Below are 57,671 nucleotides of genomic sequence, written 5' to 3'. Positions count from 1 at the left end.
CGACCTACCGCCCGGCCGACGCCGCGCCCGAGCTGCGCCACCCGAGCGGTGGCGGGGCGCACTACCTGGCCACCGGCGCGACCACCAACGGCCGGTTCGGGCTCTACCGGTGGGACATGGGCGCCACGCCCAGCGGCCCCGCGCCGCACTTCCACCGCAGCATCTCCGAGTCGTTCTTCGTGCTCAGCGGCACCATCCGCATCTACGACGGGCGGCGCTGGATCGACACCGGGCCGGGCGACTTCGTCCACGTGCCGGAGGGCGGGGTCCACGCGTTCCGTAACGAGTCCGGCCAGCCGGCGTCGATGCTGCTGCACTTCGCGCCCGGCGCGCCCCGGGAGGGCTACTTCGAGGGCATCCACGAGCTGGCCGAGCTGAGCGAGGACGAGCGGACGGAGTTCTTCCTCCGCCACGACACCTACTGGCTGTGACCGCGGCGGGGTCGGCTCATGTCGACGCCGTACGCCTCCTCGCGCACGTCGGCGGGCGGGCGTACATGTCGACGCGCCGGTCGACGGGCCGAATCCCGCGCGGCCGACACGCCCCGCAATTCCTATAGAAATTGCAGATTTTCAGCGGACTCTCAGGCTTTCTCCGATTGACTTTAATGTGACCGTCGGGGATATTCCTAGCGGCGCATCGGGGCGCGGGGCGAGCGGATGGAGTCTGCGGATTCCGACTGCGCGACGTGCGCGTAACAGTCGGTGTGCCCTGCTCCGCGGGGCGCGGATAGGTTTGGAAAAATGATCAATCGCGCCGTCGAATTCGCCAAGCACAATACGCCGAACTCCATGCGCGTCGCGGCCCGGCGGGCGCAGATGGAAACGCGCAACACCCGGATGCGGCTCACCGTGCCGGTCGTTTCCCGCAGCGAATTCGACAACATATTCCACTGCACCGTCCGTAAGACGGGCAGCCAGTGGATCAAGGCGTTGTTCAGCGACCCGGCCGTCTACCGTCATTCCGGGCTGCTGCCCTACGACCCGCGCTTCTACTCCGGCGGCGCGACCGCGCCCGTCCCGCGCGGCCGGGTGGGCCTCGCGATCTTCCTGTCCCACCGGCGGTTCGAGGCGGTGCCGAAGGCCGGCACGTACCGCGCGTTCTTCGTCATCCGCGACCCGCGCGACGTGGTGGTGTCGAGCTACTTCTCGCTGCGGAACTCGCACGCCCCGATGGGTGACATCCCGCAGGCGCGAAAGGCCCTCCAGGAGAAGTCGAAGAAGGAGGGGATGCTCTACGTCATCGACCGCCTCCGCGACAAGAAGCAGTTCGGGCAGATGCGTTCGTGGGCGGTGGCCCCGCCCTCGGAGACGTTCCGCCTGTTCCGCTACGAGGACCTGACCGGCGACCGGCAGGCGGAAGAGGTGGACCGGTTGATGCGGCACTGCGGCATCACGCTGCCGCCGTCCGAGCTGGCCGCCCTCCTGGCCCGCTACAGCTTCACGAAGATGAAGAAGGACAAGGAGACGCCGGGCCGGATCTCCCACTACCGCAAGGGCGCGGCCGGCGACTGGCACAACCACTTCGACGACGACATCTACGCCGCCTACACCGCGGCGGCCGGTGACCTGGCCGAGGTGTTGGGCTATCCCGCCCGCGACGCGGTCGCCTCCCGCCCCGACGGGCCGGGACCGGCGGCCCGGTAGGGCCGGCGGCCCGGCCCCGGTCGCCGTATCCTGCTGCCGTGGAGCTGCGGTTCACCACGCGTGCGTCCGACTCCGCGTGGGTCGACTCGGTGTGGACCTGCACCAGCGGACGGGTCGCGGAGATGACGTCGGTGGCGACCGCCTGCTGGGGCCTGGTGTTCTGGCAGCGCGACGGTCAGCCGTACGCGAGCGTCTCGGGGCCCGAGACCGGCGCGGGCGTCGCGCCGGTGCCCGACGGCGCGGCCTTCGTCGGCATCGAGTTCGCGGTGGGGACGTCGCTGCGCGCCCTCCCCGCACCCGCTCTGGTCGACCGCGGCGCCGAGCTGCCCGACGTCACCCGCCGGACGTTCCGGCTGGCCGGCGACCGGTGGGAGACGCCGGGCCCGGACGACGCCGAGGCGCTTGTCGACCGGCTGGTGCGGGCCGGCGTCGTGGTCCGCGACCCGTTCGTCGCCGAGCTTCGCCGCGGCCACCGCCCGTACGCGTCGCCGCGTACGGTGGAACGTCGGTTCCGGGCGGCGACCGGGCTGACCCAGGGCGCCGTGCGGCAGATCGAACGCGCGCGGGAGGCCGCGGCGCTACTGGCCGCCGGCGTTCCGGTGGCCGAGACGGTCGCCCGGCTCGCGTACGTCGACGAGCCGCACCTGGCCCGCGCGCTGCGCCGGTACGTCGGACGGACGGCGGGGCGGTTGCGCGCGGGCGGCGGCGGACCGATCGCGCTGGACCTGGGTCAGCGGACCACGTCGTAGATCAGCTTCAGCACGCCGTTCGGGTAGGCCGCGGACTCCCGCAGCCGCAACGTCTGCTTGTCCTTGTCGGCGGTGCTGAACAGGCTCTTCCCGGCGCCGAGCAGGACCGGGAAGACGAGCAGGTGGTACCGGTCGATCAGGCCGGCGTCCGACAGTCGTCGGGCCAGCTCCGCGCTGCCGTGGATGAAGACGGCCCCGCCCTCGCCCCGCTTGAGCGCGGCCACGTCGTCGGTGGAGCGCAGGATCGTCGTCGGGCCCCAGCCGTCGACGAGCGCGTCGTCGGGCAGCCCGGACGAGACCACGTACTTCGGCAGGTCCCGGTAGTCGGCGTGGTCCTCGGAGTCCCGCCAGAGAGGCGCGAACGCCTGGTAGCTGCGGCGGCCGAACATCAGCGCGGTGGTGTCGGCGAGTTCCTCGCCCTTGAGCGCGAACGCCTCCGGCACGAACTCGATGTCCTTCACCACCCAGCCGCCGCTGCGGTGCTCCTCGCCCGGCCCGCCGCCGGGGGAGTCGACCACGCCGTCGAGCGACAGGAAACCGGTATACACAAGATCACGCATGGGGGAATGCTAGGAATCCGGGCGGCCCGGTGTCTTGTACGGAAACGACACGTCAGGCAGCGGGACCACGCTCGCCCTCACCCAAACGTACGCTTTGACAAGCGACTGTCTGTATTCGGCTCCGGCGTTTCGGCGGGACCGGGAGCGGGCACGCCGGGAGAAGGGAGGTCGATGTGAACAGACCGAGCCGACCCGACCGGCGGCGACTGTGGGGCCCGCCGGTGCTCGCCGTCGCGCTGCTGGCCGGCGCGTGCACCGACGGCGGGGCCGACCCGGGCCGGGGCGCGCCCACCGCACCGTCGGCGGCCCCGACGTCCGCCGGCGTACCGTCGGCGTCGTCGTCGACCGCCACGACCGTGACCATCCCGAAGTCCGCGTTCGTCGACCTGCCCGCGGAGCTGCGCAAGGGTGCCCCCCAGCCGATGGAGGTCGCCGACGCGCTGCCGAAGCTGTGCGCCGAGGAGTTCGCCACCGGAGGCCGATCGGTGACCGCGGGCGCCGCGATGATGAGCACCTACAAGACGCCCGGGGACCCACCGGAGAACGTCCCCTACGGCACGCTGCACCAGACCGTCTTCGCCTTCACGGGCACCGGCGCCGGCGACTACCTGCGTCGGGTCCGGGACGCGCTGGCACCCTGCCGCTCCTTCCCGGAGCGGGGCGGCACCGTCACCGTCCGGTCGCAGCCGCTGGCCGGCACCGGCGACGACGCGCTGCTGGTGACGCTCACCCGGCCGGCGACGAGCCTCGACGGAAGCCCGGCCGAGGGCACCACCACCAGCCAGATCACGGTGGTGAAGATCGCCGACGCGGTGACCGTCGTGCACGACCAGGGCTGGGAGGGCAGCAGCAACGACCCCGACCTCGCCGACGACGTCGCCCGCGCCGCCGTCCGTGGGCTCGACTCCTGGCAACGGTGAGCCGGCCCACCGTGACGGCCCGTCCGCGAGGATCGCGGGCCACCGGGCCACCCCGTCAGGAGACCGCGGTCCGCACCAGCTCCGTGAGCCGCTTCTCCACCGCCGGGCTCCACCGCAGCAGCGCGTACGCCGCCGGCCACATGTCGCCGTCGTCGAGGTTGGCCGCGTCCTGGAAGCCCACCGTCGAGTAGCGGTAGTTGAACTTCCCCGAGTCCTGGAAGAAGACCACGATCTTGCCGGCCGCGTTCGCGTACGCGGGCATGCCGTACCAGGTCTTCGGCGACAGCTCGGGAGCGGCGGCGGTGATCGTCACGTGCACGCGCTCGGCCAGTTCGCGGTCGTCCGGCGCCATCTGCGCGATCCGGTCGAGGAGCGCCTGGAGCTCGTCGGCCTTCTTCGCGCCCTTCTTCCCCTCGGCGCGCAGCTCGGCCGCGCGCTCCTTCATGGCGGCGCGTTCCTCGGCGCTGAAGCCCTCGGACATCTCAATCCCCCCTCGTCACGGCGGCCGGCGTGGTGCCGCCCGCTCGAAAGGAACGCTATGGCCCGACCGGTCCGGCCGCTTCTCGATTCCTGATCAGCTCGCCGTCCGGGCCGACACTCCGTGCCGAAGGGGCCCCGACCGGCCGATGAGTTTGGCATGCTGCGGCGGTCTACCCGCCGAACTCACCTGACCAGAAGGAGCACCGCGATGGCGAAGGTCATCTCCACGCTGTTCATCTCGGCCGACGGCGTCGCCGAGATCGACCCTGATTGGCACTTCCCCTACTTCGACGACAACATGGGCCGCGCCGTCGCCGAGGACTACGACACCTCCGACGTGCTGCTGATCGCCCGCCCGACCTACGACAGCTTCGCCGGCGCGTGGCCGGACCGGGAGGCCGCCGGCGGCGACGACGCGCCGTTCGCCAAGCAGCTCGGCGACATGCGCAAGGTGGTCGTCTCCCGCCAGCCGCTGGAGTTCTCCTGGCGCAACTCCGAGCTGATCCAGGGCGACCTCGTCGACGCCGTGACGGCGCTCAAGGCCGATGCCGGCATCAAGGGCATCCTCATCCCCGGCTCGATCTCGGTGGTGCAGCAGTTGCTCGCCGCCGGGCTGGTCGACGAGCTGCGGCTGCTGGTGCACCCGGTCGCGGCCCGCAAGGGGCGCAAGCTGTTCGACGAGGGCGACCACCCGTACCACCTGCGGGTGACCGCGACGGAGGCGTACCCGACGGGCGTCATCCGGGTGATCTACGCGCCGGCCGGGGCCCCGGGCCAGGCCGGCTACGACGACGCGAAGGAGCAGTTGGCGACCGGGAGCTGACGGGGCGGGGCCCGCCGGCGGGCGGCCCTGGCTCAGTCGAGCAGGGCCAGCAGCGCGTGCAGCGCCGGGTTGGTGCTGTCCACCGGCCAGGCCAGCCCGACGTCCACGGTGGGCGTCGGGGCGGTGAACCGGCGCAGCCGTACGCCGGGCAGCCGTAACGCGCGGGCCCGACCGGCCGGCACGGCCGCGACCACGTCGCCCTCCGCCACCGCGCGCAGCAACTGCTCGTCGTCGGGCTCCTGCCGGACCAGCCGGAAGCCGCCGCGCGGCCAGACCTGGGCGATGGTCCGGTCGAACATGCCGGGCCCGTTCTCCCGTGGCCACATCACCGCCGGCAGGTCGACCACCTCGGCCCGGCCGATCCGGCGGCGGCCGGTGGCCAGCGGGTGGCCCGCCGGCACCGCCAGCAGCAACTCCTCGGTGTCGACCGTGCGGCAGGCCAACGCCGACTCGTCCACCGGCGGCCGGACGAACGCCGCGTCCAGCCGGCCGGCGAGCAGTCCGGCCACGTTCGGCGCGGTCCAGGCCGTCTCGGAGACCACCTCGACGCCGGGGTGGGCGGCCCGGAACCGGGCGATCAGCGCGTCGACCCGGCCGCCGCGCGCCGACCGGGTGTACGCCAACCGCAGCCGACCACCCCGGCCGCGCGCCAGGTCGCGGATGCGGGCGGTGGCGGCGTCCACGTCGGCGAGCAGCCGGGCGGCCTCGTCGGCGACCCGGGCGCCCACCTCGGTCAGCGTGCAGCCCCGGCTGGTGCGGAACACCAGCGGCACGCCGAGCTGCCGTTCCAGGGCGCGGATCTGCTGGCTGAGCGCGGGTTGGGCGATGCGCAGCCGGGCCGCCGCGCGGGTGAAGTGCAGCTCGTCGGCGAGCACCACGAACGAGCGCAGCCGGCGCAGGTCCGACCAGGCGCCCGGGGCCTCCACCATCCCGCCATCATAAGCGCCGCTTATCGCCGCCGGTCCGATCCGTCTTGGACGACATCGTGTCCGCGGGGCCACCATCGGCAGCACAACGACGGTACGAGCGACGGGAGCGGGCCATGACGGCAGCGGACGTGGTGGTGGTCGGCGGCGGGGTGATCGGGATGACCACGGCGGTCACGCTTCAGCGCCGTGGCGCGCGGGTCACGGTGCTGACCGCCGACGACCCGGCGGACATCGTGTCCACGGTGGCCGCCGCGGTCTGGTACCCGAGCCACACCGAGGCGGACCCCCGGGTGCTGCGCTGGGCCCGGGACACCCACGCCGAGCTGCGCCGCCAGGCCGCCGACGGCGTGCCCGGGGTGGTGGACCGGCCGACCCGGATGTGGTTGCGCCGCCCCTACGCCGGGCCGCCGTGGTGGGCCGACGCCTGCGGTGACCTGGTGGCCGAGCCGGCCCGGCCGCCGTACACCGCGCTGCTGCGGTTCACCGCGCCGACGGTGGAGATGAACCGCTACCTGACCTGGCTGCACCGGCAGGTCGAGGCCGGTGGCGGCCGGATCGTCCGGCGTGCGCTGGAGACGCTCGCCGAGGCGTACGAGATCGCGCCGACAGTGGTCAACGCGACCGGCCTGGCCGCCGGCCGGCTCGCCGCCGACCCGGCCGTCCACCCGGCGCGCGGGCACATCGTGCTGGTGGCGAACCCCGGCCTGACCGTCTCGGTACGCGACGAGGACGACCCGGCGGGCGTCACGTACGTGCACCCGCGCCGGCACGACGTGGTGCTCGGCGGCACCTACCAGCTCGGGGTGGGGCACACCCGGCCGGACCCGGAGACGGCGGCGGCGATCCGGCACCGCTGCGTCGCGTTGGTGCCGCGGTTGGCGGACGCGCCGGTGCTGGGGGAGCGGATCGGGTTGCGACCGGTCCGGCACGGCGGGCCCCGGGTCGAGCGGGAGCCCGGCGGCGGGCGGCTGGTGCACGCGTACGGGCACGGCGGTGCCGGGGTGACGTTGTCGTGGGGCTGCGCGGCCGAGGTGGCGGACCTGGCCCTGGCCGGCGACTGGCACTCGTCGTCCCTACCAACCTGAGGGCGTGGACGACTCAGTTCAGTTGCTCGGCCAGCGCGACGATGATGCCGCTCGGCCCGCGCAGGTAGCAGAGCAGGAAGCTGTCCTCGAAGCGGGTCACCTCGCCGACGAGTTCGGCGCCGTGCGGGCGGAGGCGGGCGAGCGTGGCCTCGATGTCGTCGACGGCGAACATGACGCGGTGCAGGCCCCGCGTGTTGGCCGGGGTGACCTTCGGCTCGGGCGTGATCGCCTTCGGGGAGTGGTACGTCGCCAGTTCGAGCCGGCCCGGCGCGTCCGGGATCCGCATCATCGCGATCTCGCTCCGCATGTCGTCGAGCCCGACGACCTTTCCCGCCCAGCTTCCCTCGATCGGCATCCGGCCTTCCAGCTCCATGCCGAGCGCGGTGAAGAACGCGACGGCGGCGTCGAGGTCGTCGACGACGATGCCGACGTTGTCCATGCGCTGAATCGTCATGTCCCCGAGGGTAGGACGGCGGACCGACAGCCGGTGTTGTGCGCCGCGACGAGCCCCGGCAGTTCGTCCAGCGACCCGATCCGGAACAGGCACCGCTGCGCCACGGTCGGCAGGTCGAGGATGTGGCCCCACGGGCCGCGCCGGATCAGGCACGCCCGCAGGCCGGCCGCCATGGCCGCGTGCGCGTCGTTGTCCGGCCGGTCCCCGACGTAGAGGATGGACGACGGGTCGCGGCCGGCCTCGCGGACCAGCCGCGCGAAGAACGCCGGTGCCGGCTTCGCCACGCCCCAGCCGTGCGACGTGCCGATCACGTCCACCGGAAGGTCGAGCGCGCGCAGGCTGGCCTCGGCGTGCGCCGGCTGGTTGCCGGCCAGGCCGACGAGCAGTCCCTGCTCCCTCAGCGCGTTCAGGCACGCCCGCGCGTCCGGGTAGAGATCCTCCTCGCCGAACGACTCCGGCTGCCCGGCGGCGGCCCGACGCGCCAACTCGGTCGCGAGATCGAAGTCGGGCCGGACGGTCCGGAAGACCTCCTGCCAGTCCTGTCCTCGGGCGATCACCGCGCCGAGGACGGCGGAGAAGGTGTGCCGGGGCACGCCGAGCCAGTCCGCCCAGTCCGCGAACTCGCGCGACTCGTCCAGAAGCGTTCCGCCGACGTCGAAGAAGACCGCCTCGATCATGCGGTCTCGAACGGCCACGGCTGGGGACCGAAGAGATCGGTGCAGGCCGACAGCAACTTCTGCTGTGCCTCGGCCAGGCGGGCGGCGGCGGGTCCTCGGTCCACCTTGAGGTCGTTCTTCACCCAGAGCTTCTCGGCCTCCACACCGGCCAGCACCAGTTCTCGGCCGGCCTCGCGCACGCCCGGGTCGGTCGACCTGACGGCTCGCGCGCCGGGCCGGGTGCCGGCGCCGTAACCGAGGTCCTGCTTTTCGATCGCGTCAGCCACCAGGCGACATGCGGACGTCGCCGCCAGGTCGGACGGCGCGGTGGGACTGGCCTGAGCGGAGCTGGACGCGTCGGTGGACGCACCGCCGCAGACGAGGAGGAGCAGGGAAAGGACGGCCAGGCTACGGATCACCGCAGGAGGATAGCGATCAATTCACGGCCGGGCCGCCCCGTTGGCGGGCGACGCGTCAGCGCGCCGCTGTTTCCAGCGCGGCCAGGTGATGCAGGACCCCGCCGGTCCAGGGTGGAAAGCCCGCCGCCAGGACCGAGGCGACGTCGGCTCCGGCCGGGTCGACGACCAGACCGGCGTCGAGGGCCCGACGGGCCGCGGCGACCATCGCGGCCGGATCGGGGCCGGCGTCCAGCAGCGCCTGGACGAACGACATGGTGCCGTCGCTCGTCACCACCGGGATGCCGCCGCGGGCGCGCATTCCGGCGACCGCCCGCGCGGGGGTGTCACTGGCGACCTCCACGACCGGAGCGTCCGGGGGGAAGAACACGGCGGCGAGCGGATGAGCGGTGAGCTGCGGGAACTCGCGGACGCCCGGGGTCGTCGCGACGGGGTACGCCGGCGTCGCGGTCCCGGCGACGGTGCGCATCGCGAAGAACAGGTGGCTCAGCGCCGGGAACTCGGGGGCGCTGAGAAGCGTGTGTAGGGCCGCCGTCTCGATCTCGAAGGCCTCGTCCGGTGGCGTGCCGGCGCTGCGGACCGCCACCTCCCGGACCGCCGCCAGCACGCGGAGCGGGCTGCCCGCTGCCCGTCGACGCACCTCCGCGGCGAGGCCCGGCGGTTCGGCTGTGCCGCCCGGGATCTGGTAGCCCGGACGCTCCCACCGTTGGGTGAACGGTCCCGGCGGTTGGGCCAGCACCCAGGCGCGGGCGGCGCCGACGACGTCGTCGGCCAGTTCGTCGACCAGGCCGGCCCGCAGTGCGGCCCGGGGGTGGAACACGGTGCCGGGACCCACGATGTCGAGCACGGTCGCCGCGATGCCGGCCATCCGGGTGACGCGGACCGTGCCGCCACCACCGGGCAGGATGCCCATGCCGGCCTCGGCGAGTGCCCAGATCACGTGCGGGTCGTCCGACCCGACGCGGTGATGGCAGGCGAGCGCGAGTTCGAAGCCCCCACCGAGCGCCGAGCCGTTCAGCGCCGCGGCGACCGGTCGGCCCAGCGTCTCCAGCCGCCGGGCCTGGTCGCGGATCGGCACGAGCAGGTCGTACGTGGCAGCCGCCTCCGCCGGGGTGATCTCACCGGGTTCGAACTCGGGGCCGGCGACGAACGAGCGCTTGGCCGACGTGAGCACGACGCCGCGGAGTCGGTCCAGGTGCGCGGTGAGGTCGTCGAGGCAGGCGTCGAGCCCGTCGAGGTGCCGTCGGTTGATCATGTTGGCGGTGCGGCCGGGGTCGTCCAGGGTCACCGTCACCACGCCGAGGGCGTCCCACTCCCAGCGGACCGCACCGAACTGTTGGACGTTTGTCATACCGTCAGCCTAGAGAACTGTTGGATGAACGTCCAACGGTAGTGTGGAGCCATGGCGAGCGGTGAGGACGTGACACCCGGCGTCGACCTGGTCGATGTGCTCCGGGCGGTCGCCGATCCCATCCGGCTGCGCATCGTGCAGACGCTCGCGGACGGCCTACCGCACGGCAAGTGCGGCGCCCACTGGGATTTCGGCGTGCACAAGTCGACCATGACGCACCACTTCCGCATCCTGCGCGAAGCGGGCATGACCCGGACCATCGTCACCGGCCGGTCGCACAGCATCCAGCTCTGCCGCGAGGAACTGGACGCCCGCTTTCCCGGCCTGATCGAGGCGCTGACCGCCACCGCGGATTGCCGGTCGGGGTCTGCGAGCACCACGCCGCGGTGACCGCGATCCGGGCACCCGGCCCGTGAGAAGCCCCGCCACCGGTGCACGGTGGCGGGGCGACGGGTCACTCACTCGCCGGCGGCGCGTACCCGGTCGGCCTCCGCGTCGGCCGCGCCGACGACCTCACCACCGCCGGTCCCGCCGTCGTCCTCGACCAGCCGCCCGGCGGCGGCCAGCCCGATCGGTGCGTACCTGGGGTCGGTCATCTCGTCCTCCTCACCGGTGCGCCTGTCCTCACCGGTACCCCGAGGGGGCGGGACGCCGCCCCGGGCTCAGTGGCAGCCGCCGGTGCCGCTGTCGGTGTAGGTCTGCCCCGCCACCGGCACGAACTGCCAGTCGTAGCTGGTGGCGTGCAGGGTGAACTTCAGGACCCCGAACGCGCTGCTGTTGCGCGCCTCGCTGTTGGGCTGGATGGTGCCGAAGCCGTAGTGGTCGGCCCCGCCCATCCCGGCGACGAAGCTGCGCAGCCCCCGCGCGGCGTCGTAGCCGCCGTTGGCGTTCATCGGCGCGAACCGCTCGTAGACGTGGTTGTGTCCCCACACGACGACGTCCGCGTCGTAGTCGTAGAGCGCCTGGTAGAGCGGTCGGGTGCCGGTGGACGGCGCGTGGTTGGAGCTGGACGTGTAGAGCGGATGGTGCCAGTAGGCGAGCGTGCACGGCTTGGTGCTGGCCGCGAGGTCCGCCCGCAGCCACTGCTCCTGCGTCGAGCCGGCGGACATGCTGACGTTGGAGTTCAGCGACACCACGTGCCAGTTGCCCAGGTCGTACGAGTAGTAGCCGCGCCCGCTCGGCCCGGCCTGGCTGCCGAAGTAGCCGTAGTAGCCGCTCGCGCCGGAGGTGTTGTAGTCGTGGTTGCCCGGTGCCGGCCGGGTACGCGCCTTGTGCCGGCCCCAGGTGGGCGCGTAGTAGCTGGCGAACTCCGACGCGGTGCCGTTGTTGTAGACGTTGTCGCCGGTGGTGAACACGGTCCCGGAGATGCCGTCGAGCAGCGCCGCGGTGGCCGTGTCCCCGGAGCCCGAGGTGGCGATGTCGCCGGCGCCGACCAGGACCGGGTCGGCCGACGGCGCGGTGGTGCCGGTGGTGACGACCAGTTGCGGGGCGGTGGCGCCGCTCTCCCGGGCGTCGTAGTAGGCGCCGTCGCTGCTGGCGGAGGTGGCCGCCAGGCTGACCGTGCCGTTGCCGGTGACCGCGGCGGTGACGTCCACCTCGTACCAGCTTCCGGCGCCGACCGACCCGATCGAGCCCAGCGCGACGCCGTCCGCGGCCGGCTGGTTGTTCCAGGTGGTGCCGGTCTCCGACCAGGTGGTGCTGGACATCGCCCGCACGCTGCCGCCGGCGTCGCTGCCGTCGTTGCCGCTGATCGTGTGCAGCCGCAGCTTCGCGCCGGTCACCGTGCCGCTGAGGCCGGTGACCGAGAACCGCAGGAACATCCGGCGGGCGGGGGAGTTGTCCACCACGATCTGGGTGGCGGTGCCGTAGTTGGTGCCGGCGGTGTCGCTCTGCACGTACGTGTCGGCGACCGGGGTGAACGTGACGCTCGCCGCCGACGCGGCGCCCGAGCCGGTGAGGACGGCGGCTGTGCTGGCGGCGACCAGCACGGCAGCCGCGCCCAGCGTGACCGATGGCCGGGGGAGTCGAATGCCCATCCAGGGGCCCCTTCCGTGGGGGTTGTGACAGCCCACGGAATGTAGGAACGTCGATGGACCGGTGGGCAACGGGCGGGTGAACGCCGCGTCCGGACAGGGAAACTCCTCGATGTTCTCGCGCCGTTCGCCGACCGCACATCCGGGCGGCACCGACCGTCCGTTGTGGTCGCCGGGCCCCGCCCGGACGATGGCTGTCCGTCAGGTCGTCGACCACGAGGGGACCGCCCGTGTACCTGTCGACCGTGTCCCGGCCGGTGACCGGCCCGCCGGCCGCCGGCCGGCCGCGCCGTCGTCTCGCCGGGGTCGGTGGCACCGTCCTCGCGCTCGGCACGGTCAGCCTGATCACCGACGTCTCCGCCGAGATGGTCACCGCGGTGCTGCCGCTCTACCTGGTGCTCGGGTTGAACCTCAGCCCGCTGGCGTTCGGCGTCCTGGACGGCGTGCAGACCGGGGCGACCGCCGTGCTGCGGGTGGCCGGCGGCTTCCTGGCCGACCGGTTCCGCAGGCGCAAACTGGTCGCGGGCGTCGGCTACACGCTCTCCGCGGTGGCCAAGCTCGGGCTGCTGCTCGCCGGCCGGTCGGTGCCGGCGATCGGCGCGGTGATCGCGGTGGACCGGCTCGGCAAGGGCGTCCGCACCGCCCCCCGCGACGCGCTCATCACGCTGGCCACGCCGCCCGAGGCGCTCGGCCGGGCGTTCGGGGTGCACCGCGCCATGGACGCGGTGGGCGCGTTCCTCGGCCCGCTGGCCGCGCTCGCGGTCCTGTTCGCCGTCGGACCCCACTACGACGCGGTCTTCGTCGCCAGCTTCTGCGTCGCCGCGCTCGCCGTCGTCGTCCTCGTGCTGTTCGTCCGGGAACACGCGCCGGCCGGCCCGACCGGTGACGTCGACGGGCAGCGGGTCACCGCGCGGGAGGCGGCCGGCCTGCTGCGCGACCGGTCGACCCGCCGCCTGGTGCTGGCCGCCGCGCTGCTCGGGCTCGCCACCATCGGCGACGGCTTCGTCTACCTGCTCCTGCAACGGCGCGAGGACGTCGGCCTGCGGTGGTTCCCGCTGCTCGCGGTCGGCACCAGCCTGGCGTACCTGCTGCTGGCCGGACCGCTCGGCGCGCTGGCCGACCGGATCGGCCGGCTGCCGGTGGTGGCCGGCGGCTACCTCGCGCTCGGCCTGGCGTACCTGCTGCTCGCCGGCCCGGCGCACGGCTGGCCGCTGCTCGTGCTCACGCTCACGCTGCACGGCGTGTTCTACGCGGCCACCGACGGGGTGCTGATCGCGTTCGCCGGGCCGGTCCTGCCGGCCCGGATCCGCACCACCGGCATCGCGCTGGTGCAGACCGGGCAGGCGATGGCGTACCTGCTCTCCTCGGTCCTGTTCGGTCTGGCCTGGCAGGTCTGGGGCCCGCGCGCGGCGAGCGCCGCCGCGGCCGGGGCGGTCGCCGTCGCGCTGCTGGTCACCGTGCCCCTGCTCGCTCCCCTCCAACGGAGGTCGCCCCGATGATGTCGATGCGCGTGAAGCTCGCCACGCTGGCCACCGCGGTGGTCGTCCTGGGCACGCTGGCCGCCGGATACCCGGTTCTGTCGGCCCGGTCCACCCCGACACCGGCGTCCGCCGTCGACCGGGCGGTCACGCTCCACCCCGGGCCCCGGCTGCTCGCGGTCACCGACCGGCACGTCTCCACCGCCGCGCTGGCCGACCCCGCCGGAGCGCGCGCCGTGTCCGACCGCGAGTGCCTGCGGGTGTACGCGGCGGCCGGGACGGGCGTCTGCCTGGCCCCGAGCAGCCCGTGGTCGTACCAGGTGGTGGTCCTCGACGCCGAACTGCGCCCGGTCCGGCGCCTGGACGTGCCGGGACTGCCCAACCGGGCCCGGGTCTCGGCGTCGGGCCGGATGGTCTCCTGGACCACCTTCGTCGGCGGCGACTCCTACACCAGCAGCGGCTTCTCCACCCGTACCGGTTTCCTCGACACCCGCACCGGCTCGGTGGTCGCCTCCCTGGAGGAGTTCGCGGTGCGGCGCGACGGCCGGCCCTACCGCAGCGCCGACGTGAACTTCTGGGGCGTCACGTTCGCGGGCGACGACAACGTCTTCTACGCCACCATGGCCACGGCCGGGAAGCGGTGGCTGGTGCGGGGCGACGCCGCCGCCCGGACGGTCGAGACGGTACGGGAGAACGTCGAGTGCCCGTCGCTGTCGCCGGACGGCACCCGGCTCGCGTTCAAGGAGGCGGTCGACGCCGACCCGGCCCGGGGTTGGCGGTTGTCCGTGCTCGACCTGCGTGCCATGCGGGTCACCGCCACCGCCGAGCGCGCCAGCGTCGACGACCAGGCCGCCTGGTTGGACGGCGGGACGCTTGCCTACACGCTGCGCCAGGACGACGGCCGTCCGGACGTCTGGTCGGTGCCGGCCGACGGCTCCGGCGCGCCCCGGCTGCTGCTGCGCGGTGCGGAGTCGCCGTCCCCGCTGACCTGACGCCCGGCCGCCAGCAGTAGCCCGACGGCGGCCAGCACCGCGCCGACCACGGCGGCCCAGCCGGCCAGGCTCGTCGGGATGCCCAGGTAGACGGTGATGCCGAGGATGCGGGACAGCCCCCACGGCAGCAACGCCATCTGGTCGTTCCACACGGTCAGCGCCCGCTCCAGGCCGATCCACGCGACCAGCCCGGCGAGCACCGCGAGCGGCACCCCGGCGGCGGTGAGCGTCAACCCGGCGGCCCGCCGGCGGATCATGCCGTACCGGTCGCGCAGCACCAGCGCGGTCGCCACGAACAGCCAGCAGAACGCCGCCACCGCGACGGTGAGGTAGACCGACCGCCGGGCCGGCGCGGTCCAGAACACGAACCAGTAGCCGCCGGGCCCGCGCCCGGCCAGCACTGCCAGCAGCAGCACGCTGCGCAGCAGCGCCACGCCGCCGAGGACCGCCCACAGCCCGAACGGGTCCCGCCGCCCCACCGCCAGGCGTGCCACCAGCGCGAACAACGCCCACCCGCCGAGCGTGACCAGCAGGTGTGCGGGCGCGGCGAACCAGGTGAACACCAGTCGGCTCGCCACCAGCACCACGGCCGGGACCAGCCAGACCAGCATCCGGTCCAGCCGGGCCGCCGGCACCGGCAGCGCCGCCACCCGCCACGGCCGCAGCGCGCCGAGCAGCAGCGCCCGCGCCGCCGCGCCGCCCGGCCCGCGCCCGCGCAGCCCGAGCGCCACCACGGCCACGACCAGGACCAGCAGTGCCCGTGCCGCCCAGGCCATCGCCGGGTCGCGGTCCGCCCGCCGCGCGCCGAGGTCGGCCGCCGTGAAGCGGTACGCCGGCAGGTCGACGTCCCCGGCGTAGCGCTGCCGGTGCCGGTCCCGCGCCTCGCGGTAGTCGCCGGCGGCCGACCGCCACTGCGCGTACGCGGTGGCGGAACCGGTGTCCAGCCACTGCGCGTGCCGCAGCACCATCGTCCGATAGGCGGCCAGCGTCACGAACAGGTCGACCTGGTAGTCGAGCGTGTCGACGAACCGTGCCCGCAGGGCGGCGTCCCGCCACGTCGCCGGGTCGGTGCCGGCCACCAGCTCCCGCATCCGCCGGGCCGTGGTGACCGCCGCACCGCCCTCGGCGACCGCCGCGTCGACCCGGTCGCCGGTGACCGCGTAGATGCTGTCCAGCGCCGCGGAGTCACCGGTCGGGATGTCCCACTCGAAGATCCACATCATCGGTGGTGGTTCCAGCCCGAGCGCCCGCACCGACGTGTCCGCGTACGGGCCGATGTAGAGGCCCGTGGTGACCGCGGCCCGGGACAGCGCCATGGCCTGCCCGATCGCCGCGACAGTGGCCGGGTCGGCGGAGAACGTCCGGTACGCCCAGTCCGCCGTCACCCGCGCCGGATCGGTGTCCGGGTCCCAGGCCAGCCGCGCCACCGCGTACGTGTTCAGGTCGTAGAGCTGCCAGAAACCGGCGCGCAGGTAGAGCGACATCGGCCCGGCGCGCAGCGGCCCGCCGTCCTGGGTCCAGTTCCACACGCCCTCGACGTGCGGGTTCGCGGCGAGGAACGCGCGCAGCGCCGCCCGGTGCAGCGGGCCCAGGTCGTTGGGCAGCGCGCCGAACCCCTCGAACTCGCGCCGCGCCTGGAACTCCACGATCCGCCGGTGCGTGCCGCCGCGCAGCGTGGTGTTGAACGGCAGGTGGCTGTAGAAGTCGCCGAGCGAGTACTTGGTGGACACGATCAGGTGCGGATCGTCGAACGCGCCCAGCACCTCGGCGTACGCGTCGGGGTTGGTGTGCAGGTCGCCGACCGCGCCCACGCCCACCGTCCAGGTGCGGAAGATGACCTCCTTGTCGGCCGTGGCCGCGGTGTCGAGCAGCGCCCGCAGCATCGCGCGGACGCCCTCGGCGGTGGTGACCGCGAGCGTCGAGCCGTAGTCCCAGCCGCTGCCCGCGTACACCTCGCCGCCCTCGCCGACGCGGACCATCAGGCCGGCGACGAACGGCATGTTCGCGAACAGCTCGGCCAGCCCGGCCCGGTAGACCGCCCAGAGCCGGGGGTCGGTGGTGTCCAGCCCGCCCACGGTCCGGTCCAGGTACGCCTCCAGCGGCGGCGACACCGCGAGCATGTCGGTGAGCAGGAAGACCCTCAGGCCCATCTCGGCGGCGTACCGGAAGACCGGCCCGAACGCCGTCACCATCGCGCGGGCCCGGTCCACGTGCGGGTCGCCGGCCGGGTAGACCGCGTGCCCGTCGCCCACGCCGGCGAACGTCACGTACTCCAGGAAGCCGGGCACCACGACGCCGTTGTAGCCCTGCGCCACCGCGTGGTCGACGAACTGCCGGAACTGCGCGTCGATGCGCGCCACCGCCGCGGCGTCCACCCACGGCGCCCGGGGCAGCACCGCGGGCGTGACCACGTCGGTGTTGAGGCGGTAGTCGTCGCCGGCCGCGAACGCGGCCCGGTCCGGCTCGCGCCCCACCGAGCCGGCGTCGGTCAGCCGCAGCCCCAACCGGGGCGTCACCGGCCGGCCGGCCTCCGCCGCCGGCAGCACGTCGACGCCGGAGCGGATCCGGTCGGCCAGCCGGTAGAGCCCGGCCGCGACGCCCGCCAGGTCGCCGGTGACGGTCAGCTCCGCCGGGCGGGCGTCGATCCGGTACGACTCCGGGGCCCCGCCGGAGCGCAGTTCCGCCCGCAGCGTCGTCACCGTCGCGGTGATCGTCTTGTCCGGGCCGGTGCTCGTGTTCGGGTCGGTTCCGTGCGGACCGGTGGTGTCGGTGCCCGTGTGTGGAGGTGGTCCGGTCCGGTCCGGCGCGGTCGGGGTGACCGTGGGGCGGGGGCGGCCCCGCGCGGCGAGCGCGTCGGCCACGGCGGCGGCGGCCTTGACCGTGCGGAGTTGGTCCGGCACCACGATCGAGGCCAGCGGCGGCACCGGGGCCGGCGTCCGGGGTGGCGCGGCGGCGGCCGTCTCACGCGGCACGTCGGCGGGGGAGTGGCTCAGCCCCAACGCGTCGTCAACGCTCCAGGCGACGCCCGCGCCGAGCAGCAGTACCACCACGGCGGCGGCGACCAACGGGTACGGACCCCGAACCTGAGCCACGCTCGCATCGTAGTGGCGTCGGACCGCCCGCCCGCGTCACCGGACCCCGATCGTGCCTTGTGGCGGACCCGACGCCGGACAGGATCAGTCGTGGCGGTGACGCACGATGTGGTCGATGTGGCGGAACGTTTCCTCGCGGTCGTCGACGCTGATCGAGTCCCACAGGTCCGCCAGCCAGTAGAGCGAACCCGACAGCATCCAGGCCCACCCGCGTACCCAGGTCGCCTCGTCGAACCCGAGCGCCTCCCGGTACGCGGCCCGCGCGCGGGCGTCGAACAGGCTCCAGCCCGGCCGCACCTCGACCGCCGGATCGCCCCGGCCGAGACCGCCGAAGTCGATCACTCCGGTGAGCCTGCCCCGGTCGACCAGCAGGTTGCCGCCCAGGAGGTCACCGTGCAGCCATACCGGCGGTCCGGGCCACTCGTCCACCGCCATCGCCTCGTCCCACGCGGCGGTCACCGCCCGCCGGTCGATCCGGTCGCCCAACGTCGCGATCGACCGGCGGGTCAGCTCGTCCCGCTGCACCAGAGGTACGCCGCGCTGGATCCCCTCCTTGACCGGCCCGCCCATCGGCTCGATCCCGATCATCGCGTGCACGAAGCCGGCGAGGTCGACGGCGAGGTCGACGAGGTCCGGCCCGGCTTCCGGATTGCGCCCGTCCAGCCAGGGGACGACCGACCACGGCCACGGATAGTCCCCGCCCGGACGGCCGACCGCGACCGGAACCGGTACCGGTACCGGTAGGTGCGGCGCCAGTCGCGGCAGCCAGGTCGCGTCCGTCGTCACCTGGTCGACCGCCCACCCTGCTCGCGGCAGGCGCGCCGTCAGGGAATCACCGAGCCGGAACAGCGCGTTGTCGGTGCCGGTCAACGGCTGCGCGACGATCGGCAGATCCGACCACTCGGGGAATTGCTCGTCGATCAGCGCGCGCACCTGCTGGACGGTGACGACGATCTCTCCTGGGCGCACCGCCCGACCGTAGAGCCGTCCCGCCGTCCCGCCAAACGAATTCGGGTCGCGGCGCACCGCGCGCGGGGTGCTCGACGCGGACGCCGGCCGGGAACCGCACGCGGGCAGGACCGCCGCAGTCCGTCGACCTCGTCGGCGAACATCAGCGTGGGGTCGAAAGCCCATCCCGCCGGCCAGGTCCCGCCCGCTCCGGCCTCGCTGACCCGCGCGGGTCGACCGGTGTGGCCGACCCGCCGTGCCACGCCCGGGCGCCCAGCCCGGTGCGGCCCGTGCCGTACTTGTCGAAGCGCAGGCTGACGATTCCGTCGCGCGCCAACGCGTCGGCGAGTTTGGCCAGGGTGTGCGGGGTGAGTGCGGGCGGCTGGTCGCCGTTGCGGTCGGTGGGGCCGCTGCCGGGCAGCAACAGCACGGCCGGCATCTTCCGCCCCCGGTGGTGGGCGGGGATGTGCAGGCTGCCGTACGTGGCCATGACATCGGTCCTTTCGACAGGCCCGGCGGCGCAGGCCGCGGGGCATGGTGGGGCACCGGCGCACGCGCGTTCCGGGTGTTCGCGTTCGCGCAGCATGTGGGCTAGTTTCGGCAGCGTGAGCGAGGTGGCGAGCGTCCCCGTCGAGACGCAACTCGAGGCGTACCGGTCGGAGCTGACCGGCTACTGTTACCGGATGCTGGGCTCGGCCTTCGAGGCCGAGGACGCGGTGCAGGACACGTTCGTCCGGGCCTGGCGCAACTTCGACCGGTTCGAGGGGCGCTCCGCGCTGCGGACCTGGCTGTACCGGATCGCCACGAACGTCTGCCTGAACATGACCGCCAGCGCGCAGCGCCGGATCCGGCCGATGGATCTCGGTCCGGCCGGCAGCGGCACCGCCGCCCATCCCGGCGAACCGCGCCCGGAGCAGATCTGGGTGGGCCCGGTGCCGGACGACCGGGTCCTCGCCGAGTCCGGCGACCCGGCCGACGTGATCGCCGGGCGGGAGTCGGTCCGGCTGGCGCTTGTCGCGGCGTTGCAGCACCTCCCGCCGAAGCAGCGGGCCGTGCTGATCCTGCGTGAGGTGCTGGCCTGGTCGGCACAGGAGGTCGCGGACCTGCTCGACACGTCGGTGGCGAGCGTCAACAGCGCGCTGCAACGGGCGCGGGCCACGCTCGCGTCGGCCGGCGCCGACACCGACGTGCGCCGGCCGCTGGACGAGGAACAGCAGGCGTTGTTGGCCCGCTACGTGCGCGCGTTCGAGTCGTACGACCTCACGGCGCTCACCGAGCTGCTGCACGAGGACGCGACGCTGTCGATGCCGCCGGTGCCGTTGTGGCTGCGGGGGCCCGACCACATCACGGCGTGGATGACCGGCACGGGTCACGGCTGCCGGGGGTCCCGGCTGGTGCCGGTGGCGGCCAACGGCATGCCGGCGTTCGGGCAGTACCGGCCCGGGCCCGCCTCAGGGCACGTGCCCTGGTCGCTGATCGTGGTGGGGCTCTCCGGCGGTCGGATCACCTCGCTCAACCACTTCCTCGACACCGACCGCCTGTTCCCGCTCTTCGGCCTGCCGGACCGCCTCGACGAGGGTGTCGGCGAGCCCCAGCAGGCCGGCCAGGTCGCGTAGGGCCGCACCGGCCCCGCGGGTTTCCCACCGCCACCCGAACCGCGTGGCGGTCAACCGGAGCCGGGCCAGCGTCTCGATGGTGACCAGGTCGGGTCGGGTCACCGCGGACACGTCGCAGATCACCACGCCCCGGTCGCGGCCCCGTAACGCCTCCGCCAACTCGGCGCAGCGAACCGCGACGTCCGCGCGGGTCGGCGTCGTGCCGGGCAGGCGGAGCACGAGGGTGGTCACGCGGATCAGACCGGCGTACGCCCGGGTTCTCATCGGACCCCGGTCGGGTCCAGGGGGTACCGGCGGTGTGCCACCACCCGAGTCCTTCTCGGACACGTGCGGGTCGGCGCAATTTCTGCCGGTCATCTTGCCGAACGCAGTTACATCGACGTTAACTGCTATACCAATCATCGGTGGGCGGCTATATGATCCCCGGTAGCTCGCCCCGTAGCCTCACGAAACCGCAGCTCCAGCACGCTTCAGGCCGCGTTCCGCACCAGGTGCTCCGCAGCGCGTCACGCCCGGTGGCCGGCCCGATCCGCCGCGTCGAAAATGTCGCGGTAATTGCCGGCGCTGCACCCCAGCCTGCCGGAAAGGTGGGAATGGATGACCGTGATCCCGTCCTTGGTCATCGGCATCGCGTCCACGGCGGCCGAACGCCGGCAACTCGCCCAACTGTTGGGCGGCACCGAGACGTTCCTGATCGTCTCCAGTGCCCATCAGGCGCGCCGGTTCCTCGACCTGGTCCGCCGCCCGGCGGTCCCGCCGCCGGCCGTCAGCCCCGCCTCCGACAGCGACGTGCCGGCCGACCCCCGCACCGGGACGCCGGCCCCGCGGGCTGAGTCCCGGACCGGGACGCCGGCCCTGCCGGTCGACCCGTCGGCCGGATCGGCCGGGCCGCCCGCTGGTTTCCCGACCGGGTCTCCGCGCGATCCGTCGGCCGGGCTGCCCGTCGTTCCCCCGACCGGGTCTCCGCTCGATCCGTCCGCCGGCCCGCCCGCCGGTTCCCCGGCCGCGTCGTCGGCCGAGGTGGCGGACCGGTCGCCGGTCGACTCGTCCGGGCCGGAGCTGGCCGTGGACTCCGACCGGCGGGTGCTGCGCTGGCGGGAGCGGGAGGTCGGGCTGACGCCGCTGGAGCACGACCTGTTGGTCTGCCTCGCCGGCCTCCCGGGCCAGGTGTGGACGTACGCCCGCCTGCACCGTGCCGTCTGGGGCAACGACCACCTCGGTCGGGGCTCCGACATGCACTCCGTGGTCCGCCGCATCCGCCACAAGCTGGCCCGCCTGAACGCCCCGACCACGATCCACGCCGTCCGAGGCGTCGGCTTCCGCCTGACCCCCTGAACCCGCCACCCCGCTCCTCGTTGATCAAGGAGTTTGCGTCTGTTCCGGTGCCCCGGCAGACGCAAACTCCTTGATCAACGCTCAGGCCGCGGGGGCCGGGTGGGGTGGGGTGGGGTGGGGTGGGTAGTGCTCGATCGGCGTGCAGACGGGGAGCGGCCCGCCCAGTGCGGAGCACCGGGCGGGCCGCTCCCCGTCATGGCTGCGTCAGCAGCGGGTGGGGGAGAGGGTGAAGTCCTCGACGGTGGGCGTGTTGGAGTTGATCTTCGTCGGGCGCGTCTGGGGCTTCCAGCCGTCCTTGGCGACGATCAGCGTGAGCGGGTTGTTGCGCCGGTCCATCCAGTAGGCGTACCGACCGTCGGCGTCCGTGGTGAAGGTGTACGAGCTCGCCCAGGAGTCGACCTGCACGGTCGCGCCCGGCAGCGGGGCGGTGGCACCCTGGCAGCTCCGGCCGGAGACCGTGCCGGACAGCTTGCCCCAGGTGGTCGGCGGCTGCGCGACCATGGTGACCGCCACCGGCGCCACCGCGTACGGGGTGTTCTCCTTGATCGCGACGGACGCCGAGTACGTGCCCGGCTGGTCCACGTTCGCGGTCATGCCGACCGTGACCGTGACCTTCGCGCCGGGCGCCAGCGTGACCTTCGACGTGTCGACGGTCAGCCAACTGACGTCGGCCGAACCCTCGGCGCACTCGCCGAAGCCGGGCAGGACCTCACTGTCCTTGGTGGCCGTGAAGCCGCCCGACGAGCCGCCGACCTTGTAGAACCCGCAGGCCGCGCCGCCCCGGTAGCGGGGTGCGTTGGCGTTGGGCAGGTTGGCCCAGGAACCGGTCGCCGGGTCGAACGCGAAGCCGGCGTTGGTGATGGCGCCGCCCTGCGACCCGCCGACGACCAGCAACTTGCCGTTCGCCACCGCGTACGAGGCGGCCCAGTTGTCGGCCGGCGCGTCGGCGATGGCGGTCCAGGCGTTGGCGCCCGGGTCGAACGCGTAGCCGGCCTTCTGCGAGGTCGTGCCGTCGTTGCCGCCGGTGCAGTAGACGGTGCCGTCGATCCCGCCGCAGGACAGGAACGCCACCGACTTCGGGTAGGCGGGCAGCGTCTGCCACGCGTCCGCGCCCGGGTCGTACCGGACGACCGAGTTGGACATCGGCAGGCAACTGGCCGTGGTGCAGCCGCCGACCGCGTACAGCTTGCCGTCCGCGACGGCCTGGCCGGCGGCCGACCGGGGCGCCGGGTTGCTCGCCTTCGCGGTCCAGGTGTTCGCCCCCGGGTCGTACGACCAGGTGGTGCCGTCCGGACCGGAGGCGCCCCAGCCGCCGGTGGCGACGATCCTGCCGTCGATCACGCCGACCGTCATGGCGGTACGGGCGCCGGGCAGGTCCGCGATGGCGGTCCAGGTCTGCGCGATCGGGTCGTACCGGTAGTTCTTCGTGCTGGACGTCGTCCCGTCGCCGCCGCCGATGGAGTAGACCTTGCCGTCGACGGTGACGACCCGGTTGTCCATCACGTTCGCCGGGTAGCCCGGCACGGCGGTCCACGGGTCCGCCTGGGGCGCGACCGACGCGACCGACGTCGAGGACTTGCCGGACGAGCGGGCCGCGAACGACGTCGGCGCGGTCAACCGCTGCGCCGGTGCGCCGGTCGAGCCGAGCAGCGCCTGCTCGGAGAGCTGGGACCCGTCGGCGCGTTGCAGCACGAACCCGCCGTCACGCTCGGAGAACTCCACGTCGACCGGAGCCCCGCCGGTGTTGGTGACGGTGAACGTCTTGCTGACCTTGCCGCTGGGCATCCGGGCCGTGCCGGTCAGCGACGTCGGCTGCACCGACAGCCGGCCGGCGGCCAGTTGGAACGTGGCCGTGGTGGCCCAGTCCGTCTCGACAGTGACCTGCTTGGTCTGGCTCACGTAGTTGCCGGCGCTGGCCGTGAACGGGTGCGTGCCGGTCAGCGACGAGAACATCCAGTAGAAGCCGTCGGGCAGCTCGGTGTCGTCCGGGGTGGCGACCGTGGTGGCCTTCTCCGCCGGGCGGTCCTTGCTGGTCACCGTCGCGCCGTTGACGTAGCTGTTGTCGTTCTTGTCGCGCACGTGGCCGAGCACCAGGCCGCCGTCGACCGGCTTGCAGACGAGCTTGCTGCCGATCAGCACGTTGTCGACCTCCCACCACCACTCCCAGCTCGCGTCGTAGTAGTGGAAGCGGACCCGCACCTGCGACTGGTTCGCCGCCTGCGGGATCGGCACCTCGGTCACCTTGCCGCGTACGTCGGCCGCCTGCCGGAGCACGTTGCTCCAGGTGGTGCCGCCGTCGAGGCTCAGGTCGACGTCCGCGCGGTCGCTGTTCAGCCAGTTGTAGTCCTGGTTGAACCGGATCACCGGCGCGCTCACCCCGGTCAGGTCGACCACCGGGCTGACCAGCGAGGTGTCCTGCTTCCCGCCGTTGCCGTAGTTGTCGCTGTCGATGATGGCGAAGTTGCCGCTGCCGCCGGTGAGGTTGCCGCGCTCGCCCGCGTCGGTGAACTCCCAGACCTGGCCGGACCCGGCGTTGTCCACCACCGACCAGCCGTCCGGCACGCCGGTGCCGTCGAACGTCTCGTACTCACCGTCGGAGCTGACGGTGTAGCCGGGGGCGGTGGCGCACTTCTCCGGGTCCGCCGGCACCGCCACGTTCGCGGTCAGGTTTGCGGTGCCGACCGTGACCTCCTTGGTGACGGTGAGGTAGCCGGCGTACTGCGGCTCGATCGTGAGCCGGTAGGTCGACCCGGCCGGCAGCTTCAGGCTGTAGCGGCCGGTGGCCGGCGTGGTGTAGTCCGAGATCGGCGTGCCCGCCACGCTCACCTTCGCGTAGAGCGGCCAGCCGTGGCCCGACCCGTCGGTGACCTGCCCGCTGACCGTCACGCTCGCCACCGCGGTGAGCACGACGTCGAGCGTGGTGGTCGTGTTCTTGGTGACGGTCGCGGTCAGCGTGCGGCTCGCGTACCCGAACGCGGAGACCACCACCTGGTAGTCGCCGGCGGGCAGCAGCGAGGAGTACGTCCCGTCGGCGCCGGTGGTCAGCGTCCGGTCCGCCGCGCCGGTCAGGGTGACCGTCGCGCCGGCGACCGGGGCGCCGGCCGCGTCGGTGACCTTGCCGGCCAGCGTGCCGTTGTCCCCGATCGGGGCGGCGGCGAGCAGCGCGAGCGCGTCCAGCCGGCCCTCGCCGTAGACGTTGTTGTCGTCCGCGGTGCCGCCGCACTGCGTGTCGGCCTTGTCGACCGCCGTGTCGTTGAGCAGCGCGCGCGTCGCGGTGACGTCACCGACCAGGGTGGGCGCGGCGGACCAGAGCAGCGCGATCGCGCCGGCCAGGTGCGGGGCCGCCATCGAGGTGCCGCTGGCGCTGGCGTAGGAGTTGTCCGGCACGCTGGAGCGGACGTTGACGCCGGGCGCGGAGATGTTCGGCTTGATCTCGCCGTTCTGCCCGGTGCCCCGGGACGAGAAGCTGGCGATGTTGTTGTTGACGTCGTACGCGCCGGTCGAGTAGTTGCTGGCCAGGCTGCCCGGCGAGCCACTGGTCTGGCAGGCGGGGCCGTTGTTGCCGTTGGACCAGACGCCGAAGATGCCGGAGGCGGTCCACGCGTTGGTGACGTCCTCCATGAACGGCTCGTTGGACGGCGCCGTGGTGCCCCACGAGTTGTTGATGATGTTGGGCCGCTTGCTGGCGTCCGGGTTCTGCCCGGCGAGGTCGGTGGGCTCCAGCATCCACTGCCCGGAGGAGATCAGCGCGGCGTCGGTCGGGCAGCACCCGTTCGCGGCGATCCACTTGACCTCGGGGGCGACGCCGATCTGGTTGGCGCCGTCCGCGCCGGCCATGGTGCCCATCGTGTGGGTGCCGTGCCCGTCGGAGTCGCACGGCCCGTCGTCGCACTCGCCGGCCGCGTCGTACCAGTTGTAGTTGTGGTCGAACGTGCCGTCGCCGTTGTTGCCCCGGTACGCGTTCACCAGCGCCGGGTGGTCGAACTGGACGCCGCTGTCGATGCTGGCCACGGTGATGCCGGCGCCCTTGACGCCGTACTGCGACCAGACGTCGTCGGCGTTGATGTTGGCGATGCCCCACTCGACGGCGTTCGTCGACTTCTCGTCGGTGCCCGCGACGGTCTCCGGCAGCTTGTACTCGACCGGGGCGTAGATGCCGTCCACCTCGGTGTGCGCGGCGAAGTTCTGCGCCATGGCCAGCGAGCCGCCGGTGACCTTGATGGCGTTGGTGGCCCAGAACGTCTGGTACGTCGTGCCCGAGCGGTCCAGCTCGGCGCGGATCTTCGCCTGGCTCTCGGCGGCGGTCTTCCGCAGGGCCGCGGCGACCGCGGTGCCCCGCTGGTTCCAGTCCTTGACCGCGCCGGCCCGGCCCAGGTCGGCCCGGTCGCCGAAGTGGATCCAGAAGTCGCCCTCGCTCTTGCCCTGGAGCTGCCGGGTGAGCTCGGGACGGATCTTGTCGCCGGCCGACACGCCGGCGGCCTGCGCCTGCGCCGGGTTTCCGGTGGCGGCCAGCGCGGTCGCGGCGAGCACCAGGGCTGCGCCCGCGCTCACCAGCCGCCCGGCCAGGCCCGTTCGGTGTGGACGTCTCAGCATCGGTGCTGCCTCCTCCGATGACCCGCGCATGATCGAGCCATGACAGAAGGGCCAGGAGACTGCGCTCCCGACTGGTCACACCGGTTTGAGAAACCCCCCAGGCCCCCTGGGCGCCGTGCGGGTCTACGCCGGCCACCCGAGTGGACACTATGATCGACACCAACGGGCGATCAATGACCGTACGTAAGCAACTTGTCACCAACAGGTCCCCGGATCGGGTGGCCCGGTTGACAGTCACTGTCACGGTGGGGGGCGGCGTGACGACGGACGACCCGAGCGCGACGCCCGCCGGCGCCGATCCGGCGGGGCACCACTTCTCGCTGGTCATCGGCGTGACGCCGTCGCCCGCCGAGCGGCTCCGCCTCACCGAGCTGCTGGACGGCGTGGCGCCGCTGCTGCTGGTCGCCGACCTGGACGAGCTGCGTGAGCTGATCGCGCCCGAGGCGGATGTCAGGCCGGGGCCCCCGCCCCACGTCCGGGCCGACGGCGCGCTGGTGATCGACGCGGCCCGGTCCACCGCCCGCTGGGGGGACCGGGAGGTCGCGCTCACCCGGCTGGAACGCGACCTGCTGGCCTGCCTGACCGCCGAGCCGGTACGGGTGTGGAGCTACGCGGAGCTGCACCGCGCGGTCTGGCACGACGCGCCGACGCAGCGCCGCGCCGACGTGCAGTCCCTGGTCAAGCGGCTGCGCCGCAAGCTCGACGAGCTGGGCACCGGCGTCACCGTCGTCGCGGTACGCGGCGTCGGGCTGCGGCTCACCGACCACCGCCGTCCCGGGGTCCGGGGCGGTTGACGCACACGATTCCGTTCGACGTGAAAGGGGCATTACCGAAACATGTCACGCTGGCGTTGGCTCCTGGCGGACCAGCTCGGTCCCCACTTCCTCGACGACGACGCGCAACGCGTCCTGCTGGTGGAGAACCGGTCGGTGTTCGCCGCCCGCCCAGTGCACCGGCAGAAGGCGCACCTGATCCTGTCGGCGTTGCGGCACCGGGCCGCCGAACTCGGCGACCGGGCCCGGCTGGTGCGCGCCGACACGTTCCGGGCCGCGCTCACCGACCTGCGCGAACCGGCCGAGGTGGTGCACCCGTCGTCGCGGGCGACGCTCGCGTTCGCGCGTAGCGTCGACGGGCTGGCCGTGCTGCCGCCGCGCGGCTTCGTCACCGACCGCGCCGACTTCGCTGCCTGGGCCGACACCCGGCGCGGCCGACTGCGGATGGCCGACTTCTACCGGTACGCGCGGAACCGGCACGACGTGCTGCGGGACCTGCCGCCGCCCACCCGCCGGCCCCGCCCCCGGACGACTGTCGAGGTGCCGCCACCGCCGCCGATCGTCGAGGACGACATCGACGCGCAGGTCCGCCGGGACCTCGACCGCTGGCAGGACGAGGGGATCCGGTTCGTCGGCCGGGACGCCCCGCGCCGCTACCCGGCCACGCACGCCGAGGCGCAGGCCCGGCTCGCGCACTTCCTCGACCACCGGCTGTCCGCGTACGCCGAGTCCGAGGGCGTGCTCAGCGACCGCGACGGGTTGCTCGCGCACAGCGCGCTGTCGTCCTCGTTCAACCTCGGCCTGCTCGACCCGGAACCGGCCATCCGGGCCGTCGAGCGCGCCGGCCGCGCCGGGACCGCGCCGACCGCGGCGGTGCACCGCTTCGTGCACGGCCTGTTCGGCTGGCGCGAGTTCCTGTGGCAGCTCTACTGGTACTTCGACCCGCGCTTCCGGGGCGCCGGCTGGCTCGCCGCCACCCGACCGCTGCCGGAGTGGTTCGACCGGCTCGACGCGGACGCGGTGGAGGCCCACTGCCTGGCCGACGTGCTGGCCGGCGTGCGGGACACCGGCTGGGCGCACCAGACCGCGCGGCTGACCGTGCTCGCCAACTACGGCCTGCAACGCGGCTGGCGCGCCGCCGAGCTGGCCGACTGGTTCCGGCGCAGCTTCGTCGACGGCACCGACTGGATCATGAACGCCACCGTCATCGGCATGAGCCAGTACGCCGACCTGGCCCGCATCGACACCCGGCCGTGGGCGTTCGACGGCGGCCACCTGGACCGGATCGGCGCCCACTGCGGCGGCTGCCGGTACGTGCCGAAACAGGCGCTCGGCGACGACGCGTGCCCGTACACCGGCGGGTTCGAGGCGTTCCTGCACCGCAACCGGGAACGGCTCGCCGGTGACCCGCGGCTCGCCGCCGAGCTGGCCGAGCGCACCGACCCGCAGCGCCGCGACGCGGTGCTGGCCCAGGAGGAGAAGCGCGGCGACGAGGCGCCCTGAGTCGTCAGGTCGGCGCCGCCTCCAGCGCGGCCAGGAAGTCCGCCACCAGGTCGGCGGTGTCCTCGATGCCGGTCGAGACGCGGACCAGACCCTCGCCGATCCCGGCGGCGGCGAGCTGCTCGGCGTCCACGATCCCGGCCCACATCGAACGCGGATGCACCACAAGCGTGCTGACGCTGCCGAGGCTGGCCGCCCGCTTGGCCAGCCGCAGCCCGGCCAGCAGCGCCGCCGCGCCGGCCCGGCCGGCGGCCAGCTCGACGCCGAGCACCCCGCCGAAGCCGGTCATCTGCCGGCGGGCCAGCGCGTGCTGCGGGTGCGAGGGCAGCCCCGGGTAGCGGACCCGGGCCACCGCCGGGTGACCCGCCAACGCCTCGGCCAACGCGAGCGCGTTGGCGTTGTGCCGCTGCACCCGCAGCGGCAGCGTCCGCAGGCCGCGCAGCAGCAGCCAGGCGTCGACCGGGCCGAGCGTGGCGCCGGTGACGATCGCCGTCCGCCACACCCGCTCGACGAGTTCCGCGCCGCCGACCACCACCCCGGCGGACACGTCGGAGTGCCCGCCGAGGAACTTCGTGGCGCTGTGCCAGACCAGGTCCGCGCCGGCGGCCAGCGGACGCTGGTTGACCGGCGTGGCGAACGTGTTGTCCACCACCACCAGCGCGCCGGCCGCGTGCGCGGACGCCACCACGGCGGCCAGGTCGGTCAGCTCCAGCAGCGGGTTGCTCGGCGTCTCCACCAGCACCAACCGCGTCTCCGGCCGCAGCGCCCGCGCGAACGCGTCCGCGTCCGTCTGATCCACCTGGGTGTACGCGACGCCGAAGCGCGGCAGCAGCCCGGTGGCCAGCGAGGTGGTGCCGCCGTACGTGCTGCGTTGCACCACCACGTGGTCGCCGGCGGCGAGCAGGGCCAACGCCACCGTGCTGATCGCGCCCATCCCGGACGCGGTGACCAGCCCGGTCTCCGCGCCCTCCAGCTCGGCCACCACGGCGGCCACCTGCGCGTGATTCGGGTTGCCGTAGCGGGTGTAGAACGCGCTGCCCCGCGTCTCGGTGGCGATCTCGGTGAACCGCTCGTCGGACTCGGCGCTGAACGTGGCGCTCTGCACGATCGGCGGCGCGACCGCCCCGCCGGGAACCAGGCCGTCGTCGCCGTGCACCGCGGCGGTGCCGAACCCGGTCATCCGCGCGCCACCCGCTCCACCAGCGCCCGGTAGCTGCCCAGCGCGGTGAACTCCGGCAACGTCAGGTCGCTGCCGTGGCGCTGCCGCAGCAGCGTGACCAGCCGCAGCGCGCGCAGCGAGTCGCCACCGGCGGCCAGGAAGCCGGCCGCCGGGTCGCGCGGCGCGGTGCCGAGCACCTCCTGCCAGGCCGCCGCCACATGGTCCGCCCACTCCTGCCGGGCGTCCCCGCCGGCCGCCGGCGTCGGCCCGGCCACCGGTGGCAGCGGCGCGTCCGGGTCGGCCGCCAGCAGCCGGCGGAAGCCGTCGGCCAGCGCGTCCACCCGATCGGCCGGGACGTGCCGGTGGTCGTACTGCACCATCAGCCCGAGCCGCCCGTCGGCCAGCTCGGCGTCGACGGCGAGGCTGAACGCCACGTCCACGGTGACGCCGCGACTGTCCACGATGCGGCTGCCGGCGTCGGCCGGACGCGGCGGGAAGTGCGTCCAGTTGAAGAAGTGGTCGAACCGTGGGCCCGCGCCGCCGGCCCGGACGATCTCGGCGAGCGGGAAGCGGTGGTGCCCCATCAGGTCCCGTTCGGCCCGCCACGCCTCGGCGGCGAGCTCGGCCACCGACCGGGTGCCCAGCGCGAGGCGGACCGGCAGCGTGTTGAGGAACAGTCCGAGCGTGGCGGCGCTGCCCTCGCCCTCCGGCCGGCCGCCGACGACCAGGCCGCTGACCACGTCGTCCCGGCCGGCCAGCTCGCCGACCAGGCGCAGGTGCACGGCGAACAGCCAGGACTTGACCGGCACCCCGGCGTCCCGGGCGGCGGAGGCGACCCGCTCGGTGGTGCCCGCCCGCAGCGGCACCCGCTGGGTGGTGGTGGTCCGTGGCTGCGCGCCGCCGAGCAGCAGCGGCGGCGCGGCACCGGCGCCGTCCAACCAGAACCGCCGGGTCGCGGCGTCGGCCAGGGCCGCCCGCTCCGCGGCCACGTACTCCCGGAACGGCAGCCCGGGATCGACCCCGGCCGCCGCGCCGACCCGCTCCCGGTCGTACGCGTCGAGCAGGTCGGCCAGGAACAGGTGCAGGCTCCAGCCGTCCAGGACGCTGTGGTGCTCGGCGACCAGCAGCGTGAACCCGTCGGCGTCGGTGCGGGCCGCGTGCAGCCGCAGCAGCGGCGGCCGGGCCCAGTCGAACGGACGCCGGCGTTCCTCGGCGACCAGCGCGTCGACCCGGGCCTGCCGGGCCGGCGCGTCGAGCCCGGTCAGGTCCGTCACCGGCAGCTCGACCGGCACCCGCGCGTGGACGAGCTGCAACGGCTCCGCGTACGTGCCGAGCGCGAAGCCGGTCCGCAGCACCGGGTGGGCGTCCACCAGCACGGCCAGCGCGCGACGCAGCGCCGCCACGTCCAGCGGCGCGGCGACCCGGTGCGCGGTGACGTTGTGGTAGACGGCCGGGTCGCCGGTCAGCTCACCGTGGTAGACCATGCCGAGCTGGAGCGCGGTCATCGGGTACGCGTCGGCCAGCCCGTCCGGCAGCCGCTCCCGGTCGGCGGCCGTGACCAGCGAGAACCGGCCGTCGTGGGCGGCCGGTTCGGGCGCGACCCCGTCCAGCGTGATCCGGCCGTGCGTGACGAGGTCCCGGATCGTCTGGTGGGTGAAGATGTCGTTGAGCTGGAACGACAGCCCGCGCTTCTGCGCCGCCACCTGCATCTGGATGCTGCGGATGGAGTCGCCGCCGAGCGCGAAGAAGCTGTCCGTGACGCCGAACGACGCCACCCCGAGCACCTCGCGCCACGCCTCGACCAGGATCTCCTCGGCCCGGTTCGCCGGCGTCTCCGCCGGGTCGCCGGCCGGCCGGTCCAGCCGGGGCGCGGGCAGCGCCGCCCGGTCCAGCTTGCCGTTGCGGGTCAACGGCAGCTCGTCGAGGACCACCACCGCGGCCGGCACCAGGTGCGCCGGAAGTCGCTCCGCGAGCCACTGCCGAGGCGGCGCGACGGGCCCGGCGGCGGGCGCCGCGTCCACCGTCACGCCCGCGGTGGCGTACCCGGGACGGACCGCGTGCAGCGTGTGCCGGTCGGTGCCGGCCAGCAGGTCGTCCTGCCGGGTGACCACGGTGAAGCCCCGCGCCTCCAGCAGCGCCACCAGCTCGGCCAGCCGGCCGGCGGTCGCCGTGCCCGGGGCGTCGTGCACCTCCATGGCGACCTGCGCGACAAGCGGCCAGTGCCGGTCGTCCAGCCCGGCCAGCACGTCCGCCTCGGCGCGCTGCACGTCGATCTTCAACAGGTCGATCCGGTCCGGCGCCAGCTCGTCCAGCACCGCCGAGAGCGGTCGGACCGGCACGGTCAGCTCCCGGCCGGCGAAGCGCTCGGCGAGCAGCTCGTCCGCGCGGTCGAGCAGCAGGTCCCGCTCACCCGCTCCGGCGTCGCGCTCGTTGGCCAGGTACCGCTTGATCACCCCGATCTCGGCGTCCGGGTCGGCGTACGCGGCGTGGCCGGACATCATCGAGTAGCCCGGGTAGTAGGTGAACGAGACCTCGCCCGGCTCCCGCGACAACCCGTGCGCGTGCACCGTGGCCGGCACGCCGAACTCCGCGACGTTGCGGCGCAACGCCTCGACCACGGCCGGCACCGGCTCGAACGCGTGGATCGTCGCGTCCGGGCAGACCTGGTGCACGAAGAGCGAGAACATGCCGATGTTGGCGCCCACGTCGAGCACCGTCGCGCCGGGGCGCAACACGATCCCGTCCCGCAGGTAGACCCGCTGCCCGAAGATCTCGTCGTACAGGTAACGGGTCTCGTGCGGGTTGATGCCTGCGACCCGGTCGAGGTCGAGCGCGACGCCGGCGCGCGGCCGGACGTAGGCGACCAGCCGGTCGCCGTACCCGTCGTCGTCGCGGGCCACCACCGCGGCGTCGGCCACCTCCGGGTGCCCGCGCAGCACGGCGGCGACCTCGCCCGGCTCCACCCGGAAACCGTGGATCTTCACCTGATCGTCGAGACGGCCCAGGTAACGCAGCCGCCGCCGCGCGTCGAAGCGCACCCGGTCACCGGTGCGGTAGACCCGCTCGACGCCGCCGGCCGGCAACGGCAGCTCCACGAACCGACTGGCGGTCGCCGCCGGGTCGCCGAGGTAACCGTCGGCGAGCTGCGGACCGGCGACGCACAGCTCCCCGGCCACCCCCGGCGGCACCGGACGCAGCCGCTCGTCCAGCACCCGCACCGCCACGCCGGGCAGCGGCCGGCCGATGGTCGGCGGGTCCCCGGCGCGGATCTCCGCCGCCGTGGTGTCCACCGTGCACTCGGTCGGGCCGTACAGGTTGACCGCGCGGACGCCCGGCCGCGCCGCCACCGCGGCCCACAGGTCCTCGGGCACCGGCTCGCCGCCGACCAGCAGCAGGCCGGGCAGCCGGGTGTCGCCCGCGCCGGCGAGCAGGATGCGGAGCTGGGAAGGGGTCAGGTCGAGCACGTCCACCCGCTGCTCCGCCAGCCAGGCGGCGAGCGCGGCACCGTCGCGGCGCACGTCGTCCGGCACCAGACACAGGGCGCGGCCGTGGGCGAGCTGCACGAGCTGCTTCACCGAGGCGTCGAACGTCAGCGGCGCGTTGACCGCCACCCGCAGACCCGGCGCGCTGTCCGCGTACCCGGTCGCCTCCAGCGCGCCGGTCAGGTGCGCGGCGGCGGCGTGCGACACCCGGACCGGCCGGGGCGTGCCGGTGGAGCCGGAGGTGAAGATGACGTACGCCGGGTCGGTCGGGGCCGGCGCGGTCGCGGGCGGTGGGCCGCCGGCGGCGACCAGCTCGCCGACCGACACGGTCGCCGGGCCCCGGTCGCCGACCACGCACTCCGCGCCGACGGCGCGGAGCTGGGCGGCCAGGCGCGGCGCCGGGGCGTCCGGGTCGAGCGGCACGAACACCGCGCCGGCCCGCAGCACGCCGAGGAACGCCACCACGGTCTCCCGGGAGCGGCCGGCCAGCACGCCCACCGGTCGGCCGGCCAGGCCGCGCGCGGCCAGCGCCGCGGCCACCCGCCCGGCCCGCGCGTCCAGCTCCCCGGCGGGGTACGCGCCGTCGGCCGCCACCACCGCCGGGGCGTCGGCGTCCATCCCGGCCAGGCCGGCGTCCAGCAGGTCGACGACGGTACGCGTCGGCGCGGCCCCCGCCGTGCCGCCGGCCTCGACCAGCCAGCCGGCCTCCCCGGCGCCGAGCACGGCGAGCGGGGCGTCCCCGGCCAGCGCGGCCGGCAGGCTGCGCAGCACCGCCACCAGCGAGTCGAGCAACCACTGCCCGCCGGTCACCCGCAGCGTGACCTCGTCGTCGCCGGGAAGCACGGTGAGCCGCGGCCCGGCGGGCGGCGGCGGCACCGGCACCTCCGCCGCCGTGCCGCCGAGGGCGGCGACGGTGGCCGGCGCGACCGGCGGCTGGACCGCGAACCCGGCCACCGCGCCGGTGCTCTCGTCGACCGGGTCGACCAGGTGGAACGTCTCGTCGGCGGCGACCTCGGCGGCGCGTACGGCGGCCAGCAGCTCGGCCGGTTCGGCCGGCAGCGGCAACGCCAGCCGCAGCGGCCCGTAGCCGCCCAACGGGCCGACCACGCCGCCGGTGCCCTCGGCGTGCCGGCCGTCGTGCCAGCGGGCCAGCACCAGATCCGTCTCCTCGGCCCCGTCCGGCGTCTCGGCCCGGCGGGCCACCGCGAGCGCCCACGCGGCGAGCAGCAGCGTCCCGACGTCGCCGTTCGCGGCGCGGGCGGTCCCGGCCAGTTCGGCGGCGGGCACCGTGGCGGTGACCGTCGCGTCCGGGTCGTCGCCGTGCGGCTCGACGAGCCGCGCGGCCGGTGCGCCCGGCGCGGGCGGCGCCGCCTGGTCGCGCTCCTCGACCTGCCACTCGGTGATGTCGAGGAACTGCAACGCCTCCTCCTCGACCGCCGGGAGGTCGCCGGCGTACGCGCGGGCCAGGTCGGCGAGGACCAGGCGCAGGCTGGCCGGGTCGGCGATCAGCGGGGTGGCGGCCAGCTCCAACGCGTCGTCGGTGAGCATGACCGACAGTTCGCCCTGCGCGCCGACCGGGACCGTCCGGTCGTCGTCCACGTCCTGCAACGGCACCCGCAGCCCGGGGTGGTGCACGAGCGTCAGCCGCAGCGCCTCGTGCCGGGCCACCACCTCGTCCACGGCGGTCTGCAACCGGGCCCGGTCGAGCGGCCGGCCGAGCCGGACCCGGGCCCGCACCAGATCCTGCTTGCCGGACCAGGCCAGTCGCTGGACCGGGGACAGACGGTATCCGTTCACCACACACTCCGGTTGACGTAGAGGTCGGACATGGCGACCAGGATCTGCCGGTCGCCGGTGAAGGGTTCCCGGCCGTGGGTGGCCAGGAAGTTGTCCACCACCAGCACGTCGCCGCGCCGCCACGGCACGGAGAGGGCGTGCTGCCGGTACAGCTCACGGATGCCGGTGACCACCTCGTCGGGGATCGGCTCACCGTCGCCGTGGTACGCGTTGCGCGGCAGCCCCTCCGGGCCGTACTCGCGTCTCAGCGCGTCGGCCACCTCGGGCGGCATGTTCGACACGTGGAACAGGTGGGCGTGGTTGAACCACACCGTCTCCCCGGTCCGCGGGTGCGTGGCCGTCGCCTGCCGCCGCGCCACGGTCCGCAGCCCGTCCGCGCCCAGCCAGGTGAACTCCGTGGCCGACGCGGCGCAGTACGCCTCCACCTCCGCCCGGTCGGTGGTCTGGAACGCCTCCTGCCACGGCAGGTCCAGGTGCGGGCCGTAGTTGCGCACGTAGCGCACGCCGTCGCGGGCGAACCGTTCCCGCACCTCGGCCGGGATCAGCGGGGTGACCACCCGCTCGGCGGCCAGCGGGGTCGCGCCGCCGTCGCCGGTGGCCGGCTGCGCGCAGTGGAAGAACAGATGCGTCGGCCAGTTGTGCGAGTACGACATCTCGTGGTGCAGCGGGATCCACTGGGCGGCGTTGAACTCCGTCGAGGTGAACACCCGGTCGGCCACCTCGTGCCGGGGCGCGGCCCGTTCCAGGTAGCCGAGCAGCTCCGGGCTGATCTCCCGGGCGGCCCGGCCGAAGTCGTCGGCGCTGCGCACGTCGAAGCCGCGGAAGAACACCGCCGCGTGCCGGTCCAGGTCGGCCAGCAGCTCGGCCCGCCGCCCGGCGAGCCAGCCGGCCAGGTCGAGGTCGGGCACGGCGGCCTCGACCAGCAGCACGAAGCCGTCCGGGCCGAGCGTGCGACGGGTCACCGGCGCGGTGACGGTGCCACCGGCGGCGCGGCGGCGGGGCCCGGGGGCGCTCATGAGGTGCCACCTTTCGCGGTCAGCTCGGGCGCGGCGGCCGGGTCGGCCATCGCGGTGAGGATCCGCCGGGGCGGCGTGAACGGCTCCCGGGCGTGCGCGGCCAGCATGTTCTCCACCAGCAGCACGTCGCCGGCCCGCCAGTCGAACGCGCGGGTCTCCGCCGCGTACGCGGCGCGCAGCTCGGCCAGCACCTCGTCCGGGACGGGCGTGCCGTCGCCGTACGCGGTCTGGTAGGGCAGGTCCTCCTCGGCCAGCGCGGCCCGCAGCCCGGCGCTGACGTCCGCCGGCAGCGACGTGACGTGGAAGAACAACGCGTGGTTGAACCAGGTCCGTTCCCCGGTGACCGGGTGCCGGCGGACCGCCGGGCGCACCTGCCGGGTCCGCAACTGCGTCTCGCCCACCCACTCCACGTCGATCAGCGACCGCGCGCAGTACGCCTCGACCTCGGCGCGGGAGTCGGTCTGGAACGCGGTCTGCCAGGACAGGCTGATGCCGGGCAGGTAGTTGCGCCGGTAGAGCACGCCGCGCTCCTCGAACTCCGCGACCGTCTCCGGGCGCAGCCGGGCCAGCACCCGACGGCTGTCCGCCAGCGGCGTACGCCCACCGGCGGCCGGCGCGACCTCGCAGTGGAACACGATGCGCAGCGGCCAGGTGACCGTGTACGACTGCTCGTTGTGCAGCACGATCGGCTGGTCGGCGGGGTGCTCGGTGGACGTGTAGACGCCCTCGGTGACCCGGCTGCGCGGCGAGGACCGCTCGCCGTAGGACAGCACGTCGTCGGAGAGCGCCGCCATCACCGTGCGGAAGTCGTCCGCGCCGGCCACCGCGAAGCCGCGGAACAGCACCGCGCCGGCGCGACGGGCCAGCCCGTCCACCTCGTCGCGGTGCCCGGCCAGCCAGCCGGCCAGGTCGACGTCGGGCACGTTGGCGTGCACCAGCGCCGGCAGCGGGCCGCCCGGCCAGTCCGGTCGTACGTCCACCAGGTTCCGTTCCCGGCCGCGGCGGGGGACGGGCCGCGCGACCCGGATCTGATCGGTCATCTCTCTCTCCCAGCGGTGTCGGCGCAGTCGGCCAGACTGCGCCGGGGGTCGACGGCGGCGGTACGCAGCAGCGCGGTGAGGCGGCGGTGCCACGTCACCACCCCGTCGTGGTCGAACAGGTCGGTGCGGTAGGTCCAGAGCGCGTCCAGCGCGTCCCGCCGGTCGTCCAGCCAGAGCGTCAGGTCGAGGCGGGCCGCGTCCGGGGTCAGTTCGACGCCGACGAAGTCGCCGCCGCCGGCCACGCTGCGGTGCCGGGCCGGTGGCGCGTTCTGCACCCCGAACGCGACCTGGACGAGCGGGTTGCGACCCGGTCGGCGGGTCGGGTTGAGCCGCTCCACCAGCAGGTCGAACGGGACGTCCTGGCGGGCGGCGGCGAACAGCGTGACCCGTCGGGCCTCGGCGAGCAGCTCGGCGAACGTCCGGTCCGGCGCCGGGCGCAGTCGCAGCGGCAGCGTGTTCACGTGGCAGCCGACGCTGCGTTCGGCGGCCACGCTGGTGCGGCCGGCGAAGGCGACGCCGACCAGCAGGTCGTCCCGGCCGGTGGCGGCGCCGAGCAGCGCGGCGAACCCGGCCAGCCCGACCATGTGCAGGCTGGCCCGGTGCGCGCGGGCCAGGTCCCGCACCGCCGTGGCGGTCGCCGGGTCCACGGTGGTCCGCAGCGCGGCCCCGCCCCGGGTGTGCGCCGGGACCTCCTCCTGCGCCACAGGCGTCGAGCGGGGGCCCCCGCCCACCTCCAGCAGGTGGGGGGCGTCGCGCAGCTCGGCCAGCAGCTCGTCGGTCGCGCGCCGGCCGGCCGGCGCCGCCAGCCAGGCGCGCTGCGCGGCGGCGAGGACGGCCGGGCCGGGCGCCGGCTCGGTGGGCGCGTCCGGGTCGTCGTAGGCCGCCGCCAGGTCCCGCACCAGCACCCCGAACGACCAGTCGTCGGCGACCGCGTGGTGCACGACCAGCAGCAGCGCCTCCGCCCGACCGCCGCCGTCGGGCAGCAGGCACGCGCGCAGCAGCGGCCCGGTGGCCAGGTCCATCGGGGCACGCGTGCCCTCGGCGGCGAGCCGGGCCAGCCGGGCGTCGAGCGGAGCGCCCGGGTCGGCCGGCGCGACCACGAGGTCCGGCCGGGCGTCCGGGCGCACCACCTGCACCGGCCCGTCCGGCCCGGCGGGCAGGACGGTGCGCAGCGCGGGATGCCGGTCGACCACCCGGTGCAGCGCCCGGGTCAGCCGTTCCGGGTCCAGCGGCGCGGCGAACCGGACCGCGAACGCCAGCAGGTAGGACGTGTCGGCCGGGTCGAGCCGGTGCAGGAACCAGAACCGCCGCTGCGCCGCGGACAGCGGCGCCGGCCCGCCGGTCGCGGGCCCGTCGCCGGCCGGCCCGCCGGTCGCGGCTCCGGCGGTCGTCGGCGTGCCGGTGAGGTCCGGACCGCGCCCCGCCGGGTCGATCGGCGCACCGTCCGGATCGGAGGGCGCGTCGATCCAGGCGGCCAGCGCGGCGACGGTCGGGCGGGCGAACAGGGCACCGGGGTGGACCCGGCGGCCGGTGGCGGCGGTCAGCCGGGTGGCGCAGCGGACCGCCAGCAGCGAGTCGCCGCCGAGCGCCAGGAAGTCGTCGTCCGGGCCGGTGACCGGCACGCCGAGCAGTTCCCGCCAGACCGCCGCGACCAGCGCGCCGGTCGGGTCGAGCGAGCCGGAGCCGGCGGCCGAGCCGAACGTCGGCGCGGGCAGCGCGGATCGGTCGACCTTGCCGTTGGGCAGCGTGGGCAGCCGGTCCAGCCAGACCACGGCCGCCGGCACCAGCGGCGCGGGCAGCACCTCGGCCAGCCGGGCCCGCACGTCGTCGCGCCGCTCGCCGGTCAGGTAGCCGACCAGCACCGGGTCCCCGCTCGGGCCGGGCCGGACGGCGGCGGTCGCCCCGCGTACGCCGGGCAGCGCGGCGAGCCGGGCGGCCACCTCGCCCAGCTCGATCCGGTAGCCGCGCAGCTTCACCTGGTCGTCGAGCCGACCCAGGTAGGCCAGTTGCCCGTCCGGGCGCAGCCGGACCCGGTCGCCGGTGCGGTACATCCGCTCGCCGGGCCGGAACGGGTCCGGCCGGAACCGGTCCCGCGTCTCCGCCGGCCGGTCCAGGTAGCCGCGGGCCAGCCCGGTGCCGGCCAGGTACAGCTCACCGGCCTCGCCGGGCGGCACCGGTCGCCCGTCCGGGTCGAGCACGTACGCCCGGGTGCCCGGCAGCGGCCGGCCGATCGGCGGGTCCCCGTCGTCGCGGGGCACCTCCGCCCAGGTCGAGTACGTGGTGTCCTCGGACGGGCCGTAGAGGTTGCACAGCCGGCGCACGTGCGGGCGGGCCCACACCCGGGCGGTCAGCGCGGCGGTGAGCGGCTCGCCGGCCAGGCAGACCGTGCGGACACCCGGTGGCAGCGCCCCGGCGGTGAGCAGCTCGCCCATCGCCGCCGGCACGGTGTTGACGAGCGTCACCGGCAGCCGGTCCGCGCCGGGCGCGGCCAGCGCCAGCACGTCGTCGACCAGCAGCACCCGCCCACCCCAGGCCAGCGGCCCGAAGATCTCGAACACGGACAGGTCGAAGCAGACCGAGGTGGCGGCGAGCATGCCGCCCAGCTCGGTGTCGTCGAACGTCTGCCGGACCCAGTGCAGCAGCACCGACGCCGAGCGGTGCTCGATCGCCACGCCCTTGGGCCGCCCGGTGGAGCCGGACGTGTAGATGACGTACGCCAGGTCGGCCGGCGTCACCGGCGTCGCCGGGTCGGTGCCGTCCCCGGCCGGGTCGAGCCGGTCGGTCAGCACGGTCGGGCCGGGAAACCGGCCGGCGAGGTCGGTGCGGGTCAGCACCAGCCGGGCTTTCGAGTCGGCCGTCATGAACGCCACCCGGGCCGCCGGGTACGCCGGGTCCAGCGGCACGTACGCCGCGCCGGCCTTGAGCACGGCGAGCAGCGCGACCACCAGTTCCGGCGTACGCGGAAGGCAGACGCCGACCCGGTCGGCGCGCGTGACGCCGGCGGCGAGCAGCACCCGCGCCAGCCGGTTCGCCGCCTCGTCGAGGTCCCGGTAGGTGAGCGTGGCGTCGCCGTGCCGGACCGCCTCCGCGTCCGGGGTGCGGGCGGCCTGCGCGGCGACCATCCGGTGCAGGCAGTCCACCGGGGCCGGACCGCTGCCGGTACGGCGGGCGGCGGCGCGCCGGGTCGGGCCGGCGGGCCGGGCGGGCGCGTTCACCGGCCGCCACCGGCGAGCGCCGCCGCGAGCCGGCGGTCCGCCTCCTCCTGGAGACGGTCCTTGTCGGCGAGCACCACGCTGCCCGGGTCGTTGTCCGGCAGCTCGTCCTCCAGCCGGCGGATCCGCCGGTACGCGATGCCGCCGGCGGCCAGCGCCAGCGCGCAGAGCCCGGCCAGGATCGCGGCCAGCGCCATCCCCCGGCCCGGCCCGGTGCCGGCCAGCCCGGCGAGCGGACCGCCGGGCCGGGCCAGCGGGGCGAGCACGTGCTCGGCGAGCGGGCCGGCGCTGAGGAACCCGGCCGGCACCATCAGCCAGGACAGCATCTGCGCCATGGCGAGCACCCGGCCCTGCAACTCCAGGCCCACCTTGGCCTGCACGATGGCCAGCCAGTGCGTGTTCACCAGCGCGGTGGCCAGGCCCATGCCGAACAGGCCGAGCGCCGGGAACAGCGGGTCCGGCCGCAGCCCGACGGTGAGCAGCGAGACGCCCAGCAGCACGACGCTGGCCAGGATGCCGGTGGTCCGCCGGGCGGTGCCGCCCCAGACGCCCATCAGCACCGACCCGACCACCATGCCGACCCCGCTGGCGGCCAGCACCCGGCCGAGCACCGCCGGGTCGCCGAAGGAGAGCGTGAGCGGCGTGACCAGCACCTCCACCATGGCGAAGAAGTAGTTCAGCGACGCCACCAGCACGACCAGGGCGACCAGCCCGTGCCGGCGGACGATGAACCGCCAGCCACCCAGCACCTCGCGGCGGAACGGCTCCTCCCGGCGCACGAACAGCGTGTCCGGGAAGCGGACCGACAGCGTGACGGTCACCGCCACCGCGAACGTGACCAGGTCGATCACCACGATGCCGCGCAGCCCGACGGCGAGCACCAGCGCGCCGCCGACCAGCGGGGCCAGCACGGTGCTGGTGGCGGTGCCGAGCGAGACGATGCCGTTGGCCCGCCCGTAGTAGCGCTTCGGCACGAGCTGGGTGACCGCCGCCTGGTAGGCGGGTTGCTGGAACGCGGTGGCCACGGCGGTGACGGTGATCGCGGTGAGGATGTGCCAGAGGTGGAGCTGGCCGAGCCAGAGCAGCAGCGCCAGGCTCACCGTGCCGGTGGCGGCCAGGCAGTCGGCGAGCACCATGATCCGTCGGCGGTCCCAGCGGTCGGCGAGCGCGCCGGCGATCGGGGAGAGCACCACGGCCGGCAGCAGCGCCAGCACGGTGGCGGTGGCGAACAGCGAGACCGACCCGGTGCGCTGGTAGACCCAGAGCCCCATGCCGAACGCGGTCAGCCCGCTGCCGACCAGCGAGACGAGCTGGCCGATCGCGACCAGGTAGAACACCGCCAGGCTGGGCGTCGCCGTCCGCCGCGCCGCGCCGTGCGCCGTGGGCGCGGTCCGGGGCGCGCTCCGGGCCGCCTCGACCGGCCGCGCCCCGACGGGTACGCCGGCGGGCCGGTCGGCTTCCGCGGGCGCGGCGGCGGACCGGCCCGGCGCGGGGGCGCAGTGCGCCAGGATGATCGCGGCCAGCTCGGCCGGCTGGTGCTTGGCGAAGTAGTGCCCGGCGCCGTCGATGACCGCCAGCGACACCCGGTCGGCGAAGAACTCCCACTCCAGGTACCGCTCCTGGTACAGCTCGGTGGCCCGGTCGCCGCTGCCCACCACGCAGACCAGCGGCGCGGACAGCTTCCGGGGCAGGCCGGTGGCGTAGACGTCGGTGTAGTAGTCCTCGCCCCGGGCCGAGTCCGCCAGGACCACCCGCATCACGAAGTCCTTCTCGGCGGCGTCGAAGACCTCGGTGAAGAAGCCCATCGCGCGCAGCGACTCCAGCGTCCGCCGCTTCGACGCCCAGCGCTCCACCGGGAACCACCGGCGCAGCCAGCCGAACACCCGGCCGGGCAGCCGGGGCGCGGGGAAGTGCGCGCCGATCGCCACGCCGGTGACCTCGACGCCGGCCGCCTCCAACCGGCGGGCCAGCTCCACCGCCTCGGCCCCGCCGACGCAGTGCCCGTACACCGCCACCGGGCCGGTGATCTGCTCGACCACCTCGGCCACGCAGCGGTCCACCAGCTCGTCCAGGTCGAGCATCGGCTCGTCCGGACGGTTCAGGTCGTGCCCGGGGCGTTCCAGCGCGTACAGCGACACGCCGGCCGGCAGGGCGTCCGCCAACGGCTGGAACGTGATCGCGCTGCCGCCGCCGAACGGCACGCAGAGCAGCGTCAGCGTGGTCGGCGTGCCCGGCCGGGCCGGGGTCAGCTCGTGCAGCAGCCGGCCGGCCGAACCGCCGGTGGCGGCCAGGTGCTCGGTCAGCGCCCGGATGGTCGGGTGCCGGAACAGGTCGAGCACGCTGATCGCCGGGTCGCTGCCGGCCAGCGCCTTGATCGCCCGGAACGAGTCGCCGCCCAGGTCGAAGAAGTCGTCGTCGATGCCGACCCGGTCGTAGCCGAGCACCTCGGCCCAGCGCCGCGCCAGCGCGGCCCGCAGCGGCGTGTCCGGCTCACCGGCGCCGGCCGCGGTGCGGTCGCGGCGGGGCGCGGGCAGCGCCGCCCGGTCGACCTTGCCGTTGGCGTTGAGCGGCATCCGGTCCAGCGGCACGAACGCCGACGGCACCATGTAGTCCGGCAGCCAGGTGCGCGCGTACGCCCGCCACGGCGCCGGGTCGGCGGCGAAGTCGGCCGTCACCGCCCGCCCGGCGTCCGGCTCGGGACCGTCGGTCAGGGTCAGGTACGCCACCACGGCCTTCTCGCCGGCGTCCTCGCGGACCACCACGGCGGCGTCGCGGACCGCGTCGTGCCGGCGCAGCACCGCCTCGATCTCGCCCAGCTCGATCCGGAACCCGCGCACCTTCACCTGCGAGTCGCCCCGGCCGAGGAACTCGATCCGGCCGTCGGCCAGCCGCCGGCCCAGGTCGCCGGTGCGGTACAGCCGCCCGCCGCCGCCCGGGTCGGGCACGAACCGCGCGGCGGTCAGCGCCGGATCGGCGTGGTAGTCCCGGGCCAGTCCGGGACCGCCCAGGAAGATCTCGCCCGGCACGCCGACCGGGGTCGGATCGAGCCCCGGGTCGAGCACGTGGACCCGCATGTTGCCGATCGGCCGGCCGATGGTGGGCCGGCTCCCGTCCGGGACGATCCGGTCCATGGTGACCCAGACCGCCGCCTCGGTCGGGCCGTACAGGTTCCACAGCGCGTCCACCCGCTCGGCCAGTTGCCGGGCCAGCGGGGCGGGCACCGCCTCACCGCCGCAGACCGCGGTCAGCCCCGGCGTGCCGGTCCACCCCGACTCGATCAGCAGCCGCCAGGTGGTCGGCGTGCCCTGGGCCAGCGTGACGCGTTCGGCGGCGAGCAGGTCGGCCAGCCGGGTCGCGTCGTACGCGACGTCGCGGTCCACCAGCAGCATCCGGGCGCCGACCACCAGCGGCAGGAACAGCTCCGGCACGGACATGTCGAACGCGAAGCTCGCCATCGCCAGCATGGTGCCGTCGCGGGTCAGGCCGGGCCGCTCGCGCATCGTCGCCAACGTGTTGACCACCGCGCGGTGGCTCACCCGGACGCCCTTGGGCCGGCCGGTCGAGCCGGACGTGTAGATCAGGTACGCCAGGTGGTCCGGCCCGGCCGACGACGGAACGGCGGTCTCCGGCTCCCCGGCCGGGGCGGCGGTGTCCGGCTCCCCGGCCGCGTCCGCGCCGGTCACCACCGTGCCGGCGAAGTCGAGCCGGTCGGCCAGGGCCGCCTCGGTGACCAGCACCGTGGCGCCGCTGTGCGTCAGCACGTACCGCTGCCGCTCCACCGGGTACTCCGGGTCCACCGGCACGTACGCGCCGCCGGCCTTGAGCACGCCGAGCAGCGCCACCGGCAGCTCGGCCGAGCGGGGCAGGCAGACCGCGACCGGCACGTCGGGACCGACCCCGTCCCGGCGCAGCCGGTGCGCGAGCCGGTCGGCGCGGGCGTCCAGCGTGGCGTAGTCGAGCGTGGTCCCGCCGAACGTCACGGCCGGCCGGTCGGGGCCGGTCGCCACCTGGTGCGCGAACAGGTCGACGAGCGTCGGCACCCGGCCGGGCGGGGTGTCCCAGCCGGCCGGCGCGGCGGTGTCGTTCCACTCGGCGAACCGGTCGCGCTCGGCGTCGGTGAGCAGCGGCAGCGCCGCCAGCCGGGTGCCCGGGTCGGCGACCGCGGCGGCGAGCAGCGTCTGAAGGTGTCCGGCCATCCGGTCGGCGGTCGCCGGGTCGAACAGCGCGGTGTTGTACTCCAGCCGGAACCGCAGCCCCTCGGCCACCTCGTACGCGTACAGCGCCAGGTCCTGCTGGGCGATGCCCGGCTCGACCGCGAACGGCGTCATCCGCAGCCCGGCCGCCTCCACGTCCCGCTGCTCCGGCACGTTGAGCAGGTTGAACATCACCTGGAACAGCGGGTTGCGGCTCAGGTCGCGGGGCGCGTCGACCAGGTCCACCAGCCGCTCGAACGGCACCTCCTGGTGGTCGTACGCGCCCAGCGCGGTGCGGCGGACCTGCCCGAGCAGCTCGGCGAACGTCCAGTCGCCGTCGAGCACGGTCCGCATCGGCAGCATGTTGACGAAGAAGCCGACCATCGGCTCCAACTCGGCCCGGACCCGGCCGGCCACCGGCGTGCCGACGCAGACGTCGCGTTGACCGGTCCAGCGCCACAGCAGCGTCTGCCACGCGGCCAGCAACGTCATCGCCAGCGTGACGCCGTGCCGCTGGCTGAACCGGCGCAGCGCGTCGGCGGTCGACGGGGGAAGCACCAGCGTGCGGACCGCGCCGTCGAACGTCTGCACCGGCGGACGCGGCCGGTCGGTGGGCAGGTCCAGGACGGTGGCCGCGCCGGCGAGCTGCTGCCGCCAGTACCGCAGGTCCGGGTGGTCCGGATCGGCCAGTCGGCCGCGCTGCCAACGCGCGTAGTCGCCGTACTGGACGGCCAGTTCGGGCAGCGGGTCGTCGCCTCCGGCGCGGGCGGCGGCGTAGCGGGTGGCCACCTCCCGGGCCACCACGCCGAGCGACCAGCCGTCGGAGACGGCGTGGTGCATGGTCAGCGACAGCACGTGCCGGTCGTCGGCGACGCGCAGCAGCACGGCCCGGAACAGCGGCCCGGCCGCCAGGTCGAACGGGCGCCGCACGTCGGCGGCGAGGGCGGCGTGCACCCACCCGGGCACCGCCGCGGCCACCGCCGGCTCGACGATGCTGACCGGCACGGCCGGGTCCGGGTCCGTCGGCGCGGTCAGGACCGGCAGGTCCACCGGCCCGGCCGGGAGCACCCGCTGCACCGGGTCGCCGTCCGGCCCGAGCGGGAACACGGTCCGCAGCGCCTCGTGCCGGCGCACCAGGCCGGCCAGCGCGGTCCGCAGCGCGTCCGCGTCGAGCACGCCGTCGAGCAGCAGCGTGGTGCCGACCGTGTAGGCGCTCTGCGCGTACGCCTGGTCCAGGAACCACAGCCGGTGCTGGCCGGAGGAGAGCGGCGTCGGGCCGGCGTCCGGCTCGGCCCGGGGAATGCGCTCCCCGACGTCGGACGCGACGGTCGGGTCGGGCGGGCCCGCCCCGGGCGGCGTCGCCTGCGCGGCGGTCGGCTCCTCGACGGCGGTGGTCGCGGCGTCCGCCGGGCCCGCCACGGGCGGCGTCGCCGGTGCGGCGGCCACGGTCGCGGGCAGCGTCGCGGCGAGCGCCGCGACGGTCGGTCGGGCGAAGACGGTCTCCAGCGGCACCGCCACGCCGAGGCGGGCACGCAGCCGCACCACCACCTGGGTGGCGAGCAGCGAGTGCCCGCCCAGCTCGAAGAAGTCGTCGAGCGCGCCGATCGGCGCGATGCCGAGCAGGTCGCTCCAGACCGCCGCCACCGCTTCCTGCGCCGCCCCCACCGGCGCGACATACGAGGTGCTCAACGCCGGCCGGTTGCCTCCCTCCTCCTGCGCGCGCTGATTCCCGGAAAGCGTGGCTGTTTCGCTCGGAACGGCCACGCTTTCCGGGAAAGCGGCCCCGGGGGTGCGGGGGGCGGGGGTGTGCGGGGCCGGGGCGATCCAGTGGCGGTGCCGCTCGAAGGGGTAGCCGGGCAGCGGCAGCCGGCGGTCGCCGTCGCCGTGGAAGCGGTCCAGGTCGACCGGCACGCCGGCCAGCCACAGCCGTCCCACCGCGTCGAGCAGCGTCGCCACGTCGTCGGCCTCGGCGCGGGGGTGCCGCATCGCCGCGACCGCCCGGGCCGGCGGCAACCCGGCCAGCCGGGCCAGGCCGCCGAGCGCGTGCCCGGGGCCCACCTCGACCACGACGGCGTCCTGCTCGGCGAGGAACGCGGCCGACTCGGCGAACCGGACCGGCTCGCGCAGGTGCCGCACCCAGTACGCCGGGTCGGTGACCAGCCCCGGCGTGACCGGCCCACCGGTGAGGTTGCTGAGGTAGGGGCGCTGCGGTTCGGCGTACGCGACCCGGGCGGCGTGCGCGGCGAACTCGTCCAGCACCGGGTCGAGCAGCGCCGAGTGGTAGCCGCGCGTCACCCGCAGCGGGCGGCAGTCCACGCCGTCCGCGGTCAGCCGCTCGCGTAGCCGCCCGACCGCCGCCGGGTCGCCGGAGACCACGCACAGCTCCGGGGCGTTCACCGCGGCCAGCGCGAGGCCCTCGTCGAGCAGCCCGGTCACCGTCGCCTCGGATCGGCCCACCGCGAGCATCGCCCCGACCGGCGTACGCGCCACCAGCTCGCCGCGCACCCGCACCAGGCGCAGCGCGTCGGCGAGCGGGAAGACGCCGGCCAGGCAGGCGGCCACGTACTCGCCGAGGCTGTGGCCGACCATCAGGTCCGGGGTGACGCCCCGGGCCAGCAGCGTACGGGCCAGCGCGTACCCGGTGACGAACAGCGCGGGCTGCACCAGCTCCGGGCGGGCCAGCAGCTCCTCCGCCGCCGGGTGTCCGCCCGGCGGCGGGTCGAGCACGGCGCGCAGGTCCCGGCCGAGGTCGTCGCCGAGCAGCTCGGCGCACGCGTCCACCACGGCCCGGTAGGTCGGCTCGGCCCGGTAGAGTCCCGCGCCCATCGCCACGTGCTGGGCGCCGTGCCCGGGGAACGCGAACGCCAGCGTCCGCCGCCCGTCCGGACGGACCCCGGTGAACCGGCGGGCCGGCGCGTCCAGGGCGGACACCGCGTCGGCCCGGTCCGCCGCCACCACGTACCGGCGGTGGGTCAGCGCCGCCCGGCGGCCCAGCGCCGCCGCGACGTCCGCGAGCAGCGTCCCGGGGTGGGCGTCGAGATGGTCGCGGAGCTGCCCGGTGGCGGCCTCCAGCGCGGCCGGGGTACGCGCGGAGAGCACCAGCAGCCGTGGCCCCGGCGCGGGCGGGGTCACCGGGCCGGGCGGCGCCGGCGGCTCCTCCAGCACCACGTGCGCGTTCGTGCCGCCCATGCCGAACGAGCTGACCCCGGCCCGACGTGGACCGTCGGCGGCCCACGGCCGGGCGGCCCGCTCGAAGCGGAACGGCCCGGCCCCGACGTCGATCGCCGGGTGCGGCCGGTCCAGGTTGACCGCCGGCGGCAGCGTCCGCGTCCACAGCGCCATCACGGTCTTGATCAGGCCGGCCACCCCGGCCGCCGCGTCGGTGTGCCCGATGTTGGCCTTGACGGAGCCGAGCGCGCAGAAGCCACGTGCGTCGGTGGAGCGCCGGAACGCCTCGGTCAGCGCGGCCACCTCGATCGGGTCGCCGAGCGTGGTGCCGGTGCCGTGCGCCTCCACGTAGCCCACCGAGCGGGGGTGCACGCCGGCGTCGGCCAGGGCCCGGCTGATCACCTCGACCTGACCGGCGACGCCCGGCGCGGTGTAGCCGGTGCGGCGGGCCCCGTCGTTGTTGACCGCCGAGCCGCGGATCACCGCGTAGACGGTGTCGCCGGCGGCGACGGCGTCGGCCAGCCGCTTCAGCACCACCACGCCCACGCCGCTGGACTCGATGCTGCCGCGCGCGTCGGCGCTGAACGGGCGGCAGTGCCCGTCGGGGGAGTAGATGCCGCCGTCGTGCCAGAGGTAGCCGCGCCGCTGGGCCGGGAAGACGCTCACGCCGCCGGCCAGCACCACGTCGGACTCGCCGGTCAGCAGGCTCTGCCGGCCCAGGTGCACCGCCACCAGCGACGTCGAGCAGGCGGTGGCCACGGTGACCGCCGGCCCGGTCAGGTCGAGCTGGTACGCGACGCGACTGAGCAGGAAGTCCTTGTCGTTGCCGAGCGAGAGCTGGTGCTCGCTGAGCCCGCCGGTCAGCTCCGGGTGGCCGCTGAGGTGGTCGAGCAGGTAGGAGCTGCGGCCGGAGCCGGCGAACAGGCCGACCCGGCCGGGGTGGCGGGACGGGTCGTGGCCGGCGTGCTCCAGCGCGTGCCAGGCGCACTCCAGCAGCAGCCGGTGCTGCGGGTCCAGCGTCTCCGCCTCGCGCGGGGTGAAGCCGAAGAACGCCGCGTCGAACTCGTCGATGCCGGGCAGGAACGTGCCGGCCCGGACGTACGCCGGGTCGTCGATCCGGGCCGGGTCCGCGCCGTCGGCGAGCATCTCCTCGACGGTGAACTCCTGGACCGACTCCACCCCGTCGCGGATGTTCGCCCAGAACTCGTCGACGGTCCGGGCGCCGGGGAACCGGCCGGCCATGCCCACCACCGCGATCGGTCCGTCCGCCGGGCCGGCGGACGTGGGCGTCGCAGGCACCGGCGGGGCCTCGCGCGCGGGCTGCGGCGCCGCCCCGGTCGTGGTGACCGTGACCAGGTACGCGGCCAGCGACTCCACGGTGGGGTGGCGGAACAGGTCGGTGGCGGTCAGCACGTCACCGAGCCGGGCGCGCAGCCGGTCCAGCACGGCCAGCAGCCGCATCGAGTGGCCGCCCAGGTCGAAGAAGCTGTCCCGGGTGCCGACCTGCGGCACGCCGAGCACCTCGCGCCACACCTCGGCGACCAGCCGCTCCAGGCGTACCCGGTCGGCGTCCCACCGGCCCGGCGTCCCCGCCGTCGTGGTCGTCGTGCCGCCCGGCGCGGCGGCCCGGAGGCCGTCCGGGGCGGCGTCGTCGGCGCTGCTCGGGGCGGCGGGACCGGCCGGGGTGGCCGGTCCGGTGGCGCGGCGGGCGGCCGGGGCGTCGGCCGGGCCGGGCGCGGGCAGCGCCTCGGCGTCCACCTTGCCGTTGCCGGTCAGCGGCAGCGCGTCCAGCCGCACGAACGCGGCGGGCACCAGCCAGGACGGCAACTCGGCGGCGAGCGCGGCGCGCAGCTCCGCCGGGTCCGCCTCGTCGTCGCCGGCCAGGTACGCGACCAGCCGCGGGTCGGTCGGGTCGTCGTGGCGCAGGTGGACGGTCACGTCGGCGGCCGGCAGGTGGCGGCGGACCGCCGCCTCGATCTCGCCGCACTCCACCCGGTAGCCGCGTACCTTGACCTGCCGGTCGGTGCGGCCCAGGTATTCCAGGACGCCGTCCGGGCGGCGGCGGGCCAGGTCGCCGGTGCGGTAGAGGCGCGCGCCGGGCACCCCGGAGAACGGGTCGGGCAGGAACCGCTCGGTGGTGCGGCCCGGCTGCCCCAGGTAGCCGCGGGCCACCCCGGCCCCGCCGACGTACAGCTCGCCGACCACGCCCACCGGCACCGGGTTGCCCCAGCCGTCGAGCAGGTGGAGCGCGGTGTTCGCGATCGGCCGGCCGATCGGCACCGAGCCGTCGGTCGGCGTCTCCGGCTCCACCTCGTACGCGGCGCAGCCGACCACCGTCTCGGTCGGGCCGTACTCGTTGACCAGCGCGGTCTCCGGCGCGTGCGTCCGCCACGGGGCGACCTGGTCGGCGCGCAGGTTCTCGCCGCCGATGACGAAGCACCGGGTGCGACCGGCCAGCTCGTCCGGGCGGAGCTGGTGGGTGACCAGTTCGAGCTGGGCAGGGGTGATCTTGACGAGGCCGAACGGCGTGGCGGTGTCGCGCAGCGCCTCGCCCAGCGCGGCCGGGCCGAGGTGCTCGCCGATCATCCGGACCGTGGCGCCGGCCGCCAGCGGCACCAGCAGGCTGGTCACGGTCAGGTCGAACCCGACCGAGGAGTGCAGCGGGACCACGTCACCGGGGCGCAGCCGGTACGCCTGGGTGGCCCAGCGCACGTAGTTGGCCACCCCCCGGTGGGTGACCATGACGCCCTTCGGCCGGCCGGTCGAGCCGGAGGTGTGGATGACGTACGCCAGGTCGTCCGCGGTGGGCGCCGGCCGGCGGCGCGGCCGACGCCGGGGTCCGCTGCCGCGTGCCGTCGCGCCTGCGGGCGCCGGGGCGTCCGGCCCCGGCACCAGCAGCGCCGCGTCGCCGGGCACCAGGTGCGCCAGTTCGGCGCAGGTGAGCACCACCGGCGCGGCGGTGTCGTCCATCAGGTGCCGCAGCCGGGCCGGCGGGTTCGCCGGGTCCATCGGCACGTAGGCCGCGCCGGCCCGCAGCACCGCCAGCACCGCCACGGTGAATCCGACCGCGCGGGGCAGCAGCACGCCGACCAGGCCGCCGACGCCGACGCCCCGCGCGCGCAGCGTCTCCGCCAGCGCCTCGGCCCGCGCGTGCAGCTCCCGGTAGCTCAGCGCGGCGTCGCCGTCGGTCACCGCCACCGCGTCGGGGGTACGCCGGGACTGCTCCTCGATCAACGCGTGCACCAGCTCGTCCGGCTCGGCCGGCGTGGCGGTCCGGTTCCACTCGGCGACCAGCCGCCGGTGCTCGTCGGCGGTCAGCATCGCGGCCGAGCCGACCGGCGTGTCCGGGTCGGTCAGCAGCGCCGCGAGCAGCGTCCGGAAGTGCCCGGCCAGGCGGGTCATCAGGTCGGCGTCGAACAGGTCGGTGCGGTACTCCAACACGGTCCGCAGCCCCCGGTCGTCCTCCCGGACGGCCACCGTGAGGTCGAACTTGGCGGTTCCGACCGGCACCTCGACGGTGCTCACCTGGAGGCCGTCCAGGCGGGGCGGGGCGGCCTCCCGGCCGTACACGAACATCACCTGGAACAGCGGGCTGAAGCCGGCCCGGCGGGTCGGGCGCAGCGTCTCCAGCACCGTCGAGAAGGGCAGTTCCTCCCGGCTCAGGGCGTCCAGGACGGCGACGCGTACCCGCTCCAGCAGCGTGGTGAAGGACGGGTCGTCGTCCAGCCGGGCCCGGATCGCGACGGTGTTGAGCAGCAGGCCGACGAGCTGCCGCGTCTCCGGGTCGCGCCGGCCGGCCACCGGCGTGCCGACCACGACGTCCCGCTCGCCGGTCCACCGGGCCAGCAGCACGTGCAGCACCGCCAGCAGCACCATGTACGGCGACACCCGCGCGCGCCGGCAGAACGCGGCCAGTTCCCCGGTGGGCACGTCCAGCGGCACCGACAGCGTGGCGCCGGCGCCGGACGGCACCGCCGGGCGGGGTCCCCGGGTGGGCAGGTCCAGCGCCGCGGACGCGCCCGCGAGCTGCTCCCGCCAGTAGTCGAGCTGGGCGGACGCCTCCGCGCCGGCGAGCCACTCCCGCTGCCGGCGCGCGTGGTCGCGGCAGTCGACCTCGACCGGGTCGAGCGTGGCCGGCCGCCCGGCCCGGTACGCCGCGTAGAGCCGTTCCCACTCCTCGTGCAGCAGGCCCAGCGACCACTCGTCGATGGCGACGTGGTGGAACGTCAGCAGGAGCACGTGCTCCTCCGGCGCGCACCGCACCAGATCGGCCCGGAGCACCGGCCCGTGTGTCAGGTCGAGCGGGTCCCGGCCGGCGGCGCGCAGCCGGGCGGCCACCTCCCGGTCCCGGTGCCAGCTCGGCAGTCCGCTGAGGTCGTGCACCCGCAGCAGCCCCGGGCGCGGTTCGTGGACCACCTGGACGAGCGGGGTGTCCGTACCGTCCCCGCCCGGGTGCGGGATTCCGGCGCCCGGGGCGTCGTGGGACGGCCCGGGTGCGAGCGTGGTGCGCAGCGCGGCGTGGCGGGCCACCAGCTCGTCCAGCGTGGCGGACAGCGCCGCCACGTCGAGCGGGCCGTGCAGCCGGTAGGCAAGCGGCACCAGGTAGCCGGCCGAGCCCGGGTCGAGGCGGTCCAACTGCCACATCTGGCGCTGCGCGGCGGTCGCCGGCGCGGGGTGGCCGGAGCGGTCCCGCGCCGGTGGGGCGGGCACCGTTCGCCGGGGCCGCAGGACGTCGGTCATCGCCTCCGCCTTCGTCGCTGCCGGCCGTCGGGTGGACCGCATCCGGACGCGGGCGGTCGCCGCGCCGGACCGTCCGGCCGGGATGATGGAAGATCAGGATTCCTCGATGGGGAACCCGGCTCATCATGTCACCGGCGATCTTTGTCCGCCGATCCCCGAATCGTGCCGCCGGTCGATGCTTTCGGTGGCGGGTGTTGCACGTTCGGCCAGTTCCCGGCGGCCGGTAAGAAATGTGATTGCGGGGCCTCGGCCCGCACTCCGGGCCGGTCCCCGGGGTGATGTCGCTCGTATCGGTCATCGGGAGCTTCCGCCGCCTCGACACCATTGTGGAGGGATATGCCGGATGCGGGGGAAGGGGGGCCCGCCGCGTCGCGCCACCTGACCGTCTTGGCTGTTCAAGACCCTTGTCGGCGGCGTCGTTGACAGAGTGATCTTCGATGGAATACGGTCGCGGCGAAGTCGCTGTGGTGCCGGCCACCGGCAATCGGTGTGTGCGTTCCGGCGTCGGCGTGCCGATTTCCCGCGATCGGGTCGGCAATTGCTCCGCAAGCCCCGCTCCTGTCGGATTCTCGCGGTTCGCCGAAACGCTTCCCCGATTCGACGCCTTGTGTCGGCATTTCCCGCCCGGACAGTCGCCCGAATGTCACCGCCCCGATGCGGCCCGCCTCCCGGCGTGGTGTCGATCAGGGCCGGCGGACCGGACGGCGCGGGACGGGGCCGAAAGGCGCGACGGGGGTCCGGGCGGTAGGCGCGGGGCCAGCCGATCGGTGGAGCGCGGTCGCCGTGTGGCCGGAATTGATGTCGAGCGGTCGATTACCGGTGCGGCGGCGTACCGCGAGAAGTCCTTGCCTCCTACGGTGACGTCCGGCACGCGGACGGAGGGAAGTCGGGAGCCACCCGAGGGGCGCCGTCCGGGCGGACAGGGAGAGTTGTCTCGATGCGAGTTTGGAGTCGCGCGGTAGCGGTGCTCGCCGCCGGCGCGGTCGTCGTGGCGGGGGTGCCGGCGCTGGCCGGCGTCGTCGCCGTCACCGACGCCGGAGTCACCGGGCGTACCGGCGCCCAGGCGACCGGGGGCAGCGCCGCGCTCGGCGCCGCCCGTACGGTCGCGACCAGGGCACAGGTCACGCCGGGGGACACCCGGCTGATGCCGACCACGCCCCGCGCCGACACGCCGCGGATCACCAACGGCGAGATCACCGACATCGAGGTGATCGGCAACCGCGTCTTCATCGCCGGCACCTTCACCTCGATCGCGAACGTCGGCGGCACGGCGATCGCGCAGAAGTCGCTGGCCTCGTACAACCTGGACACCGGCAAGGTGGACACCGGCTTCAAGCCCACCATCGACGGCGCGGTGGCGGCCGTCGAGGCGTCGCCGGACGGGACGTCGCTCTACATCGCGGGCTCGTTCAACACGATCAACGGCGTCACCAAGCGCAAGATCGCCCGGCTCAACCCGACCACCGGCGCGCCGGTGGCGGCGTTCACCGCGACCGCCAGCGCGCGGGCGACCGCCCTGGCCGTGAGCCCCACCGCCGTCTACGTCGGCGGCCAGTTCGCCACCGTCAACGGCGTCGCCCGCAGCGGCCTGGCCGCGCTCAACCCGACCACCGGCGCCGTCGACACCGCGTTCAACCTGCCGGTCACCGGCGGCATCGGCGTCGGCGGCATGCTCACCGTGCAGCAGCTCAAGCTCACCCACGACCGCAGCAAGCTGCTGGTCGTGCACACCGGCCGCCAGATCGCCGGGCAGGACCGCTACGGCGTGGCGCTGATCGGCACGGCCAGCAAGGCGCTGCTGCCGTGGCGGACCCGGCTGTGGGAGGACAACCTCTCCTTCGTCGGCGGCATCCAGCGCGTCTTCGCCGGTGACATCGCGCCGGACGACTCGTACTTCGTGGTCACCAGCGGCTCGGGCGGCGACCGGCCGCCGATCAACGACACCGCCATCGCGTACCCGTTGACCGGAAACGACCACATCGAGCCGCTCTGGATCTCCCGGCACTTCGACAGCATCTACTCCGTCGCGATCACCGACACCGCCGTCTACGTCGGCGGTCACTTCAGCTGGCAGGAGTCGCCCACCTCGAACGTGCCGTGGCCCGGGCTGGACAACGTCGGCTACGGCACCGGCCAGGGCCTGAGCGGCTACGGCCTCGGCGACCAGGTGGTCCGCCGCGACCACCTCGGCGCGCTGGACCCGCTCACCGGCACCGCGCTGGAGTGGAACCCCGGCTCCAACTCGTACGAGGGGGAGAAGGCGATGCTGGCCACCGCGCGCGGCCTGCTCGTCGGCGGCGACGGCAACGTCAAGGGCGGCAAGACGACCGGTCGGGTCGCGTTCTTCGACCTGTCCAAGGAGCCGGCCCCGTCGGCGCTGGACACCACCGTCACCACGCCGATCGAGGGCGCGGTGAAGCAGGCCGGGGAGTCGTTCGACCTCGGCGGCCAGGCGCTCGCGCCGGCCGGCGTGTCCAAGGTCCAGGTCGAGGTCATGGACCGCAACAGCGGCAGGTACCTCCAGACCGACCTGACGACCTGGGGCGCGTTCAAGTCGCTGAACGCCACCGTCGCCGCGCCGAACGCCACGTCCACCACCTGGAAGCTCCCGGTGTCGCTGCCGGCCGGCGTCTACCAGATCCAGGCGAGGACGGTCGGCCGCGACGGGGCCGGCGACGCCACCAAGGCGATCAAGAAGATCGAGGCGTTCCGCTTCGACGACCTGCCGCCGGCCACCCGGATCAGCGCGCCGGCCGCCGGCCTGATCGCCACCCAGAGCTTCGTGGCCACCGGCACCGCCACCGACGACAAGGGCGTCAGCTCGATGATCTACTCGTTCCGCACGCCGGACAACCGGTACCTGCAGGACGACGGCAGCGTCGCGGCGGTCTACAACACGTTCCGGGGCGAGCCGGACGTGCTCGGCGCGACGTCCGCCACCTGGCAGTACGAGGTGACGCTGCCGACCGAGGGGCAGTGGCGGATGACCGCCACCGCCGTCGACACGGCCGGGCAGAGCGACCTGCGGGGCGACACCCGGGACTGGACCGTCTCGGCGACCGGCGTCCCGCCGACCGTGGCGATCACCGCGCCGGTGGCGATGACCCCGCCCACCGCCGCCGCGCCGCTGACCGTGGCGCCGGGCGCCACGGTCACGTTCGCCGGCACCGCCGCCGACGAGGACGCGCTGAAGTCGGTCGAGATCTACCTGCGCAACAACACCACCCGGGAGGCGCTGGCCGCGGACGGCACCTGGGGCGCCGACTCGGTCGCCGCGTACCACCGGATCTCCCCGACCAACCTCGACGCCGCGACGTTCGACTGGTCCTTCACCACCGTTCCGCTCACCCCCGGCGTCTACGACTTCCGGGTACGCGCCACCGACAAGCTCGGCCTGACCACGTCCAACACCAACCTGGGTCGGCTCACCGTCACCGCGCAGGTGCCCGGCGACGCCTTCCCGAACGGGCTGCTGAGCTTCACCGGGACCGACCAGAACGTCGACCGGTTGCACCTCGACCTGGCCGGCACCGCGACCGACGACAAGGGCGTCAAGGCCGTCCGGGTGGCGCTGCGCGACCTGGACACCGGCCGGTACGTCCAGCCGGGCGGCACGATGGCCGCCGCGTTCGCCACGGTGGACGCGACGCTCGCCGCCCCGAACGCCACGAGCACCGCGTTCACGCTCTCGATCGACCTGCCCACCAAGGGCACCTACAGCGTCGAGGCGTGGGCCGTGGACACGGTCGGCCAGCAGGACGGCTCGACCGCCGGCGCCACCGCGAAGTACCTGGTCTACCCCGGTGACCTCGATCCGACGCTGGAGCCGAGCATCACGCCGGTCGAGGGCGAGGCCTACACCGGCGGCCGGATCGTGGTGACCGGCCGGGCCGTCGACGACGTCGGCATGCAGAAGGTGGAGTTGCAGATCACCAACGCCGCCGGGCAGGGCATGAACGCGGCCGGCACGTTCGGCCGGGCGGGCACCTGGATCGCGGCGTTCCTCACCAGTCCGGGCTCGCCGGGGTCGAACTTCGCGTACACGTCGCCGGTGGTGCCGGCCGGCACGTACACGGTGACGATCCGCGGCATGGACAACTACGGGCAGTACCAGCAGCCGCCCCGTACCGTCTCGGTGACCGTCGCCGACTGATCCGGTCGGCCGTGGGCCGGTCCGCGTCGGGTGCTCCCGACGCCGGGCCGGCCCGCGTGGCGTCAGGGGCGGACAAGCCGCATCCCGGCGGTGGCCGGCCGGTCCATCGTGGCCAGCGCCGCGGGCGCGTCGGCCAGCCCGATGACGTCGGTGACCAGCTCGCCGGGGCGCAGCACCCCGGCGGTGACCAGCCGCAGCAGCTCGGGGTAGGCGTGGGCCGGCATCCCGTGGCTGCCCCGCAGCTCCAACTCGTGGGCGATCACCAGGTCCATCGGCAGCGCCGGCCGGCCCTGCGCGGCGGGCAACAGCCCGACCTGCACGTGCCGGCCGCGCCGGCGCAGGCCCTCGATCGAGGCGACGCAGGTCGCGTGGCTGCCCAGCGCGTCGAGCGAGAGGTGGGCGCCGCCGCCGCCGGTCGCGTCGCGGACCGCGGCGGCCACCTCGCCGGGACCGCCGAGCGTGCTTCCGTCCAGGCAGACCGCGGCCCCGCTGCGCCGGGCCAGCGCCAGCGCGGCGGGCGCGACGTCCACGGCCACCACCCGGGCGCCGCTCGCCGCCGCGATCATCACCGCGGACAGGCCCACCCCACCGCACCCGTGTACGGCCACCCACTCGCCCGCGGCCACCCGGCCCTGCGCGACCACCGCCCGGAACGCGGTGGCGAACCGGCAGCCGAGCGCCGCGGCGGTCCCGTCGTCCACCTCGTCCGGCAGCCGGACCAGGTTGACGTCGGCGTGCCGCAGCGCCACGTACTCCGCGAACGACCCCCAGCCGGTGAAGCCCGGCTGGGTCTGCCGCTCGCAGACCTGCTGGTCACCGGCGAGGCAGGAGGGGCACCGCCCACAGGCGCAGACGAACGGCACGGTGACCCGGTCGCCCGGCCGCCAGCCGTGGACGTCGGCGCCGATCGCGGCGACGACACCGGCGAACTCGTGCCCGGGCACGTGCGGGAGCCGGATGTCCGGGTCGTGGCCCTGCCAGCCGTGCCAGTCGCTGCGGCACAGCCCGGTCGCCCCGACCCGGACGACCACCCCGTCGCGCGCCGGCACCGGGTCGGCCACTTCCCGCACCTCGGGCCACGCGTTGAACTCCTCGAACACCACCGCCCGCATCTCCCCATCCTCCCTCACCACCGTCGGGCCCACCGGCGGTGATCAAGGAGTTCCGGTCGCCGGTCGCGCCCCGGCGCGACGCGAACTCCCTGATCACCGAGGGGAGGCGGCAGGGGCGGCAAGGAGCAGGGCGCAAGTTGCGGGAAAGCGGCAGAAATAGATTGATGCCG

Annotated in this window: 34 protein-coding genes (1 of these 34 running past the window's edge); 14 read left to right on the top strand and 20 right to left on the bottom strand. The window is 74.9% G+C overall.

The genetic code is table 11. From position 1 onward, the window contains the following. From VKK44_RS19035 to VKK44_RS19025, 3 genes are all read left to right on the top strand, one after another. On the top strand, positions 1–431 hold the 3' portion of the coding sequence (locus tag VKK44_RS19035; RefSeq protein WP_343442467.1) for a cupin domain-containing protein. The gene continues 49 nt to the left of window position 1, outside the view; the window shows 431 of its 480 coding nt (coding positions 50–480); the start codon falls outside the window, past its left edge; it ends in the stop codon at positions 429–431. Positions 432–743: 312 nt separating this feature from the next. After that, positions 744–1,646 (top strand): sulfotransferase domain-containing protein, encoded by a 903-nt coding sequence (locus tag VKK44_RS19030; RefSeq protein WP_343442466.1) that lies wholly within the window; start codon positions 744–746, stop codon positions 1,644–1,646. A 38-nt stretch (positions 1,647–1,684) separates the two neighbouring features. Next, entirely contained in the window at positions 1,685–2,395 is a 711-nt protein-coding gene (locus VKK44_RS19025) for a helix-turn-helix domain-containing protein (protein ID WP_343442465.1), read from the top strand. On the opposite strand, the gene VKK44_RS19020 is transcribed toward VKK44_RS19025, so the two are convergent. Beyond that, positions 2,377–2,955 carry a dihydrofolate reductase family protein gene (locus tag VKK44_RS19020; RefSeq protein WP_343442464.1) on the bottom strand — a complete coding sequence of 193 codons (579 nt, stop codon included), beginning with the start codon at positions 2,953–2,955 and terminating at the stop codon, positions 2,377–2,379. The genes VKK44_RS19025 and VKK44_RS19020 overlap by 19 nt on opposite strands. A gap of 173 nt (positions 2,956–3,128) precedes the next feature. Between VKK44_RS19020 and VKK44_RS19015 the strand changes: the two genes are divergently transcribed. Next, positions 3,129–3,875 carry a hypothetical protein gene (locus VKK44_RS19015; protein WP_343442463.1) on the top strand — a complete coding sequence of 249 codons (747 nt, stop codon included), beginning with the start codon at positions 3,129–3,131 and terminating at the stop codon, positions 3,873–3,875. A gap of 55 nt (positions 3,876–3,930) precedes the next feature. Here VKK44_RS19015 and VKK44_RS19010 read toward each other — a convergent pair whose 3' ends face one another. Beyond that, positions 3,931–4,356: an iron chaperone gene (locus tag VKK44_RS19010; protein WP_343442462.1), complete on the bottom strand. Its 426-nt coding sequence runs from the start codon at positions 4,354–4,356 to the stop codon at positions 3,931–3,933. Positions 4,357–4,563: 207 nt separating this feature from the next. Here VKK44_RS19010 and VKK44_RS19005 point away from each other — a divergent pair, with 207 nt between their 5' ends. Further along, entirely contained in the window at positions 4,564–5,178 is a 615-nt protein-coding gene (locus tag VKK44_RS19005) for a dihydrofolate reductase family protein (RefSeq protein WP_343442461.1), read from the top strand. Between the two features lie 32 nt (positions 5,179–5,210). On the opposite strand, the gene VKK44_RS19000 is transcribed toward VKK44_RS19005, so the two are convergent. Further along, complete coding sequence (locus tag VKK44_RS19000; RefSeq protein ID WP_343442460.1) at positions 5,211–6,107, bottom strand: LysR family transcriptional regulator; 897 nt, start codon at positions 6,105–6,107, stop codon at positions 5,211–5,213. Between the two features lie 113 nt (positions 6,108–6,220). Between VKK44_RS19000 and VKK44_RS18995 the strand changes: the two genes are divergently transcribed. Continuing rightward, on the top strand, positions 6,221–7,192 hold the full coding sequence (locus VKK44_RS18995) for an FAD-dependent oxidoreductase (protein WP_343442459.1): 972 nt from the start codon (positions 6,221–6,223) through the stop codon (positions 7,190–7,192). Between the two features lie 13 nt (positions 7,193–7,205). Here the strand turns inward: VKK44_RS18995 and VKK44_RS18990 are convergent, their stop codons facing one another. The 4 genes from VKK44_RS18990 to VKK44_RS18975 are packed head-to-tail and all read right to left on the bottom strand — an operon-like array spanning position 7,206 to position 10,069. Beyond that, the gene (locus VKK44_RS18990; protein WP_343442458.1) at positions 7,206–7,646 is read right to left on the bottom strand and encodes a VOC family protein; all 441 of its coding nucleotides are present in this window, start codon (positions 7,644–7,646) and stop codon (positions 7,206–7,208) included. Further along, positions 7,643–8,323: an HAD family hydrolase gene (locus VKK44_RS18985; protein WP_343447815.1), complete on the bottom strand. Its 681-nt coding sequence runs from the start codon at positions 8,321–8,323 to the stop codon at positions 7,643–7,645. Before VKK44_RS18985 ends, VKK44_RS18990 begins: the two co-directional genes overlap by 4 nt. Then, positions 8,320–8,721 (bottom strand): hypothetical protein, encoded by a 402-nt coding sequence (locus VKK44_RS18980; protein WP_343442457.1) that lies wholly within the window; start codon positions 8,719–8,721, stop codon positions 8,320–8,322. The genes VKK44_RS18985 and VKK44_RS18980 overlap by 4 nt, the downstream gene beginning before the upstream one ends. Positions 8,722–8,776: 55 nt before the next feature. Further along, the gene (locus VKK44_RS18975) at positions 8,777–10,069 is read right to left on the bottom strand and encodes an enoyl-CoA hydratase/isomerase family protein (protein ID WP_343442456.1); all 1,293 of its coding nucleotides are present in this window, start codon (positions 10,067–10,069) and stop codon (positions 8,777–8,779) included. Between the two features lie 51 nt (positions 10,070–10,120). On the opposite strand from VKK44_RS18975, the gene VKK44_RS18970 reads away from it, so the two are divergent. Beyond that, positions 10,121–10,459, top strand: a complete 339-nt coding sequence (locus VKK44_RS18970; RefSeq protein ID WP_343442455.1) for an ArsR/SmtB family transcription factor — start codon at positions 10,121–10,123, stop codon at positions 10,457–10,459. 68 nt (positions 10,460–10,527) lie between these two features. Here the strand turns inward: VKK44_RS18970 and VKK44_RS18965 are convergent, their stop codons facing one another. Further along, entirely contained in the window at positions 10,528–10,665 is a 138-nt protein-coding gene (locus VKK44_RS18965) for a hypothetical protein (RefSeq protein WP_343442454.1), read from the bottom strand. A gap of 66 nt (positions 10,666–10,731) precedes the next feature. Beyond that, positions 10,732–12,105, bottom strand: coding sequence for a CBM96 family carbohydrate-binding protein (locus VKK44_RS18960; protein ID WP_343442453.1), 1,374 nt, complete (start codon positions 12,103–12,105; stop codon positions 10,732–10,734). A gap of 227 nt (positions 12,106–12,332) precedes the next feature. On the opposite strand from VKK44_RS18960, the gene VKK44_RS18955 reads away from it, so the two are divergent. After that, complete coding sequence (locus tag VKK44_RS18955; RefSeq protein ID WP_343442452.1) at positions 12,333–13,601, top strand: MFS transporter; 1,269 nt, start codon at positions 12,333–12,335, stop codon at positions 13,599–13,601. Then, positions 13,598–14,572 carry a TolB family protein gene (locus VKK44_RS18950; protein WP_343442451.1) on the top strand — a complete coding sequence of 325 codons (975 nt, stop codon included), beginning with the start codon at positions 13,598–13,600 and terminating at the stop codon, positions 14,570–14,572. Before VKK44_RS18955 ends, VKK44_RS18950 begins: the two co-directional genes overlap by 4 nt. On the opposite strand, the gene VKK44_RS18945 is transcribed toward VKK44_RS18950, so the two are convergent. From VKK44_RS18945 to VKK44_RS18935, 3 genes are all read right to left on the bottom strand, one after another. Continuing rightward, positions 14,458–17,664 carry a hypothetical protein gene (locus VKK44_RS18945; protein ID WP_343442450.1) on the bottom strand — a complete coding sequence of 1,069 codons (3,207 nt, stop codon included), beginning with the start codon at positions 17,662–17,664 and terminating at the stop codon, positions 14,458–14,460. The genes VKK44_RS18950 and VKK44_RS18945 overlap by 115 nt on opposite strands. Positions 17,665–17,748: 84 nt before the next feature. After that, the gene (locus VKK44_RS18940; protein ID WP_343442449.1) at positions 17,749–18,633 is read right to left on the bottom strand and encodes an aminoglycoside phosphotransferase family protein; all 885 of its coding nucleotides are present in this window, start codon (positions 18,631–18,633) and stop codon (positions 17,749–17,751) included. A gap of 142 nt (positions 18,634–18,775) precedes the next feature. Continuing rightward, entirely contained in the window at positions 18,776–19,102 is a 327-nt protein-coding gene (locus VKK44_RS18935) for a hypothetical protein (RefSeq protein ID WP_343442448.1), read from the bottom strand. A 94-nt stretch (positions 19,103–19,196) separates the two neighbouring features. On the opposite strand from VKK44_RS18935, the gene VKK44_RS18930 reads away from it, so the two are divergent. Next, the gene (locus VKK44_RS18930) at positions 19,197–20,228 is read left to right on the top strand and encodes a sigma-70 family RNA polymerase sigma factor (protein ID WP_343442447.1); all 1,032 of its coding nucleotides are present in this window, start codon (positions 19,197–19,199) and stop codon (positions 20,226–20,228) included. A gap of 597 nt (positions 20,229–20,825) precedes the next feature. Further along, positions 20,826–21,563, top strand: coding sequence for a winged helix-turn-helix domain-containing protein (locus VKK44_RS18925; RefSeq protein ID WP_343442446.1), 738 nt, complete (start codon positions 20,826–20,828; stop codon positions 21,561–21,563). A gap of 204 nt (positions 21,564–21,767) precedes the next feature. On the opposite strand, the gene VKK44_RS18920 is transcribed toward VKK44_RS18925, so the two are convergent. After that, positions 21,768–26,156: a S8 family serine peptidase gene (locus VKK44_RS18920; protein ID WP_343442445.1), complete on the bottom strand. Its 4,389-nt coding sequence runs from the start codon at positions 26,154–26,156 to the stop codon at positions 21,768–21,770. 257 nt (positions 26,157–26,413) lie between these two features. Between VKK44_RS18920 and VKK44_RS18915 the strand changes: the two genes are divergently transcribed. Further along, a complete protein-coding gene (locus VKK44_RS18915; RefSeq protein ID WP_343442444.1) occupies positions 26,414–26,950 on the top strand; it encodes a winged helix-turn-helix domain-containing protein in 537 nt (178 codons plus the stop codon). 42 nt (positions 26,951–26,992) lie between these two features. After that, positions 26,993–28,432 (top strand): cryptochrome/photolyase family protein, encoded by a 1,440-nt coding sequence (locus VKK44_RS18910; RefSeq protein WP_343442443.1) that lies wholly within the window; start codon positions 26,993–26,995, stop codon positions 28,430–28,432. A 4-nt stretch (positions 28,433–28,436) separates the two neighbouring features. On the opposite strand, the gene VKK44_RS18905 is transcribed toward VKK44_RS18910, so the two are convergent. The 6 genes from VKK44_RS18905 to VKK44_RS18880 are packed head-to-tail and all read right to left on the bottom strand — an operon-like array spanning position 28,437 to position 52,236. Continuing rightward, a complete protein-coding gene (locus VKK44_RS18905) occupies positions 28,437–29,609 on the bottom strand; it encodes a trans-sulfuration enzyme family protein (protein WP_343442442.1) in 1,173 nt (390 codons plus the stop codon). Next, positions 29,606–34,867 carry an amino acid adenylation domain-containing protein gene (locus VKK44_RS18900; RefSeq protein WP_343442441.1) on the bottom strand — a complete coding sequence of 1,754 codons (5,262 nt, stop codon included), beginning with the start codon at positions 34,865–34,867 and terminating at the stop codon, positions 29,606–29,608. Before VKK44_RS18900 ends, VKK44_RS18905 begins: the two co-directional genes overlap by 4 nt. Next, a complete protein-coding gene (locus VKK44_RS18895; RefSeq protein ID WP_343442440.1) occupies positions 34,864–35,883 on the bottom strand; it encodes a TauD/TfdA family dioxygenase in 1,020 nt (339 codons plus the stop codon). The genes VKK44_RS18900 and VKK44_RS18895 overlap by 4 nt, the downstream gene beginning before the upstream one ends. Continuing rightward, complete coding sequence (locus tag VKK44_RS18890; protein WP_343442439.1) at positions 35,880–36,923, bottom strand: TauD/TfdA family dioxygenase; 1,044 nt, start codon at positions 36,921–36,923, stop codon at positions 35,880–35,882. The genes VKK44_RS18895 and VKK44_RS18890 overlap by 4 nt, the downstream gene beginning before the upstream one ends. Then, a complete protein-coding gene (locus VKK44_RS18885; RefSeq protein ID WP_343442438.1) occupies positions 36,920–40,138 on the bottom strand; it encodes an amino acid adenylation domain-containing protein in 3,219 nt (1,072 codons plus the stop codon). The genes VKK44_RS18890 and VKK44_RS18885 overlap by 4 nt, the downstream gene beginning before the upstream one ends. After that, complete coding sequence (locus tag VKK44_RS18880; RefSeq protein WP_343442437.1) at positions 40,135–52,236, bottom strand: non-ribosomal peptide synthetase/type I polyketide synthase; 12,102 nt, start codon at positions 52,234–52,236, stop codon at positions 40,135–40,137. Before VKK44_RS18880 ends, VKK44_RS18885 begins: the two co-directional genes overlap by 4 nt. Positions 52,237–53,173: 937 nt before the next feature. Here VKK44_RS18880 and VKK44_RS18875 point away from each other — a divergent pair. After that, a complete protein-coding gene (locus VKK44_RS18875; RefSeq protein WP_343442436.1) occupies positions 53,174–56,389 on the top strand; it encodes a hypothetical protein in 3,216 nt (1,071 codons plus the stop codon). Between the two features lie 62 nt (positions 56,390–56,451). On the opposite strand, the gene VKK44_RS18870 is transcribed toward VKK44_RS18875, so the two are convergent. Then, positions 56,452–57,501 (bottom strand): zinc-dependent alcohol dehydrogenase family protein, encoded by a 1,050-nt coding sequence (locus VKK44_RS18870; protein ID WP_343442435.1) that lies wholly within the window; start codon positions 57,499–57,501, stop codon positions 56,452–56,454. Positions 57,502–57,671: the final 170 nt, after the last annotated feature.

Source organism: Micromonospora sp. DSM 45708 (assembly GCF_039566955.1).
In the GTDB taxonomy this organism is placed as follows: Bacteria; Actinomycetota; Actinomycetes; order Mycobacteriales; family Micromonosporaceae; genus Micromonospora.
This window is presented reverse-complemented; position numbering and strand designations above follow the sequence as displayed.

Bases quoted from the DNA above. Each gene is read 5' to 3' on its own strand.
- VKK44_RS18995 (WP_343442459.1), top strand. From the start codon at position 6,221: ATGACGGCAGCGGACGTGGTGGTGGTCGGCGGCGGGGTGATCGGGATG.
- VKK44_RS19000 (WP_343442460.1), bottom strand. From the start codon at position 6,107: ATGGTGGAGGCCCCGGGCGCCTGGTCGGACCTGCGCCGGCTGCGCTCG.
- VKK44_RS18970 (WP_343442455.1), top strand. From the start codon at position 10,121: ATGGCGAGCGGTGAGGACGTGACACCCGGCGTCGACCTGGTCGATGTG.
- VKK44_RS19005 (WP_343442461.1), top strand. From the start codon at position 4,564: ATGGCGAAGGTCATCTCCACGCTGTTCATCTCGGCCGACGGCGTCGCC.
- VKK44_RS18890 (WP_343442439.1), bottom strand. From the start codon at position 36,923: ATGACCGATCAGATCCGGGTCGCGCGGCCCGTCCCCCGCCGCGGCCGG.
- VKK44_RS19020 (WP_343442464.1), bottom strand. From the start codon at position 2,955: ATGCGTGATCTTGTGTATACCGGTTTCCTGTCGCTCGACGGCGTGGTC.
- VKK44_RS18960 (WP_343442453.1), bottom strand. From the start codon at position 12,105: ATGGGCATTCGACTCCCCCGGCCATCGGTCACGCTGGGCGCGGCTGCC.
- VKK44_RS18985 (WP_343447815.1), bottom strand. From the start codon at position 8,323: ATGATCGAGGCGGTCTTCTTCGACGTCGGCGGAACGCTTCTGGACGAG.
- VKK44_RS18975 (WP_343442456.1), bottom strand. From the start codon at position 10,069: ATGACAAACGTCCAACAGTTCGGTGCGGTCCGCTGGGAGTGGGACGCC.
- VKK44_RS18950 (WP_343442451.1), top strand. From the start codon at position 13,598: ATGATGTCGATGCGCGTGAAGCTCGCCACGCTGGCCACCGCGGTGGTC.
- VKK44_RS18875 (WP_343442436.1), top strand. From the start codon at position 53,174: ATGCGAGTTTGGAGTCGCGCGGTAGCGGTGCTCGCCGCCGGCGCGGTC.
- VKK44_RS18930 (WP_343442447.1), top strand. From the start codon at position 19,197: ATGTGGGCTAGTTTCGGCAGCGTGAGCGAGGTGGCGAGCGTCCCCGTC.
- VKK44_RS18920 (WP_343442445.1), bottom strand. From the start codon at position 26,156: ATGCTGAGACGTCCACACCGAACGGGCCTGGCCGGGCGGCTGGTGAGC.
- VKK44_RS18965 (WP_343442454.1), bottom strand. From the start codon at position 10,665: ATGACCGACCCCAGGTACGCACCGATCGGGCTGGCCGCCGCCGGGCGG.
- VKK44_RS18910 (WP_343442443.1), top strand. From the start codon at position 26,993: ATGTCACGCTGGCGTTGGCTCCTGGCGGACCAGCTCGGTCCCCACTTC.
- VKK44_RS18895 (WP_343442440.1), bottom strand. From the start codon at position 35,883: ATGAGCGCCCCCGGGCCCCGCCGCCGCGCCGCCGGTGGCACCGTCACC.
- VKK44_RS18880 (WP_343442437.1), bottom strand. From the start codon at position 52,236: ATGACCGACGTCCTGCGGCCCCGGCGAACGGTGCCCGCCCCACCGGCG.
- VKK44_RS18925 (WP_343442446.1), top strand. From the start codon at position 20,826: ATGACCGTGATCCCGTCCTTGGTCATCGGCATCGCGTCCACGGCGGCC.
- VKK44_RS18990 (WP_343442458.1), bottom strand. From the start codon at position 7,646: ATGACGATTCAGCGCATGGACAACGTCGGCATCGTCGTCGACGACCTC.
- VKK44_RS18870 (WP_343442435.1), bottom strand. From the start codon at position 57,501: ATGCGGGCGGTGGTGTTCGAGGAGTTCAACGCGTGGCCCGAGGTGCGG.
- VKK44_RS18935 (WP_343442448.1), bottom strand. From the start codon at position 19,102: ATGGCCACGTACGGCAGCCTGCACATCCCCGCCCACCACCGGGGGCGG.
- VKK44_RS19030 (WP_343442466.1), top strand. From the start codon at position 744: ATGATCAATCGCGCCGTCGAATTCGCCAAGCACAATACGCCGAACTCC.
- VKK44_RS18905 (WP_343442442.1), bottom strand. From the start codon at position 29,609: ATGACCGGGTTCGGCACCGCCGCGGTGCACGGCGACGACGGCCTGGTT.
- VKK44_RS19010 (WP_343442462.1), bottom strand. From the start codon at position 4,356: ATGTCCGAGGGCTTCAGCGCCGAGGAACGCGCCGCCATGAAGGAGCGC.